The organism is Arthrobacter sp. H5 (assembly GCF_000520595.1).
Classification (GTDB): domain Bacteria; phylum Actinomycetota; class Actinomycetes; order Actinomycetales; family Micrococcaceae; genus Arthrobacter_D.
This window is the reverse complement of the sequence record NZ_KI914980.1, coordinates 7,369-51,142: the sequence shown is the minus strand read 5'-3', so window position 1 is coordinate 51,142 and position 43,774 is coordinate 7,369. Positions and strand designations below refer to the sequence as shown.

Here is a 43,774-nt window from a genome sequence, read left to right as displayed (position 1 = left end):
GTCGGGTGGCGGCCGCCTTGCCGGCCGCGGGGGTCGCCTCGCACGTGAACGACGTCGGCTCCAGACCTTGCCTGCGCATCTCGGCGCCGAAACTGTCCCGTGATCGCCCGACCGGACCGAATCCCTCGAGATCGCGGCTCCCCACGGCGTCATCGAGCAGTGTGATCCGGGAATGTCCCAAAGTGGTGAGGTGCCGTACCGCCGCCGCCAGGGTCTCCTCGAAGTTGATGTCAACGTACGTCAACGAGCTGGGATCCCGGGTGCGTCCAATCAGGGCAAACGGTGTCCCGGAAACCAGCAGCTCCTCCACACGCGGGTCGTCGAACTGGACCTCCATCAGGACCACCCCGTCCACCAGCCCGCTGGACGTGAGTTCAGTCGTCTGCCCGGCGTCGTTGCTGAGCGGCCAGAGCACCAGATTGTAGCCCAATTCCCTGGCCGCAGCCGCTGCACTGGTGAAAAACTGCACCACCGTTCCGCTGAAGGAGTGCTGCAACGCGGGAAACAGCAGGGCGATAATGCGCGTCCGCTTACTGGCCAGTGCACGCCCGACTACGTTGCGCCGGAATCCGAGCTCCTGCATCGCTGCCTCGACCTTGGCCCGCGTGGCGGGGGAGACCGGCTTGGTGTTGTTGATGGTGAAGGACACCGTGGCAATCGACACGTTGGCGTGGCGCGCAACGTCCTGCATGGTGGCCACAGAAACCATCCTTTGGGGTCGGGAAGGCGCTGGAGCCACGAACATAGCTCCAGTCACCTCCTCCAGTAAAGCGTTTAAATTATTCCTTGACAAGACGGATTGTGAACGGCCACACTCGTTCACAGACCAGATAGTTAAGCGTTTTACCGTGAGCTTGAACCCAACACCCCCGTAAGGCAAAGGAGCCCTCCATGAAGACAACCCGCCGGCTGACCACCATCGCCGCCATGGCCGCCATCGCACCGCTCACCCTCTCCGCATGCGGCGGGGGCGGCGGCAGCGCGGGTTCAAGCGGCGACGTCGACACCCTCACCGTGGTCGACTACTACAACAACGAACCCGACCAGACGCTCATCCAAGAAGCGATCGACCGCTGCGCCACCGAGCTGGAAGTCACCGTTGAACGCGAGACCGTACCGGGTAAGGATCTCATCCAGAAGGTGCTGCAGCGCGCGTCGTCACAGACCCTGCCCGACGTCCTGATGCTCGACAACCCCGACGTACAGGAGATCGCAGCGACCGGTGGCCTCTCACCGCTGAGCCAGTACGACGTCGATACCTCCGGTTTTGCGCAGGGCATGCTGGAGGCTGCCACCTACGAGGGCGAGGTCTACGGCCTCGCGCCGACCGCAAACACCCTCGGCATCTTCTACAACACCACCCTGCTCGAGGAAGCCGGCATCGAACCACCGCAGACCTGGGACGAGCTGACATCGGCAGCCGAGCAGCTCACCAGCGGCGACCAATACGGCATCGCGTTCTCCGGCATCGCCACCTACGAGGGCAGCTGGCAGTTCCTGCCGTTCATGTGGTCCAACGGCGGTGACGAAACCGATCTCACCAGCCCCGAAACGGCCGAGGCGCTCGCACTCTGGCAAGGCCTGGTCAGCAGCGGATCCGCCTCCGATGCCGTCATCAACTGGTCGCAGGCCGATGTGAAGGACCAGTTCGTTGCGGGCAAAGCAGCCATGATGGTCAACGGACCGTGGCAGATCCCAGCCCTGCAGGAGAACCCCGACGTGAAGTGGGGCTCGGTGCAGATTCCGGTCAATGAGGAGGGCCAAACATCGGTCGCCCCGCTGGGCGGTGAGGTCTGGACCGTTCCGGTAACCGGCGACGACGCAAAGCAGGCCAAGGCCGCCGAGTTTGTCGAGTGCATGAGCAACGACGAAAACCAGTTGGCGCTCGCCGAAGCCCGCTACACGGTCCCCACCAAGACCGTGCTCGCAGAGGAATACGTCACCCTCGTGCCGGAAATGGAGTCTTTCACGGAGCAGGTGGCAAACGCCCGGTCGCGCACCGGCCAGCTGGGTGAGGCGTGGCCCGAAGCTGCCACCGTCATCTACAACGCCATCCAGCTAGCGCTGACCGGCAAGGCCACCCCGGAGGAAGCCTTCGAGCAGGCATCGGCGGGATAGCGGAAGCGTGAGCCATACGCACCGTGTCTCCTGAAACGACGCCGGAAAGGACAGCTCGAATGGCACAGACGGACACCGCACACAAGGACACCGCACCGACGATGACGGCGGTAGCCTCCTCCGCCGAGGCCCCGCCCCGCGCACGACGACGGTTCTCCCGCGAGGCGGTAACGCGCCTGCTGTTCGTGGCGCCGGCGGCGCTCTACCTCCTGCTGTTCTTCGGCTACCCGGTGGTCAAGAACATCACCATGAGCCTGCAGGAGTACACCACCAAGACCTTCTTCACCGGTGAAGCACCGTGGGTTGGGTTCGCGAACTACGAGACGGTGCTGAACAGCAACCTGTTCTGGCCGTCCATGACCAACACCGCGCTGTTCACGATCGGCTCGATCGCCGGGCAGTTCATCATCGGGCTGGCGCTCGCTTGCTTCTTCAAGCGGCGCTTCCCGCTGAGCAACTTCCTGCGCGCGATGCTGCTGTTGCCGTGGCTGCTGCCGCTGATTGTCTCGAGCGCCACCTGGCGGTCAATTCTTGAGCAGGATTCCGGCATCCTGAACCAGTTTCTGGGCACCTTCGGAGTGGAGCCGGTGCCGTGGCTGACCAGCCCTGCGGTGGCGCTGATCGCCGTCGTCATGGTGAATATCTGGGTGGGCATTCCGTTCAACGTGACCATCCTCTACGGAGGTCTGCAGGACATCCCGGAGGAGCTGTATGAGGCGGGGGCGCTGGATGGCGCAACCGGCTGGAAGGCGTTCTGGAACATTACTCTGCCCAACCTGAAGCCGGTGATCAGCGTGGTGCTGGTGCTCGGCGTCGTCTAGACCATCAAGGTGCTGGACATCATCCTGGGCCTGACCAATGGCGGGCCGGCGAATGCCACGCAGACGCTGTCGATCCGGTCCTACCAGGAATCGTTTGTGAACTTCGAGTTTGGGGTGGGTGCGGCGTTCAGCAACATCCTGATCCTGATTTCGCTCGTGTTCGCCGTCATCTACCTCCGCGCCAACCGGCGTGCAGTCGACGAGTAAGGGGACAGCCGTGACTACTGTGGAAACCGCCGTCGTACCCGTCCCGGCACAACGCAACGCGGGCAGGCAACGCACCCGCTCCGCCGGTTACACGGCGCTGGGCGTTGTGTTCCTGGCCGTGATGCTGTTCCCCGTCTACTGGATGGTGAATGCGTCGCTGCAGCCCTCGGGCAATACACTGACCGCCAGTTTCTTCCCGTGGAATCCGAGTTTCGACGGGTACGCCCGGGCAATCGCGGAGCAGGGACCCAACCTGGTGACCAGCCTGATCGTCTCGCTCGGCACCGTAGTGTTCAGTCTCGCAGTGGCGGCACCGGCAGCGTACGCGCTGGCGCAGTTCCGGTTCCGCTGGGTGAACATCGCGCTGCTGGCGATCCTGATTTCGCAGATGATTCCGGGGATTGTGATCGCGAATGCGCTGTACGCGGCGTACAACGACTTGGGGCTGCTCAACAGCATTCCCGGGCTGATCCTCGCCGATTCCACGCATGCCATTCCGTTTGTCATCCTCATTATGCGGGCGTTCATGATCGGGATTCCCACCTCGATTGTGGAGGCGGCGAGGGTGGACGGTGCCGGGCTGGTGCGGGCGTTCGTGTCGATTGTGCTGCCGATCAGCCGGAACTCGCTGATCACCGCGGGCCTGTTCGCGTTCCTGTTTTCCTGGAGCGACTTCCTGTTTGCGCTGACGCTCACCACCACCGAGGAGATCCGGCCGGTGACGCTGGGCATCTACCAGTACCTTGGCACGCAGGTGTCCAACTGGAGCGCTGTCATGGCGACCGCTGTCCTGTCCTCCGTGCCGGCGATCGCGCTGTTGATCCTGGCCCAGAAATACATTGCGGCCGGCGCAACCGGCGGGGCCGTCAAATAATGCTTCTCCCGAAAGTTAGGAAGACACCATGAACAACACCCAACCGCTGCGGGTCCTCGTCTGGGGCGAGAACCGGCACGAGAAGGAACAGCCCGAGGTTGCCGCGATCTACCCCGACGGCATGCACAACACCATCCGCGAGGGGATCGAGGAGAACCTGGGCCAGCGCGTGCAGGTAAGCACCACCACCCTCGACGAGCCCGAACATGGACTCACCGAGGACGTGCTGCGGAACACTGACGTGCTGGTGTGGTGGGGCCATGCCGCGCATGGGGAGGTGGCGGATAGCGTCGTTGAGCGCGTCCACCGGCATGTGCTGGCGGGGATGGGGCTGCTGGTGCTGCACTCGGGCCATTGGTCCAAGATTTTCGGGAAGCTGATGGGCACCTCGTGCACGCTGCGGTGGCGGTCCGAGCGGGACCGGGAGATTGTGTGGACGGTGAACCCGAGCCACCCGATTGCGCAGGGCGTGCCGCACCCGTTCATCATCCCGGAGCAGGAGATGTACGGGGAGTTCTTCGACATTCCGGCGCCGGATGCGCTGGTGTTCCTCAGCACGTTCAGCGGCGGTGAGGTGTTCCGCAGTGGCTGCACGTTCAAGCGCGGGTTCGGAAAGATCTTCTTCTTCAGTCCGGGGGACCAGGAATACCCGGTCTACCACCACAAGGATGTGCGCCGGGTGATCGCCAACGGGGTGGAGTGGGCGAAGACACTGCGGCCGGAGCGCACCGATCCGGTGCTGTTGCGCTACGAGGCCGAGGACTTCTACACCGGTCACGGTTACCAGGGAGCGATGAGCAATTGATCTCTTTCAAGACTGTTGAGACTGCCGGGCCGCTGCGGGTGGTGCAGGTGGGTGCCGGGGGCATGGGCAAGGCGTGGATCCGGACGCTGCAGGCGAACGACGACGTCGAACTGGTCGGCATCGTTGACCTGAACCTGGGTGCCGCTCGGGCTGCGGTGGAGGAGTTCGGTCTGTCCGTCGCGCTGGGCACCTCTGTGTCGGAGGTGGCGGCGGCGACCGGTGCGCACGCCGTCGTTAATGTGACGGTGCCGGCGGCGCATCATCCGGTGAATGTTGAGGCGATGTTCGCCGGGTTGCCGGTGTTGTGTGAGAAGCCGGTGGCGCCCACCGTGGCGGAGGGGTTGTCGCTGGCTGCTGCGGCGGAGGTGAGTGGGCAGTTGCTGATGATCAGCCAGTCGCGGAGGTACTTTCACGGGCTGACGCAGCTGAAGGCGCTGACTGCTGAGTTGGGCGACATCGGTGTGGTGACGACAGAGTTCTTCAAGGCGCCGCATTTTGGTGGATTCCGGGAGGAGATGGCGCATGTGCTGCTGGTGGATATGGCGATCCACCAGTTTGATGCGGTCCGGTTTCTGCTGGATCAGGATCCGGTGTCGGTGTATTGCGAGGAATTCAATCCGTCCTGGAGTTGGTACGACGGCGCTGCTGCCGCCACCGCGGTGTTCCAGCTGAGCGGCGGTGCCCGGTATGTGTATACGGGCAGCTGGTGTGCTGATGGGTTGGAGACGTCGTGGAACGGGTCGTGGCGGGTGAACGGTGCGGGCGGGTCGGCGGCCTGGGATGGTGCGGGGGTGCCTGCTGCGGAACTTTCGTCTGGCGTTTCTTCTGCTGCGCCCGTGTCGCATGAGGAGGAGATCGGGGGGGCTCTTGCCGAGTTTGTTTCGGCGTTGCGGTCCGGTGATGTCCCGTCGGGGGAGGTGCACTCGAATGTGTTGAGCCTGGCGATGGTGGAGGCGGCAGTGCAGTCGGCTTCGTCGGGTCAGCGGGTGCTGATCGATGACGTTGTTGAGGATGCGTACCGTGTTGCTGTGACGTCGGAGCGGCGTGCCGATGTGCGGGCCGCGCTGGGGTCCTGGGGGTCCGGGCGTGCGAGGGTCGGGGAGCAGACGTCGGTGCCGGTGCAATCGGTGTAGGTACTCATCGGGAGTCGACGGCTACCCTCCGGCTTCGAGAAGACGATCGAAGCTCGAAATGCCAAGATCCGGCGGTGTCATCACGATGAAGATTCTGGTGGTCACGATCGGTTCCGGTTGGTGCTGCGCCGGTTTTCCCTTCACCTGAACGGTTTTCCTGGGTGCAGCCGTTTTCGTTCGCTGCGCGCGCAGTTCCAGCCCCGGGACGCCGTTGACGAGCAGCGGGCGTGTTCGTCCGCCTTCGATCAGTGCGCGCAGGCTGGACGCGGTCAACTGGTCACTGGAGTTTCCGGTGACGCCGAGAATGGTGCCGTTGAGCGAGTCGAGCAGGTCGCGGAAGAAGGCCTTTTGCTTCGACGCTTCCCCGCCAACGCCGGCCCAAGTGATCAGGACGCCGATGATGATGGCGAACACGGTCGCGGGCACGCCGCCTCGCAGCGGCGGAATGAAAATCATGAGAATCACGGCCAGGATGTAGCCGGCAATGACGCCTCCGATGAGCATGCTGCACCCGCCTTTGGCGGGGCGACCGTTCCACTGTTCGGAGGTGAAGGATACGAGGAGCTTCTGTTCCGGTTGGCTTGAGTGCATGGTCAGTCTCCCTTTACTTCGAGGAGCGCTTCCGCGAGAGCGATCGCCTCGCGAGCGTCATTGAGTTCGCTGCGCAGATCCGGGTCACTGGCTTCGCCGAGGGAAGCGTCCGGGGTGCCGGCGAGGTCGGTCATGGCCTTGCGGAGATTTTCCCTGTCGGCGCTGAGCCTGCGCGATGATTCGAGCTTGAGTTTGCTTCGGTCGAGATCGCGCTGGGATCGGTCGATCTCGTCGTAGCGATGTCGGACTACGGCCAGTCGTTCGCCGATTCGTTCGGTGCGCTTTCGGAACATCGATTCCATGTTCCGTGCGATGTCCTGCAGGTCGCTGAGTGACTTGTAGGACCCTGCTGTTCCGGTGTGGCCTGCGAGCAATCCGTCAAGCCGGTTCCTGCGCTGTTCCCATTCGCGGAGACCGGTGTGATGCTTCTGATACAGCCAGTTCACGAGCTCGAGACTGTTATTCAGGGCCTGGCGCCGACGTTCGAGTTTACTGGAGGCCGCGTCGAGCCGCTGGATGAACTCGGTGTAATTGTCCACAGCTGCTCTTTCGCCGGTTGGTGCCCTCGAGATCAGTTCTACCCGCTGCCTCCGACAATTTCGAGAGACGGAGGCTGGGAAACCGGCGGCTGCAGAGACAGGAACATCGACGCATCCTGCGAAGCCACTAACTGTTCTGGTATGAACGGTTTGTTAGAGCCTCGACCGCATCCCACGGTGCTGACGGTGTGACCCTAAGTTCAATACCGTTCAGTTAAGTGTTTGAATTTGGATGTGTGGGTCGTGTCGCGGTTGCGGCCAATTGGTGTGGTGCGCGCGTTTCGCCGCCCATTTGAGGACCTTGCGTTTGACCACGCGCGGGTTTGACCGCTTTCGGCGGGCGGGATTGAGACGATTGGCCAGCCTGCGGATCGCTTGACGCCAGGCAGTCTCTGCCCGGTCAGGGTGTTGAGGGGGAAAAAGCGCCCTGCGCGGTTGATCGGCGGGCGATGCGGAGGGCCGCGATGAAGGAAACCCGGTCCGGGTCGCGGCCGGCATGGGCGGCCGTGTCGGCCATCAGGGTGCGGATCGCGTAATGGCAGCAGAGATGTCCCCAGATCTCCTGCTGGACGAGGTCGGGGGATTTGGACCGCAGCACGGCCCGGGGCCCGCGCTGGTGGGTTTTCAGCTCGTCAAAAGTGTTCTCGATCTCCCACCGTTCGCCATAAACGGCCGCGAGGTCGACGGCGCTGGCGACGTCCGGATCGAGGATCGTCGTCAGCAGCCGGTACTGCTCCGGGTTGCCACGGCCGTCATCGATCGTGTAATCGATCACCCGCACAAGCAGGGGCTCGGTGCTCTGGCGGTTCGGCCCGGACGTTGGCACGATCCGCGCCAGCCAGGAGCCGTCCTTGAGGGTCTCCAGGTACTTCGGCCGGAGATTCGACTTCACCCTCCAGAGCAGGTCCGCGCCGGTGCCTGCGGCCTGCTTCCAGAGGTGGAACCCGTAGAAGCCGCGGTCGTTGAGCACGAGCATCCCCGGCTTCAGGCGAACGACCAGATCCCGGGCCATCTGAACCTCGGACGTTCGGCTGGGGCCGGCCTCAGCATCCAGGACCGCGTGAGTGCCGCACTCCGCCAACGCGACCACGCGGGCCTGCGGGAACGCGGACTTCTCACCACGGCTCGAGCCCGGCCGGCCAAAGAACTCCTCATTCGCCGGCGTGTCGGCCAAATCCAGGACCGTCCCGTCGACCGCGACCAGACGCCTGCCTGCCAACCAGGACCCCGGCGTGTCCGGCCCGGCCAAGGGCCGGACCACCCGCTGAAACAGGTCCCGCACGGGCTCGAACCCGAGCCGGGCCCTGGCCTGGAAAATCGCCGACTTCGACGGCGGAGACCACTCTTCCGCCCATCCCGAAGACCACGACAACCCGTCCGTCAGCTGTTCGAAAACGTCCTCATACGAGCCCTCGGAATGCAATGCCATCCCGATCGAGAAGTACGCCATCACCCCAGCCGGCAACGCCCGATTCCGAACCTCCGTGCGCCCAGCCGCAGCGATCACCTCATCGACGACGCCCGCACCCTAACTGAACGGTATTGAGGCTAAGCCTGTCCCGAAGAAGCGCTAAGCCTGTCCAAAAACCTGGCGCATGAAGCGGAGATGCTCCGCTTGCTGGGCCGCCCCGCCGTTTTCATGCCCGTTGTAGGGAAAGACGTTCATTTCCTTGGGGCCGGCATAGTGGTTGTATGCGGCGTAGACGCAGGACGGCGGGCACACGTCGTCGAGCAGTCCCACTGAGAACAGCGCCGGCATGGTACAGCGCGGCGCGAAGTTGGTGCCGTCGAAGTAGCCCAACGTCCGGAATGTCTCGTCTTCACGGCCGCGTTGGACACCAAGGTAACGCACCAGTTCCGCATACGGGGCGGTGTTGACTATTTCCGTCGCCCGCCGGACATGGGACAGGAACGGCACATCGATGATTGCGGCCAGGGGCGGCTGGTCAAGGACGGTGGGACTGAGTGCGGCAGCGGCAAGGGCAATACCGCCGCCCTGGCTGCCGCCGGAGAGCATCAGCCGGGCGGGGTCCACGAATGGGTGTGCCTGCGCGGTCTGCACCGCACGCACGGCGTCGGTGAATAACCGTCGGTAGTAATACGTCTCGGGGGAATCGATGCCGAGGGTCAGGTGTCCGCCAAAGTGCGGCCCACCCACGCCCGGATCCGGGGTGTCCCCGCTGCGGTGGCCGGCACCCTGGCCGCGGAGATCCATGACAAAGTGCGCGACGCCGGCGCTCGGGAGGGCGGTCCACTCACCGAGCAGGCTGCGGCCGCCGCCGTAACCGATGTAGGTGACCACTGTGGGAAGCGGCCCGGTGGCAGAGCGGGGACGGAGCATCCAGGCTTTGATGGGGTGGCCGCCGTAGCCCGCAAAAGTGACATCCTCCGTGACCAGTTCGGTGTACCCGGCGGTTATCTCATCGAAGCGGGCATCCAACTCGAAGGACGCAGCCTCGGAGAGCGTCCTCTTCCAGAAGGAGTCGAAGTCCGCTGGCTCTACTCGCTCCGGAAGGTAACGTTCGAGGGAGGTCAGCGGTAGATCGAACTGCGGCATGGGCACATCCTTTGCATCGTTGTAACCCACCTGAGGCCCGCGAGAGGAAAGCATTCCAGATCACACTATTACACAAACGCTAGCCCGAGGAATCCTCTCAAGAGGTCCGGCTGAGCCCGAGTTGATTATTGAGACGATTCAATTTGTGCTGACCGCGAAGTGGCAGGACTGGTCCAAGACCGTACAGGTCTGCCAGGATCTCGCCGTCCGTATGGTTCGGGGAGAGGAGTAGCAATTGGTGCTGAAGTTCAGGAACCTGGACATGTCCCCGGAGGCGCCGGTAGAGCAATGGGGTTTCGAAGGCCTGCTTACCGCCCTCGAGCGTGGAAACATCGAGCATTGGCGACGCGTCTCCCGCGCCCTGGATGGTGATCCGCGGGGTAAGGTCGCGGCGGAGCTTGCCGAAGTAGTCGAAGCACTGGAGGACAATGCAATTGCGAACCTGTTCAGCCGCCTCGCCGGTGAGGCTGTCGGGCGATCCGAACAAGCGGAAAAGGATGCGGTGGCTGCAGAGCTGCGCCGATATTTCGCTGCCAGCGGGTTGAAGCGCTCAGAGTTTGCCCGGCGGCTGGGAAGTTCACCGTCACGCCTGTCTACCTACTTGAACGGCAAGGTCACTCCGTCTGCGGTTCTGCTGATACGGGCCCGCTCTCTTGCGGACCGGGTACCCGGCTAAGCTCGAATTTTCCTCGGTAGATCTTCACCCGGGAAGGGCGATGCGGTGAGGATTGGCCAGCAGGTCGGCGAACGCCAGCTCTGCGGCTCCGATGAGGACCAGATCCGCCCCGAGGGCAGCACGCTCGATCCGGACCTCCCGGCCCAACCCTCCGATAGGTTGCTCCCGCACGGCGCCCAGCAGCCGCTCCGGCGCAGCGTCAAACAGCAGACCGAGGAAGCCGCCCAGAACTATCACTTCCGGGTTGAAAACGTTGATGAGGTCACTGGCCGCCACCGCGAGGAAATCGAGTTGCCGCTCCACCTCCTTGCGCGCTGCAAGAGATAAGTTCCCCGATAAAGCCCGCTCGAGCTCGTCGGGACTGGCACGTCCCACATCCAATGCTTCCTGCAACCGCTCCAGGCTGACTTCGGTTTCGAGGCAGCCGGTGCGCCCGCAGTAGCAGGGCGAGCCCACACTGTTGACCAGCACGTGACCAAGCTCGCCGGCATATCCGGATGCCCCGCGCAGCGGAAGCCCTGCCGCAACCACGCCCCCACCAATTCCGCTCGCGCTTCCGTTCAGGTAGATCGCATGGAAGGCATCGCTTGCAGCCCCGTAGGTACTCTCGGCCAAAGACCCGAGTGAGGCATCATTGGCGGCTTTGACGTCCATCCCCAGCGCTTTGGCGAAGCGGGATGCCACCGGCTCATCACTCCACTTCAGGTGTGGGGCAGTCAGGACGTGGCCATCCAGGGTGCGCACCAGGCCTGGGATGGCAAGCCCGACGCCGGCAATCAGGCTTGGGCGGTTGGCCTCCGTCTGCATTCCCTCGACAATCGCCTTGGTGATGTTTACCGCTTCCGCCACGGAGGGAACATTCACAGCGTCGTAGCGCACCTTCCGCTTCACTTGGCCGCCCAGTCCCACCAAAGCCACTGTGACCGCGTCGACGTCGGGGTTCACCGCAATGGCGGTCACCTGCTCGTTCGCGTGGACCAGGGGGCTGGGCCGTCCCACCCGTCCGGCCTCGGGAGCTTCGGTTTCGTAGGCAAGGTCCAGTGCAGTGAGTTCCGCGACGAGGGCGCCGATGGTGGACCGGGTCAGTCCGGTCAGCCTGGTGAGGTGGGCTCTGGTCTGCGGACCGGTCCTGTGTAGGGCTGTCAGGAGCGTGGAGAGATTGCTCCTGCGGAGGCTTTCCGATCCGCTTGCCCGGTCCGGACGGTTCATGCGGACCCCCTCTGGGCTCGTCGGATCGGTGTATAAGTTTTCAGAAACAACATACCATTTCCCTGCATTTCCTGACTTCAGGGGATTGACTCTCGTGGGTTTATCGCTATATGTTGTTGACGCAAACATATTATTTTTGACTCAGTGCGGAGCACACCATGACACTCACACCCACAGCGTCCGACCGCTTCACGTTTGGTCTCTGGACCGTAGGCTGGACCGGAAACGATCCCTTTGGCGTGGCCACCAGGTCACCGCTCGACCCGGTAGAAGCAGTGCATCAGCTCAGCGGGATCGGCGCCTACGGCATCACGTTTCACGACAATGACCTGATTCCCTTCGATGCCAGCGCGCAGGAGCGCAAAACCATCCTGACCGACTTCGGGAAAGCACTGGATGCCACCGGGTTGAAAGTACCCATGGTCACCACCAACCTGTTCAGCCACCCGGTCTTCAAAGACGGCGGCTTCACCAGCAATGACCGCTCTATCCGGCGGTACGCGCTGCGGAAAGTGCTGGCCAACATCGATCTTGCCGCCGAGCTCGGTGCCGAGACCTTTGTCATGTGGGGCGGGCGCGAAGGTGCTGAGTATGACGGCTCCAAGGATTTCGCCGCGGCGCTGGACCGGATGAAGGAGGGCGTGGACACAGCAGCCGCCTACATCAAGGACAAGGGTTACGGCCTTCGCCTGGCATTGGAGCCCAAGCCCAACGAGCCGCGCGGAGACATCTTCCTTCCGACCGTGGGCCATGCACTTGCCTTCATCGCCGAGCTTGAGCACGGAGACATTGTTGGCGTCAACCCTGAAACCGGTCACGAGCAGATGGCCGGACTCAACTTCAACCACGGGATTGCGCAGGCACTGTGGGCAGGAAAGCTCTTCCACATTGACCTCAACGGACAGAAGTCCATCAAGTATGACCAGGACCTCGTGTTTGGTCACGGGGATCTGACCAGCGCGTTCTTTACGGTGGACCTGCTGGAGAACGGATTTCCCAACGGTGGCCCAAAGTATGACGGCCCCCGCCACTTCGACTACAAGCCCTCACGCACCGACGGGTATGACGGAGTGTGGGAATCGGCCAAGGCGAACATGTCCATGTACCTGCTGCTCAAGGAACGCGCGCTCGCCTTCCGGGCCGATGCAGAGGTGCAGGAGGCACTCAAGGTGTCCGGCGTCATCGAACTCGGCGAGCCCACGTTGGCTGCAGGTGAGACAACCGCGGATCTGCTGGCGGACACTTCTGCGTTCGAGGACTTCGACGCCAATGCCGCGGGTGAGCGTTCATTCGCTTTTGTCCGGCTGAACCAGCTGGCTATGGAGCACCTGCTGGGCGCCCGCGGCTAGCGGTCTGGCTCGCCTGGAAACTGCCCTTGATTGCAGGCCTGCTGTTTAAAACGGCGGGCCTGCAATCAAGGGCAGTTTGTGTGAAAGCGCGGATCAGGAGACGACGACGGCGTGCGCCTCGCCGCCGCGAACGGTCACCTCAAACGCCTTAACGCTGCCGTCGGGTGAGGGAACCCGCACAATGCTGCGTTGGCCCTCCTCTGCGGCGAAGGCATTGAAGTTCATCTCCGAGGCCCAGTTGTACTCAGGCCGATCAGAGACCGTGCCCCATGGAAGCACTGCGCCCGGCCGCACATAGACTGCGGCCTCCATCGCGGTGAAGGTGCGGATGTGCCAGCGGGGTCCGCTCTGACGGGCAGCTTGCCTGGGGCACTTTCCGGGGCTGTCCGGCTGGTGCTTGAGGGCCGGTCACGGTCTCGGAATTTATGCAGCCGTAACTGGCGGCGCGGACGGCATCTCTATGCCGGCCGCGTTGTGAAGGTCTTCACGCCGGAGGACTGCCAAGCGGACAGCAGCTTGGTGTCGTCGGAGGCTGCCACGGCGTTCGGGTCACCGCCCACCGACAGGCCGGCCGCGCAGTGGACGGCGTCGTAGCCTCTCAGTGAGTGCATTCCAGCAAGGTCCGACGCGTGCCGCATGAGCGAGTCATCGAGGGCGATAACGGCAAAGCTGTCCCAGTATGATTCCAGCTCAACAAGTACGGAACGCAGCTGATCGGATGTAATTCGCTGAAGCCGGTGCGCTTGATGCAGTGCTGCTGCGGTCTCAACGAACAGGAGTCTGGTCGACACGGGGGTATCTGAAACATCCCAGAGTCTTCGACTTGCGGCCGACCCGGGTTCCTTGACCAAAAGCGGGACAAATGCTGACGAGTCCCAGTAGACGATCATCCTCGTTGTGTGGATATGAGGTCGCTGATCGAGGCTCCAACATCCAACGGCTCCCCGGCCTTCCGCTTTGGTTTGCTTGACGGTGTGACGGCGCCTTCAGCGATCAGCTTGTCCAGTGTCCCTTCGCCCTCAAGAGGCACTAGCCGGGCTACGGGCTTGCCGTGTTCAGTGATGGTGATCGACTTTCCATCTCTCGCCTCGGCAATGTGCCGACTGAGGTGGTCCTTCAGTTCCCTGATTCCTATGCTCACAACAGCTCCAATTTGTGGCTACATTGCATCTCTAATTGTACCCTGACTACATGGTCCGGCTGGCCCCCTGTACAGAAAACTGCCCTGACACGCAGGGCTGGTGTTTCGGAACGTCGAGTCTGCGCTCCGCGGCAGTGTCTGTTCCATCCTCTTCCGGGCGGGTTATCCACATAGCGCATCTTTCCCACTACAACGCACGACGGCGCCACACACTTGAGTGATGACCTCGCCTGCCTGGCTCACGGATCGTAAGATCCTGTGGCTCACAGCCACTTTAAAAGACCGCGGACTCACCGACAGAAACATCCAGTCGCTGGTCAGGTCGGGACAGCTCATTCGGCTGCGCAGGGGATGCTATTTCCATAGCAAGTATTGGAACAAGCTCTCCGCAGAGGCTAAAGCGCCACATATGCTGTACGCACACAGGCACTCGACGGCGGCCCGCGGGGTGTGGGACAGGACCTACAGCCACACTTCGGCGGCCCGTGTGCACAAGCTCCATCTGTGGGAGGTTGACTCCCTCGTTCACATCACCTCCGTGTCGAACGTTTCCGACTCCAGCAACGCAGGGCATGTGCGGAATTACAGCGCGCTCTTGCAGCCTTTCGAGGTGATCCGCAAAGCCGGGCTTCGGGTCACGAGCGTGGAAAGGACTGTGGTGGATTGCGCCAGAATCATGCCGCACAAGCAAGCGCTGGTCATTGCTGAGCATGCGTTGTGGACCGGAGCAGACAGGTCGGTCATGCTGAAAATCATCAGCAGCCTGACCGGGCACAAGGGTGTTCATCGTGCCCGGAAGGTCGTTGCGAACGCGAGCGCACTTTCCGAGTCGCCGGGAGAAACTCTTGCGCTCAATGTCATACGGTCAATGCGTCTGCCTATGCCCGTGCAGCAGTGGGCAGTGTCCACCCGGCATGGCGCACACCGCCTGGATTTCGCCTGGCCGGAACAGAAAGAAGAAATCCACGCGCGCATCTTGACGGTTCCCCGGGTAGCGCTCGAGTTTGACGGGAGAACCAAGTACTTCTATTACGCGCCAACCGACGAGGTGCTCTTTCAGGAGCGGAGGCGTAAAAAGGCCCTGACGGAGGAAGGCTAGACGTTTATCCGCATCGAATGGAAGGACCTCTTCGACGAGGCGGGTCTCAAGGGACGCATCCTCGCTGCGCTGCGCAGGGCCGATGGCCGGCTTGCTGCCTGACGGGCTGCGTAGCACTCCCCAGAAACTGCCCGGAGTTGCAGGCCCGACGTTTCGAACCGGCGAACCTGAACCTCCGGGCATTTTCTGTGCCGAGGACGGTTGACGGCCACCACACCCTTCCCCTACTATTTCATTAGACAGAAACTTACTTCCACAATACGGAATCATAAACGGAAGCCGAGAACCACAATGACGTACACCGTGAACTGCTCCATACTCCTCACCGAACTGCCCCTGTTGGAACGCCCGGCCGCAGCGAAGAAGGCGGGCTTTGACGCCGTCGAGTTTTGGTGGCCCTTCGCCACCTCAACGCCGACGGAAGCTGAGATCGCCGAGTTCGAGAAAGCCATCACCGACGCCGGTGTCCAGCTCACCGGTCTCAACTTCAACGCCGGCGACATGCCCGGCGGGGACCGCGGTTTGGTGTCCTGGCCGGAACGCAGCGATGAGTTCCGGGCCAACATCCCCGTGGTAGCCGGCATCGGGGAACGCCTGGGCTGCAAGGCCTTCAACGCGCTGTACGGCAACCGGATTGAAGGCGTCAGCGCAGCGGACCAGGACGCCGTCGCCGTCGAAAACCTGGTTCTCGCCGCGGAAGCCGTTGCTCCAATACAAGGAACTGTCCTTCTGGAACCCGTCAGCGGCGCGGAAAAGTATCCATTGAAGACAGCCCAGGATGCGCTGAACGTCATCCAGAAAACAGGGAAAAGCAACATCAAGCTGCTCGCGGATTTCTATCACCTGGCGGTCAACGGCGACGACGTCCCAAGCGTTATCGAGAACCATGCCAAGGACTTTGGCCACATCCAGATCGCCGACGCACCAGGCCGCGGAGCCCCCGGCAGCGGCGAGTTGCCCCTCGGTGACTGGATCGCCCGCAGCCGCGAACTCGGCTACGACGGTCCAGTTGGCCTCGAATACAAGACCGCTCGCGAGGAAGCATTCGCCTGGGCCATCCGCCAGCCAGCTGGCCGCTAAGCACCACTCACCCCATCGAGTGTGCAGAAATGACGCCTTTTCTGATGGAAAACGGTTATTTCTGCTCACTCGATGACAAATTAACCTAAGGAACAGCACAATGACAAACGTTGCAGTCATCGGACTCGGGATCATGGGCCTGCCCATGGCTATCAACCTGGTCAAGGCCGGCCACGCCGTCACCGGCTTCAACCGCAGCAAAGACAAAATGGACAAGCTCGCTGCGGAAGGCGGTAAAGCAGCCGCCAGCATCGCCGACGCAGTCAAGGATGCCGACGTCGTCATCACCATGGTGCCCGACTCGCCGGACGTTGAGGGTGTGGTGCGCGGGGACGACGGCGTTTTCGCCCACGCGAAAAAGGGTACTTTGTGGATCGACGCCAGCAGCATCCGCCCGGACGTGGCCGCGGAGCTCGCCACTCAGGCGCTTGAAGCGGGCATCAGGCCGCTCGACGCACCCGTATCCGGCGGCGAGCAGGGCGCGATCGACGGCGTCCTCTCGATCATGGTCGGCGGAACAAAGGAAGACTTCGAAGCAGCCGAGGAAATTCTCAACGTCGTGGGCAAAACAGTTGTCCTCGTGGGCCCTTCCGGCTCTGGCCAGACCGTCAAGGCCGCCAACCAGCTGATTGTCGCCGTCAACATCGGCGTCCTGTCCGAAGCAATCGTCTTCCTTGAGGCCTACGGCGTGGACACCGACGCCGCCCTCAAGGTCCTTGGCGGCGGACTCGCCGGCTCCAAGGTGCTCGACCAGAAGGGTCAGAAGATGCTCGACCGCAACTTCGACCCCGGCTTCCGACTAGCTCTCCACCACAAAGACCTCGGCATTGTCACCTCAGCCGCACGCGAAGCTGGCGTCGCCACCCCACTGGGTGCCGTCGTCGCGCAGTTGGTTGCCTCACTCGTCAACACGGGTGATGGCGGACTGGACCACTCCGGCCTCTTCAAGCTGATCAACCAGCTGTCCGGCAAATAAACAGACTTTCAAAGGAAAACATCATGCCTAAAATGCGCGCTGTTGACGCAGCCGTTGCCATCCTGGAGAAGGAGGGCGCCACCACGGCGTTCGGCCTGCCCGGAGCAGCCATCAATCCCTTTTACTCCGCGATGCGGACCCACGGCGGCATCCACCACATTCTGGCCCGCCACGTTGAGGGTGCCTCTCACATGGCCGAGGGGTTCACCCGGGCCAAGGAGGGCAACATCGGTATCTGTATCGGTACGTCCGGCCCCGCCGGCACGGACATGATCACCGGGCTCTACTCAGCCTGGGCGGATTCGATCCCCATCCTCTGCATCACCGGCCAGGCTCCCGTGGCCAAGCTGCACAAGGAAGACTTCCAGGCGGTGGACATCGCCTCGATCGCCGCGCCCGTCACCAAGATGGCCGTCACCGTGATGGAAGCCGGCCAGGTGCCAGGCACGTTCCAGAAAGCGTTCCACGAAATGCGCACCGGACGCCCCGGGCCCGTGCTCATCGACCTGCCGATTGACGTGCAGCAGACCATGATCGAGTTCGATCCCGATACCTATGAGCCGCTGCAGGTCCACAAGCCGGCGGCCACGCGCAGGCAGTTGGAAAAGGCGCTGGACATGCTCATCGCAGCCGAGCGTCCTGTAATCATCGCCGGCGGCGGCATCATCAACGCGAACGCGTCCGATCAGTTGGTTGAGCTGGCTGAACTGCTGAACATCCCCGTGATTCCCACACTGATGGGCTGGGGATCCATCCCGGATGACCACGAGCTGATGGCCGGGATGGTTGGATTGCAGACCTCGCACCGCTACGGCAACGCGACCATGCTGGAATCCGACGTCGTCATTGGCATCGGCAACCGCTGGGCTAACCGCCACACCGGCGCCCTGGATGTGTACACCAAGGGCCGCAAGTTCATCCATATCGACATTGAGCCCACCCAGATTGGCCGTGTGTTCGCGCCGGACTTCGGGATAGTGTCCGACGCCGGTGTAGCCCTGAGCGGGCTGGTTGAGATTGCGCGTGAACGCCAGCAAACCCAGGGCCTGCCGGACTGGAATGCCTGGGTGAAGGACTGCGCGCAGCGGAAGTCCACCATGCAGCGCAAGACCAACTTTGACCACGTTCCGGTGAAGCCGCAGCGTGTGTACCAGGAGATGAATCGGGCCTTTGGCCGGGACACCCGCTACGTGTCCACCATTGGCCTGTCGCAGATTGCCGGCGCACAGTTCCTGCACGTGTACGAGCCGCGCAACTGGATCAACTGCGGTCAGGCCGGGCCGTTGGGCTGGACCCTGCCCGCAGCCCTGGGCGCCGTTCAGGCGGATCCTACTTCGACCGTCGTCGCACTCTCCGGTGACTATGATTTCCAGTTCATGATTGAAGAGCTCGCCGTGGGCGCGCAGTTCCAGCTGCCGTACATCCATGTGGTGGTGAACAACTCGTACCTGGGCCTGATCCGTCAGGCGCAGCGCGGGTTCGAGATGGATTACCACGTGTCGCTGGCCTTCGAGAACGTGAACGCACCAGAGCTGGACGGCTACGGCGTGGACCACATCAAGGTTGCCGAAGGGCTGGGCTGCAAGGCCATCCGCGTCCGCGAGGCCGATGACCTGCAGGACGCCTTCGAGAAGGCCCGCGCCCTCATGCAGGAATACCGGGTTCCTGTGGTGGTTGAAGTGATCCTGGAGCGGGTTACCAACATCTCGATGGGTGCAGCCGGCATCGACGCGATCAACGAGTTCGAAGACCTGGCCGAATCAGCCGACGACGCCCCCACCGCGATCTCTCTGCTGGTCTAATAAGTTCATGCGCATTGTCATAGCACCCGACAAGTTCAAGGGTTCGCTCTCCGCACCGGAAGTTGCTGCTCATCTGGAAACCGGTCTGTTGAGCATCAACGGCGGGCTGACCATTGACAAGGCGCCGGTGGCCGACGGCGGCGAGGGAACCCTCGATGCCGCCGTCGCCGCCGGATTCGCCATCCACGTCACCTCGGTTGCCGGGCCCACCGGTGATCAGCTTGAGGCACCGATCGCAATCCGCGGATCGCAGGCTGTCATTGAGATGGCGCTCGCCTCGGGGCTGGCGGTTCTTCCAGGTGGCCGGCCGGCCGCCCGCGATGCCACGAGCCTGGGCACGGGCCAGCTCATCCGGTTTGCACTGGACCGCGGGTGCACCGACATTATGCTCGGGGTTGGGGGCAGCGCCAATACCGACGGCGGCGCGGGCATGCTTGCCGGATTGGGTGCGGCATTGCTTGACGACAACGGCAGGGAGCTTCCGCACGGTGGTGCAGCTCTTGCCCAGCTCGCCTGGATTGATCTCTCGGGACTGGATCCGCGGCTGGCGACGGCTTCCTTTACGCTCGCGTCCGACGTCGACAATCCTCTTCTGGGTGCCAGCGGCGCCGCTGCGGTCTTCGGGCCGCAGAAGGGGGCAACGCCCGACGACGTCGCGGAACTGGATACTGCGCTTGCCCGGTTTGTGGGGGTTTTGGCCAAGGAGACCGGACCACGGGCCGAGTCGATGGCTTCGGCTCCTGGATCCGGCGCTGCCGGTGGTGTTGGATACGCAGCCCTCGCGGTGCTGAACGCGCAGCGGCGCCCGGGTATCGACGTCGTGCTTGAACTGACCGGCCTAGCTGAGAAGCTGCGCGGCGCCGACATGGTGATCACCGGTGAGGGCAGTCTCGACGAACAAAGCCTTGGCGGCAAGACGCCGCTGGGGGTGGCGCAGGCCGCGGCAGCCGCCGGTGTGCCGGTGATTGTGGTGTGCGGGCGGACAGTGCTGAGCGCGGCTCAGCTGGCGGCCGCCGGCTTCGAAATAACCTACGCACTGACGGACCTGGAGCCGGACGTGGACAAGTGCATCGCCAATGCAGGCGTGCTGCTGGGACAGGTTGGACAACAGATCGCCGCCCACATTGGAGTGGGTCTGAGCGTTGGATTGAGTGGAGGAAAGTAATGAGTGAGCAGACATTTGACCTGGTAATCCGCGGCGAGCGGATCATGACGACGGCGGGAATCGCTTCGCGCGAAATCGGCGTCCGCGACGGCGTCATCGTGGCAATGGAGCCGCTCGGCAATGGGCTGGACGGTGCACAGATCATTGAGCTGGCGCCGGATGAGACATTGATTCCTGGGCTGGTGGATTCCCATGTGCACGTCAATGAGCCGGGACGCACCGAGTGGGAGGGCTTTGCCTCAGCGACGAAGGCGGCCGCAGCCGGGGGAGTGACTACGATCATCGATATGCCGCTGAACAGCATTCCGCCGACGGTCAACGTGGATGCGCTGGCGCAGAAGCGTGCGGCTGCTGAAACGCAGGCATTTGTGGATGTGGGGTTCTGGGGCGGCGCCATCCCGGGGAACAAGGCCGATCTTAGGCCGTTGCACGATGAAGGCGTGTTCGGGTTCAAGTGTTTCCTGCTGCACTCGGGCGTGGATGAGTTCCCGCATCTCGAAGCCGATGAGATGGAGGACGACATGGCGGAGCTGAAGACCTTCGACTCGCTGATGATCGTCCATGCTGAGGATTCCCGGTCCATTGACCGTGCGCCGTCGGCGGAGGGAGACCAGTACTCACGGTTCCTTGCCTCCCGGCCCCGCGGCGCCGAGAACGTGGCGATCGCCGAGGTCATTGAACGGGCACGCTGGACGGGTACGCGTGCGCACATACTGCACTTGTCGTCGTCGGACGCGTTGCCGATGATCGCGTCAGCCAAGCGCGACGGGGTTCACCTCACCGTGGAGACCTGTCCGCATTACTTGACGCTGCTGTCGGAGGAGATCCCCAACGGCGCGACGGCGTTCAAGTGCTGCCCGCCCATCCGTGAGGCATCCAACCGGGAACTGCTGTGGCAGGGGCTGCAGGATGGGATCATCGACTGCATCGTGTCGGACCATTCGCCGTCGACCCTGGACCTGAAGGACCTGGAGAACGGCGACTTTGGGGTGGCGTGGGGCGGTGTCTCCTCACTGCAACTTGGATTATCCCTGATTTGGTCCGAGGCCAGGAAGCGTGACATTCCGCTGGAGCAGGTTGTGGAGTGGATGTCCGCGCGGCCGGCCGCACTGGCTCGCCTGCAGCGCAAAGGGCAGCTGGCGCTTGGGTACGACGCCGACTTCTCGATTTTCGCCGCCGACGACACCTTTGTGGTGGACGTCGCCAAGCTTCACCACAAGAACCCGATCTCGCCGTACGCCGGCAAGGCGCTCTCCGGCGTGGTGCGTTCAACCTACCTGCGCGGTGAGGTGCTGGACCTGGAAAAGCCGACGGGCCGCCTGATCCGCCGCGGCGCCGCGTAACTACACATCGACTCTCCCCAAACGGACCTTCTCAGAGCAGAAAACGTGCTTAGAACGTCCATTTGGGGAGAGTCGATGCAAGAGGGTTACGCGACGCCGAGTTCCTCGCGGAGCCGCGCGACATGGCCCTTGGCATTTACGCCGTACTCAGCCAGTTGAACCTTCCCGGCTGGATCCACCACCACCGTCGAGCGGATGACGCCCGTAACCGTGGAGCCGTTGACCTGCTTCTCCCCGTAGGCGCCCCACGCAGTTGCAATCGCATTGTCGGCGTCGGAGAGCAACGGGTAAGCCAGTCCATGATTGCTGCTAAAGGATGCAAGCTCTTCCGGGGTATCGGGGGAAATCCCGATGACGCTGTAGCCGGCACCCTGCAGCGACGCCAGATTGTCGCGGAAGTCGCAGGCCTCGGTGGTGCACCCCGGAGTCTCTGCCTTGGGGTAGAAGTAGATCACGGCATTGCGGCCACGGAACTCCGCCAGGCTGACGGGCTGGCCGTAAGCATCGGGGAGATTGAAGGCCGTGGGGGTATCTCCGGGGGTCAATTTCTCAGTCACAATCGTGCTCCATTTTCATATAACGGAATCTAAATATTGCATTATGAAAAGTCTAAGTTCGGACATGGTGCCGGTCAAACCACATTACCGCGCACAATCGGCGCTGTTCGGCCGGAAACGCGTCTTGCGTGAGGGGTTTAGTTCGTAGTGTTCACGGATGCGCCCGGTCACGCGGTGGATAACGACGACGGCCGTTCAGTAAGGTTCTACTTATGGCCACCCTGAGAAACAGCCGCGCAGCCGCGCTCCCCGCGAAACTTTCCCGCTCCTGGCTGCTGGCCTCTGCTGCGTCGGAAGCCAACTTTGTGCCTGCGCTGACATCCGAGGCAGACTCCGTGGTGTTCGATATGGAGGACGCCGTTCCCGCCGAGGGCAAGCAGGAGGCCCGCGAGCGCGTGGTCGAAGCACTCTCCAATGGCATGACGGCCTGGGTCCGCGTCAACGGCATCGAAACCGACTACTGGGCCGATGACCTGGCCGCTCTCTCCAAAGCACCCGGGCTGCGCGGCGTCATGCTCGCTATGACCGAGAAACCCGAGCAGGTCACACACACCGCAATGCGGCTTCAGGCCGGAACCCCGGTGTTGGCGCTGATCGAGTCGGCGCTCGGAATTGAAAATGCGACGGCGATCGCCAGTGCGCCGGGCACCTTCCGTCTGGCGTTCGGCGTGGGTGATTTCCGCCGTGACACCGGCGCCTCCGATGCTCCGATGGCATTGGCCTATGCCCGCTCCAAACTGGTGGTCGCGTCGAGGGTGGGGCAATTGCCGGGCCCGATTGATGGCCCCACCGTCGGGGCGTTGGGCGACGAACTTCTCGAAGCGTGCAAGGTCACCGCGTCGATGGGCATGACGGGCAAACTGTGCCTGCTGCCGGACGCCACGGACACCATCAACATTGGGCTTTCGCCGAGCCTGTCTGAGATCCAGTGGGCCCATGAGCTGTTGGAGGCGCATGCCTCCGGTGCAGTGGTGGGAGACGGCTCGTACCTGCCCCGGCTTGCCCGTGCTCAGAAGATCTCCTCGCTTGCTGACTCCTACGGCCTCTGGAACGCCTAAAGCAGGAGGAACGACGACGACGGCGGCGCGCAGGCGCGGGATCGTTTCCACGTTCGAGCGAAAGGAGCCTGTGTTGAAAGAACCCATCCCGCTCTCTGGACCCGCTACCCCTGCCTGGCCTAAAGCGGCCTACTCCACCAGCCGTCCGCTGGATGTGAGGAGCGTGCGTCTGCGCAGCGAGGGTCGGTTGGGCGAGTGGCAAAATCGTAACGCGGAAGCAACCATCCCACACTGCATGGAGCAGCTCGAGGTGTCCGGTGTGCTGGATAACTTCCGCCGAATCATCGGCGAATCCGGTGCACCGCACCGTGGCTTCGTCTTCGCCGATTCGGATCTCTACAAAACGATCGAGGCCGTGGCCTGGGAGATTGCACGCTCGGGCACCACCCGTTTTGACAACTGGCTGGACGAGGTTATTGACCTGATTGGTAAGGGTCCAGGACAACACGGGATACGTCATGACCTGGACCCAGGGCGTACATCCGGACAAGAAGTTCGCTGAGCTGGAATGGACGCACGAGCTGTACGTGCTGGGGCACATGGTGCAGGCCGCCGTGGCGTTGGACCGTGCAGCCGGCCGGGATGACCTGCTGAAGCTTGCCCGCCGCTTCGTGGATCTGGTGGAACGCCGGTTCGGCTCCGCCGGCGAGGAGGGCATCTGCGGCCATCCTGAAATCGAGACCGCCCTTGTCGAGTTGTACCGGCACACCGGCGAACAACGCCATCTGCAGCTTGCCCAGCGGATGATCGACCTGCGCGGAAAGGGACTGCTGAAGGCCGGTAGCTTTGGCGCCCGCTACTTCCAGGATCATGCGCCCGTCAGGGAGGCAACCTCCGCAGTGGGCCACGCCGTCCGGCAGTTCTATCTCAATGCCGGGGTTACGGACGTCTATCTGGAGACCGGTGAAGACGCGCTGCTTAACGCTATGAGGGCCCAGTGGTCCAGCGCGCATGAGCGCAAAATGTACATCTCGGGTGCGTTCGGCTCACGGCACCGCGATGAGGCATTTGGCGATGACTATGAGCTGCCGTCGGACCGCGCGTATGCCGAGACCTGCGCCACGATCGCCGACCTGCAGTGGACTTGGCGCATGCAGCTCGCGTCTGGCGGCGCCGTATATGCAGATGTCATTGAACGCGAGATCCACAACGCGCTTGCTGCTTCGGTGGATGCGACCGGCACCCGCTTCTTTTATTCGAATCCACTCCAGTTGCGCCCGGACCGCTACTCCGAGGAGAACGCGCCCGGGAGCGCACACCCTGGTACGCGTGTGCGTGCTGCCCGCCGAACATCGCCCGAGTGGTGGCACAGCTCTCCGCCTATGTGGCGTCATCAACTGAATCTGAGCTCCAGCTCCACCAGTGCGCCGACGCTGACATCGATCTTCCTGCGCATCTGGGCGACGGTGTGCTTGAGGTCCGCACCGACTATCCTGCCGATGGCACCATCGAGCTCGCCGTTCGCGGCAGGGTGGTGCCCGGCACCCAACTTGCGCTGCGCATCCCCGGATGGTCCGAAACAACGGTTCTCACGCGCGACGGGAACGACTACGGCGCGCAACGGGACGCCGATGGCTACCTCCGCGTACCACTCGAGGACAATGCGCGGTGGAGCCTGCGACTGGATTTGACGCCACGCTGGACCAGCGCCCACCCCAGCGTGGACGCGGTCCGGGGATGCCTCGCGTTGGAACACGGACCCGTCCTCTATTGCATCGAGCAGGTCGACCTACCTCCCGGTGCGGCCGTCGATGACCTGGTGGTTGATGCGAGTGTTGCGCCGCGTGTGCAACCCGGGGCTGCCGCCGATTCACGGGTGCTGCTGGAGATCGAGTGCTACTCAAGCCAACCCGAAACAGAGCTGTACCGGAGATTTACTGCCGAGCCGCCGTCGTCGTCCGCTGCCCTCACGGTGACGGCGATACCTTTTGCGGACTGGGGCAACCGCGCCCCCGGCGCCATGAGGGTCTGGTTGCCATGCCGGTCATCGACGTCGACCTGACTGCGCGATTATCCGGAGGAACGCCTGGTGTAAGAAGACTCCAGGGGTTCGGCGGATGCTCGTAGCGCCGCATAGACCGGACGCAATACTTCGACAAGTGGTTGTGACCGGACCATGACGTCCACCGGGGGGACCTGATCCACCAGCAGTGATCCGCCCATATGGCGTCGTTGCCCTGGGATGGGGGCGGGGCAGACATAGAAGGTGTCCAGGACTTCTGTGAGCGGGGCACCCGCTTGTCCCTCCTGCCTGCCACCGGAATCTGCTTCGTGCATCCGACCCAGCAGATCTTCACGTTCACGTCCACGCCAAGCGAGAATGCGGAACGGGTCTTCGTCGAATTCCTCGGCCAGCAGATAGAAAACCGCAGCCAGATGCTTGCACGGCACTTCCCAGTCGGGGCAGGAGCAGTCCAGGCTCAACTCACTTGCACTTCGCGGGAACAGCGACAGACCAACCGCGGTGAAGACGTCTTCGATATCTGCGGGCATTTCTCCCGCCAGGAGGGATGCGGCGTACCAGGCGTTGCCGGCAAGCGCCTCCTCAACGGAAGCCCACTCTGCCTTGCCGAACGCGGCCATCCCAATGCGTACCCGGTAGGGCTTTGCGCGTGAACCCTGAACGCTCGCGAGAACCGTGCCGGCATCAATATCGAGTGAGATCACTTGCCCACGGCGGGCGTAGTTGCGGCCGCGCTGCAGCCGGCCACCCACTCCAAGACTCTCGAGGACTTCGATGAACCGTCCTGACCACCAGCTTGTGCCGATGGCGCCACGCATACTTCGGGCCTTGACACCACCTTCGACAGTCAGCGGCGTGGACGGCGGGAAGAACGGTGACTCGTAGCGTCGCTTAGTCACTAACAGCCTCCTTGGATAACGCGAACAGGTCACGCAGGCTGGCGGTGGACAGTTCGGTAAGCCACCCCTCGCCGTCGCCAACCACCATGTTCGCCAGCGCAGTTTTCTCCTCAATCATGGCATCGATGCGCTCCTCGAGCGTGCCCCTGCAGATGAACTTGCGCACCTGCACACGCTGCTTTTGCCCGATGCGAAAGGCCCGGTCTGTGGCCTGATTCTCCACTGCAGGATTCCACCAGCGATCCAGGTGGATCACGTGGTTGGCGGCCGTCAGGTTAAGCCCCGTTCCCCCGGCCTTGAGCGAGAGCAGGAAGATCGGCGGTCCGCCGTCGGACTGGAAGCGGCGGACCATCTCCGTGCGGTTCTGCCGGGTGGTGCCGCCATGAAGATAGGCGACATCGGTGTCAAAGCGTGCCGCGAGGTGTGGCAGCAGCATTTCGGCGAACTCGGTGTATTGGGTGAAGCACAATACCTTGTCGCCCTCCGCAAGGATCTCATCCAGGATTTCCTCCAACCGGATCACCTTGCCGCTGCGCTGGCCGATGGGCGAGCGATCATGCAGCAGCTGGGCTGGATGGTTGCAGATCTGCTTGAGTTTCGCCATCGCGGCCAGCACATTCCCGCGGCGCGCAATTCCGTCGGACTCTTCGATCTTGACCATCATGTCGTCAACCACAGACTGGTACAGCGACGCCTGTTCGTTTGTGAGCGTGTAGTACTGCTTGATCTCGATCTTCTCCGGCAGATCGTCGATGATCGCAGGATCGGTCTTCACACGTCGCAGGAGGTAGGGCCTGGTGATAGCGCGCATCCTCGCAGCCGCGGTTTCGTCGCCGTGCCGTTCGATCGGGATTGCATAACGGGTCCGGAACAGCTCCGCTGACCCCAGCATCCCCGGGTTCAGGAAGTCCATGATCGAGAACATCTCGCCGAGCCGATTCTCCACCGGGGTGCCGGTGAGAGCGATCCGATGGGCAGCGGTGAGGGCCTTGACGGCCTTCGCCGCGCGGGAGAGCCGGTTCTTCACTGCCTGCGCCTCATCGAGCACAATGCGGTTCCAGGTAATGGCCTCGAATTGCTCCAGATCCCGGGTCAGGGTTGTGTAGGTGGTAATCAGGACGTCGATGCCGTTCAGGGCTGCGTCGAAGTCCGGGCCGCGCAGCCGGTCGGCGCCGTGGTGCACAGCCAGCCGCAACCCGGGGGCAAACTTGGCGGCCTCCGCCTCCCAGTTGCCGATCAATGACATCGGGCAGACCAACAGTGTGGGGCCGGCGTCGGGATTATCCTGCCGGTGCACAGCCTCGAGCGCGAGCAGCTGAATGGTCTTGCCGAGTCCCATGTCGTCGGCCAGGCAGGCGCCAACGCCGAGAGCGCCAAGGAAGTGCAGCCACCCCAGACCGCGCTCCTGGTACGGGCGCAGTGTTGCCCGGAAGCCGTCCGGCACGGCGATCGGCCGGATGCCCGAGTCAGCCGATCCATCCAGGAGCGCACCCAGCCAGCCCTCGGCGGCAACCCCCGCGACCTCCAGCGGCAGGTCCGAATCATCGGGGTGAGTGGCGGCCAGGCGCAGTACATCCGCCACCGTGCCCTGCCCCGCACCCTCCTGCTGAAGGAAAGCGATACCGCGGCGCAATTGTTCGGTGTTGACAGTCACCCACTGGCCGCGCAACCGAACCAGGGGAGCCTTCGCCTCGGCCAATGCTGCGATTTCGGCTTCGGTGAGGGTGTGGTCTCCCACGGCGAGGCTCCATTCGAAGTCGCACAGTTGGTCGCGGCCAAAGGCAGACGGCCCGCCGGTGCCGTCCTCCATTGGAGTGGATGCGGAGAGTTTGAGGCCGAGTTTCGCCCGGCGGTCCCACCATGAGGGCAGCAGCACCCCGAAGCCTGCCTCGTCGAGGGCGGGCGCCACATCGCGCAGGAAGGTAAATGCCGCGGTGGGGTCAAGTTCCAGGGCTGTGGGGCGCGATTGCCGCAGGCCGGCTTCCAGTGCGGGATAGACACGCACAGCCTTGCCCAGTTCAGCAAGCAGCACCTCCTGCGGGCGGCCAAGCCAACGAGTCAGTGCCCCATCGTCACGCCAAACTTGTTCCGCAGGCACAATCAGACTGGGGTCCGCGGAGGACTGCAGCAGGAATTCCAGCCGCCACTGTGGCAACTCCAGAGGGATCCCAGTGATTGATGCGTCATCGGGTTCACCCGGCTCTGCGGGGACTTCCCCGCAGGCAGGCTCCGTGCCGAGTGTGTCCCGGAGCCGGAAGGTTGCGCGGGCGGGTGTGTTCGCTTCCCGCGTGTGCTCAATCCAAGGCGTCAGCGCCTGTTCCAGCTTTGCAAGCGCTGGCTCGGGGACCCGGATGCGCGCGTCCTCAGCGTGCAGTGCCTCAAGCCAAGCTTCTGCAGCACGCGGCTGCAGGGGCTTGCGCCCCCGGCGGGGAGGCAGCATCGCGAGACCGGATGGCAGGCGGCGCCGGACCGCGGCGTCGGTGAGGGAATCGAGGGTTGATGCAATCAATTCACCGGCGTCTTCAGAGCCCGGTGCGGCCCTGAACGCAGCTGGCGTCGCCGCAATAAGCTCGCCGAATGTGAGAGCGTCGGGGCCACGCAGCACCGACCGCCAGCGCGCCTCGGCGACGGCGGACTCTTCGGCCGCTTCTGGTCCTGCGGTCGTCTCAGACACCGAGGCGCTGTCGGAAACCCAATTGATCCACGGAAGAACACGGCCCCGTTCGGCGAGTTCGTCGGCAAAGCGCGCCAACTCCCCAAGGAAACGCACGGAAGGTGCAAGGCGTACGTCGCGTATCAGCGCCTCCTCGTCCGGCGACTCGTCCTCGAATCGCTCGGGGAACAGCATTGACGCCAGAGGTGTCGGATCCGATACCCCGAATGTGACGAACGCCGTGGGCCGGGCCCACACGACGGGCACCGTCCACGGCAGCAGGGATGGGCCGGTAGACGTCGGCGCCCTCGGCGTGATCCGCACAAGTTCAGGAGAGTCCAGCGGGGAGCGTCGCAGGGAAGGCAGCAGCAACGTGGTGCTGCCAGGTGAGCCTGCCTGCATTTCCGCGATGACGTCAGCCGAGGCCGCGAATGGATGCGGTCGGGCTGTTTTCAGCGCCTCGTTGTGGCTCGTTACTGTCTTCTCGGAGTCTTCGGCCCACAATCCGAGGCCATGGTCTAGCGAGCAGAACGCGTGGAGCACCAGCAAGCGGATTACCTTTCTTCAGGGGGTGATCGGCACTATAGCGCCGTTGTCCGAACCTTTACCTGCCCTTCGGTGCACGGAACGGTCCGACCACTTAGGTTACCGCCCCTGGATCACAGCGGCCGCACCATCGGAAGCACCTCTGCAGGTGGTCTGCCGTGGTCAACCCGCCACCCCCTTGCTGCGCCCGGCAGCAGGGCTGCCGAGCGGGCACGCAGGGCAGACGCCCCTGTAGTGCGAAGCCGCGTTGCCATCGTGCGATTGGTTGAGCGGCGTCTTCCCAGACGAAAGGAGAGCGGCGGTCGCTATGTCGGAAGGCGATCATGCGGCCAAGGGTGCGAGCAAGGATGCGGCCAAGGCCCTAACCTGTTGTGCTCCTTCGCTGTCAGGGCTCCAGCCCCCCCGCAACACTTCAAGGGGAGAATGGTCGGCCAAAGCCGTTCTGCTCCTCCCACCACCTGCGGATACCGAAATCGTTGTAGCTTCCGGCCAGGTCAGCAACGATGAGGGTAACGACGTGCAACCGGCCCGCAATATGGTCCGGAGTTGCCCGCGCCCCACCACGGTATCGGTGCATCGACGAACCGGAGACTCCCAGCAGCTTCTCAAGCAGATCATCCCCCAGGAGTTCCGTCATGGAGGGCCACTCATGGCGTGGCACCGGGGATTCTTCAATGGCAGACAGAACGTCCGCTAATAGGTCTGCCAGCTGGTGCGTGCTGAGATGATTTCCGAGCGACGCCGCGTGGCGCGCTATGCCTTCGCGCGAAAACGCCTGCAGCGCATTACGAATGGACTCAGTGTCCACGGCGGGTTGCTCTGACAGTGGTAGGAGCCGAAACCCCACAACAACGACGGCGGCCCCCACCGAAAGGTGAGGGCCGCCGTCTTGCGCTGACTAAAGTAAGGTGCCTAGCGGCGCCGATACCGGTTGACCATGGGGCAGTCGAACGGATCGCGGGCGGCGAGGCCAACCCTGTTCAGGTAGGAAACCACGGCTCCGTAGGACGCGGCGACGCCGACCTCGTGATACGGAACTTTGAGGCGTTCGCAGTGTTCGCGGACTATGACGGCGGCCCGGCGTAGGTGTGGGCGGGGCATATCCGGGAAGAGGTGGTGCTCGATCTGGAAGTTCAGTCCGCCGAAGGCGTTGTTGATGAAGTTTCCCCCGCGGATGTTGCGGGAGGTGAGGACTTGTTTCTGGAAGAAGTCCAGTTTGCTGTTTTCGGGAATGATCGGCATGCCCTTGTGGTTGGGTGCAAAGGATGCGCCCATGTAGATGCCGAACACGGCCAGTTGCACTCCGAGGAATGCGAACGCCATGCCGATGGGCAGGAACCAGAACAGAATGCCTAAGTAGGCACCGAACCGCATGGCCAGCAGTGCCAACTCAACCCAGCGACCGCTAACCCCGCCGGGGCGAAACAGTGTGGCGATGGATTTGGCGTGCAGGTTTAGCCCCTCGAAGGCAAGCAACGGAAAGAACAGGTACCCCTGGCGGCGGGTGATCCAGGCTTGGAGGCCCTTGGCCTTGGCGGCGTCCTCTTCAATGAAGGAAATGGTGTCGATCTCAAGGTCCGGGTCTTTGCCCTTGACATTGGGTTCGTTGTGGTGGCGTGAGTGCTTGTTCATCCACCACTGGTAGCTGATGCCAACAACACCGGCCGCGAGTACGCGGCCGGACCAGTCGTTGGCGCCGCGGGTCTTGAAGATCTGCCGGTGTGACGCCTCGTGTGCGAGGAAAGCTACCTGCGTGAAGACCAGCCCCAGTGCGCCTGCAATCAGCAGCTGGAACCAGGTATCGCCGAGGAGGGCGAAGCCGGTCCAGGCGGCGCCCATAGCGAGCACCAGCACAGCGAACACAGAAATATAGAATCGACGACGGCGGGTCATCAAACCTTCCTTACGCACCTGCTTGAGCAGGGTCGCGTAGGAGGCGACGACGTCGTTAGGCTTGGCAACGCGCACGCTGCGGGTGGGTGTGGCAATGCTCATAAAGAATCCCTGAAGTCGAGAACCGACTTCCCAGTCGCGGAGGGGCCCCAAATCCCCGAAGATTAGTCCAGTCTAACGGCAGCGCCTGAGCGGGACCTGTACGTGCATTGATTTGCGTGCGATCGGGGCTAGTGGACGTCGGATCTATGAGCACCGCTCACCGGCGTGTTTCACGGCTACAGTCACGAAGAGGTGCTACGCCTGAACTGTGGGCGACGGTGCCCGCTGCCTGGAAAGGGGATTGCACGTGTTGGTTGGTGTGGGGCGGGAACGCCGCGAGGGGGAACGCCGTGTGGCGGCGACGCCGGAGACGGTGAAGCAGCTCAAGGATCTTGGACTGGACGTGGAGGTCGAAGCCGGAGCCGGAATCCCGGCCGGCTATTCGGATGCCTCGTATGTGGAGGCAGGCGCCGTCGTCGTACCGGTCTTGACCGCCGCAGACGTTCTCTGCCATGTATCCCCACTGACTCCCCGGCAGGCTAAGGAACTGAGGCCGGGCGCCGTCACCATTGGCCTGGCGTCCCCGGCGGCGGAGCTGGAAACCGTCAGGGCGCTGGCGGAGGCCCGGGTCACCTCCTTTGCCCTCGAATTGGTGCCGCGCATTTCACGGGCGCAGTCTATGGACGCGCTGTCATCACAGTCGCTGGTGGCCGGCTACCGGGCGGTGCTCGAAGCGGCCACAAGGTTTCCACGGTTCTTCCCGCTCTACATGACCGCGGCGGGCACCATCCCACCCGCCCGGGTGCTGGTGCTCGGCGCCGGGGTGGCCGGGTTGCAGGCCATCGGTACAGCCAAGCGGCTGGGCGCCAGGGTGTCAGCGTACGACGTCCGCCCCGCCTCCGCGGACGAGGTTGCCTCCATGGGCGGCACCTTCATTGACCTGAACCTCGACGCGATTGAGGGCGCCGGCGGGTATGCACGGGAGTTGAGTGAAGACCGCGCGGAACGGCAGCGCGAGGCACTGGCACCCCACGTGGCGCAGGCCGACATCCTCATCACCACGGCTGCAGTGCCGGGAAGGCCAGCGCCGCTTCTGGTCACTCAGGAGATGGTTATGGGCATGAAGGCGGGGTCCGTAGTGATTGACCTCGCGGCAGAATCCGGTGGAAACGTGGAAGGGGTGATCGCGGGGGAGGCTACCGCCGTTCCTGCAAAAGACGGATACATCACCCTGGTCGGTATGAAGAACGCCGCATCTGCCATGCCCGCCGACGCCTCCCGTCTATACGCCAAGAACGTGGCCAACCTGCTGGCCCTGATGACCTCAGAGGGGATAGTGGACCCCGATTTCGACGACGAAGTCATTGCCGCCGCCTGCCTGACCCATCGGGGACAGGTGCTCCATGAACCCACGGCGCTTGCACTGAAGGAGGAATCCTGATGGAACTGTTGACGGTAGTGGTTCTCGCCATTTTCGTTGGTTTCGAGGTTGTCTCGAAGGTCACCAGCACCCTGCACACCCCGCTGATGTCCGGCGCCAACGCGATCCACGGCATCATCCTGATCGGCGCCATTCTGGTCGCAGGGCAGACCTCGGTGCCGTGGGAGCTGGGACTGGCGCTGCTCGCCGTCGTACTTGCCACCGCCAATCTGGTGGGCGGCTTTGTGGTGACTGACCGGATGCTGCACATGTTCCACGGCCGGAAGGCGCCGGCGAAGGAGGACGCCAAGTGAGCATCCTGCCCGCCGGATGGACGGCCATCCTCTACCTGATAGTTGCGGTCTGCTTCATCCTTGCACTCAAGGGCCTCAGCTCACCGCGCACTGCGCGCCGCGGAAACTTGATCGGCGCGGCGGGCGCGCTGGTCGCCGTCGTTACGGTTTTCCTCTCCGCCAGGCTCGACAACATTCCGGCGATCCTCATCGCCATCGCGGTGGGCTCCGCCGTCGCTGCACCGATCGCGCGCCGCGTGCAGATGACACAAATGCCACAGCTGGTGGCCCTGTTCAACGGGGTGGGCGGCGGCGCGGCCGCGCTGGTTGCGTTGCTGGAGTTGGGCCATAACGACGACGCCTGGGTGCGCGCCGCCGTCGTCTTCACCATGGTTGTGGGTGCGGTTTCCTTCGCAGGCTCGGCGGTGACGGTAGCCAAACTGCAGGAACTCATGACCACCCGGCCTGTCCTGTTCCCCGGGATGCGCTGGGCCATGTCGGGTGTGGTGCTGGCGGTTCTGGCTGCGGGCGGCTTTGTCATTGCCACTGGAAGTATTGGCTGGGCTGTGGCACTGCTTCTCCTGGGACTGGTTGCGGGCGTTCTTCTGGTGCTGCCGGTGGGTGGTGCGGACGTGCCGATCGTGATCTCGCTGCTGAACGCGTTTACCGGCCTTGCCGTCGCGGCGTCCGGCATTGTGCTGGACAACGTGCTGCTGCTTGTGGCCGGTACATTGGTTGGCGCCAGCGGTACCATCCTGACGCGAGCCATGGCAACGGCTATGGGCCGCGGTGTGGGCGGCATCATGTTCGGCGCGTTCAAGGGAGGTTCGACGGCGGGATCCACTGAGGTGAGCGACCGCCCGGTCCGTTCCTCCGGGGCAGAAGACGTCGCGGTGCTGCTTGGGTATGCGCAACGCGTGGTGATTGTGCCGGGGTATGGCCTCGCCGTATCGCAGGGGCAGCACACCATCGCCGAGCTTGCATCAGTGCTGGAGGCACGCGGGGTTGAGGTGTCCTATGCGATTCACCCGGTGGCGGGCCGCATGCCCGGGCACATGAATGTGCTGCTTGCCGAGGCCAATGTGCCGTACGAGTCTTTGAAGGAAATGGCCGAGATCAATCCCGAATTCAAGAACATGGATGTGGCACTGGTGGTGGGGGCCAATGACGTGGTGAATCCGGCGGCAAAGACCTCTCCCGGTTCGCCGATTTACGGGATGCCCATCCTCGAGGTGGGCGATGCCGGTCAGGTGGTGTTCCTCAAGCGGTCCATGCGGCCCGGTTTTGCCGGCATCGAAAACGAGCTGCTCTACGATCCCAAAACCACGCTGCTGTTCGGCGACGCGAAAGATTCACTGACCAAAGTGCTTGGGGCCGCGAAGGCGCTGTAAGCGTTGGGTCCACGGTAATTCCACGGCAGGGGCGGGATAGTCGCGGTGGAGGAGCCGATGCACTGAGATCGCCGCCTTTTGACGCCGTGTCTTCGCCCGCATCCTGAACGGGGCCGCCTGTTTCGCCTCCGATTGCGGCTGCTCCGTCTGGCCGATTGTGTGTCCGCTCCCGGGCCGGCGTTGCCCGCATCTGAAATGGGTGAACGCACGTAAAATCCGCCCCCGCACCAGGTATTTATAGTGCTGCGGCGGGTTTCTGGTGCGGCGACTGGTACTTAGCGCGTCGACGAGGTGCCTGGGCGGTAGGGAGCTGTTTGGGGAGGGCTCCGCCAGAAAGTGCAGGATTGGGTCCGGGCCAAACCCCATGCCGGGGCCCATGCTCACCTGCCGACCGGCACTCGCGCAATAAATCCTGCGGACCGGCACTCGCGCAATAAATCAGGCCGGCGCGGGGCCCGAACTTCCGCGCTGCTGCAGGTCGGGCTGGAAGGTTGTCCGAAGGTTCTCTGATGCGCCGTCTCCGAGCAGGTCCCGCATCCGGTGCCACGCCTGCTCGCCGACTTCGGTGATGGGAACGGCTGCCGTGGTCAGCGGGGGTGTGGTGTATTCGGCGAAGGGGATGTCATCAAAACCTGTGACGGAGATGTCCTGCGGCACACGTACTCCCCTTTCATGCAATCCGCTGAGCAGGCCCATGGCCACCAGGTCGTTGAACGCGAGGACGCCGGTGGCTCCGCTGGCGAGTATCCCGTCGACGGATTCGTGTCCGGCCTCAAAGCTGGATCCCCCCGGCAGGACGGTCAGCTCGATGCCGGGGTGGTTGGCGCGGAACTTCTCCAGGCCCTGCAGGCGGAGGCCGTTGGATGCGCTTCGCGGAGGGCCGGAGAGAAAGGCGATCCGGCTATGCCCCAGCCCGGTGAGGTGGACGGCCAGCGCCTGGATGCCCTGGCCGTAATCCACGAGAAGGCTGGGGGTCCCGGGCGCTTCGGTGTTGCGGTTGATCAGAACCATCGGGTGCAGCGAGGGAATCAGTGCGTCGAGTTCGGCGTCAACCATGCGTGGCGCGCACAGGACAATGCCGTCACACCGGCGGCGGGCTTCGCCGGCCAGGATTGCTTCCTCACTGGAAACCTCCGAGGAATCCGCTATGAGCACGCGGTAGCCGTCCTGCGCTGCCGCCCGGCTCACGCCCCGAAGCATGGCCTGAAACGTGGGGTTGGCCAGGTCCGGCACAACAACGCCAATGGTGTCCGTCTTGCCCAGCGCAAGGCTGCGGCCCACGGCGTCGGGGTGGTAGTTCAATTCGGTGGCGGCGGCCCGTACCCGGGCGGCGATGTCCGGATCCACTGAGAGGTTGCCGTTCATCACGCGGGACACGGTGGCAAGCGATACACCCGCGTGCTGGGCCACATCCGTAATCCCTATGCGTCGGTTCGCGGCTTTCCTGCCCATGTGTCTGACTCCTGATGGTTGACTTGATGGCCGGTGTCTTGATAGAAAGCATAACGTTTTCAGAAAACGTTTTCTCACTCCTTCATCCCATAGGCGTCTGGAACACGGGTTCCGCCGTCGCAAAGGAGCCGTCATGACCACCGCCGCTAACGTCCGGACAACCGATGCGAAGGAGCAGGCGGCCGGGGGTTCAGGCCAATCCCCACGGGCCCGGATGGCTTTGATTGGCACCGGTGCGCGATCGGAAATGTACCTTCGCGCAATCCTCGGCGCCCACTCGGATACCGCCGAACTGCTGGGAATCAGTGATGTGAACCCGGGCAGAGTCCAGTATTACCAGGAGCTCGCGCAGGAGTTGTCAGCAGGAGTGCAACTCGCGTCCTTCCAGCCCAAGGATCTCACCGCCTTCATCCAGGACAACGCTATCCAACGCGTCATTGTCACCACGCCGGACTTCACGCACGCGGACTACATTGTTGAGGCGCTGGAGGCCGGAGCCGACGTCGTCGTCGAGAAGCCTTTGACCATCAACGCCGAAGGGTGCCGCCGTATTTGCCAGGCGATGGAGCGTACCGGACGCGACGTCGTCGTAACCTTCAACTATCGCTATTCCCCGCGCAACAGCGCGCTCAAGGAAATCATCCAGAGCGGCGCCATCGGCACGGTGACTTCTGTGGATTTCAGCTGGATGCTGGACACTGTCCACGGCGCGGACTACTTCCGTCGCTGGCACCGGGACAAAGAGAATTCGGGCGGGCTGCTGATCCATAAGGCCTCGCACCACTTTGACCTGGTGAATTGGTGGATCGCAGACGTTCCCGAGCGTGTCTACGCGTCCGGCGGGCTGCGGTTCTATGGCGACCGGAACGCCGCCGTGCGCGGCCTGGGGAAGCGTCCAGAGCGGGGAACCAACGACGACGGCGGGAGCGGCCCCTTTGTTCTGGACCTCCGTGACGATGACCGGCTCAACGCGCTGTATTACCAGAACGAACACCACGACGGCTATGTGCGGGACAAGGACGTCTTCTCCGAGGGCATCACCATCGAAGACAACCTCGCACTGGTGGTGGACTACCAGGGCGGACCAACCCTGAGCTATTCACTGAACGCCCACAGTCCCTGGGAGGGATACCGGGTTGCGGTCAATGGCACTGAAGGAAGGGTTGAGCTGGAGGTAGTGGAACGCGCCGCCGTAGCCACCAGCACAGACCAGAAAACGGTGGTGGACCCGAGTGCCACGCCGATCCAGGAGGAGGACACAGTGCGCAGTAACGGCGAACGCCTGGTGCTCCAGCGGCACTGGGAGCAGGCGGTTGAAGTGCCCATCGTGAACGGAGAGGGCGGGCACGGCGGCGGTGACTCATTGCTGCTGTCCGACCTGTTCAATGGGCCGGGAGAAGATCCCCTGGGACGGCCTTCCGGCTATCTGGACGGTATCCGCGCCGTGGCTGTGGGGATTGCGGGCAATGCGTCGTTGGAGGCATCGCTCGCGGTGCGGATCAGCGACCTTGACCTTGGAACGGAACTGCACCGTGGCTGAGTCAGCAGGCACAAAAGTCCTGGTCACCGGAGGTTCCGGCCGGCTTGGCCGCAGCGTCGTCGCCGGGCTCGCGGAGGCAGGTTACGCGGTGGTTTCCGTCGATCGCCAGCGGGTGCCGGACAGCGGATTGGCACAGGGCGTCTCGCAGGAAGCGGTCGACCTGCTGGCGGACGGCGAGGCGCGCCGCGTGATCGCGTTCCACCAGCCCGACGCCGTCATCCACCTCGCTGCGATCGCCATCCCCTTCAGCGCACCCGAGCAGGTCATCCTCAGCACCAACACGCGTCTGGCCTACACCGTCATCGGGGCCGCAACGGAGCTCGGCGTGGGCCGCATCATCACCGCCAGCAGTCCCACGGTGCTGGGCTATGGTTCGCCCGCCGGCTGGCTGCCGGACGGCCTTCCACTGGATGAAAACACGCCGCCCAAACCATGGAATGCCTACGCGCTGTCGAAGCTGATCGCTGAAGAGACTATGCGTATGTTCGCCGCTGCACAGGGTGAGCGGATCCGTTACGCTGCCTTCCGCCCCTGCTACGTGATCTCGCCGGAAGAGTGGGATGGCGCGCCCACCCAGCAGGGCCACACCGTTCAGCAGAGGCTCGATGACCCTGCGTTGTCGGCGCCGGCGCTGTTCAACTATGTGGACGCGCGGGATGTGGCGGACTTCCTGGAGGTGCTGCTACAGCGCATGCACCTGATCCCCAATGCCGAGACGTTCTTTGTAGGCGCAGCGGATTCACTGTCAATAGACCCTGTAGCCGAACTGTTGCCGCGATTCATTCCCTTCACCGGCGTGCTGGCTGCGGGGCTGACCGGAACCAGCCCGGTTTTTTCGATCGACAAGGCCCGGCGCCTGCTGGGGTGGGAACCGAAGAGAAGCTGGCGCACGGAACTCCCGGGCGCCGTTCCCGAAGACGCCGGCCTGCTGGCACAGAAAGCAAGGTAATCAGATGAAATTTGATGGAGTGCTGTTCTTTCCCGTCACGCCTTTCACCGAGTCAGACGCCGTGGATACGGATAGGTTGCGGGAACACATCGACTCCCGGATGGCATACGGGCCCGGTGGGGTCTTCCCCGCCTGCGGGACCGGCGAGTTCCACGCCCTGAGCATTGACGAAATCCGGATCGTGGTGAGCACCGCCGTCGAAGTGGTGGCCGGCAGGGTGCCGGTGGTCGCGGGTGCCGGCGGTCCGCTGGGCCACGCGCTTGCCGCGGCGCGGGCGGCCGAGGAGGCGGGCGCGGACGCCCTTCTGGTGCTGCCGCCCTACCTGGTGAAGGGCCCAATCGACGGGCTGGTGGCGTACGTCGAAGCGATTGCCGCCGCGAGCAGCCTGCCCGTCATCATCTACCACCGGGCCAATGCCACTTTCACCGCCGAGGCCGTTGCGCGGCTTGCCGCCAACCCGAAGGTGATCGGTTTCAAGGACGGAGTGGGCGACGTCGGACTGGCGCAGGAAATCGTGAGCGCTGTCGCCGCCACCGGTCGTACCGATTTCCAGTTTTTCAACGGACTGCTCACTGCGGAACTCACCCAGGGGGCCTACCGCGGACTCGGTATCCCGCTCTATTCCTCTGCGGCTTTCGCCATGGCACCCGAGATCGCAAACTCCTACTACCGTGCCTATGTCGAGGGGAACGAGGAACTGCGCCACGAACTGCTCCGCGGGTTCTACGCGCCTCTGGTCCGGCTCCGCGACCAGACACCAGGCTTCGGTGTCTCATTGATCAAGGCAGGGCTCCGGTTGGGCGGCCTGGCCGTGGGCTCGGTGCGCCCACCTTTGGTTGATCCCACGGAAGCCCAGTTGGTGGAGCTCAAATCCATACTCGCGGCGGGACACGAACTGGCTGACCGATGACGGCGAAGATCATTGGCCTGCAGACCCGCCTGCTGACCGCGAAGCTGCGCCGCAACTGGGGCGTGGACGTCCCCGAGAACCACGTTATCGCCACGGAAATCCAGACCGACGACGGCGGGATCGGCCACGGCTTCTCCTGGACCCCCACCATCGGGCCCACGGCCGTGCAGGCACTGCTTGAGGACGACATCGCTCCATTCATCCTCGGCCTTGAAGCGACGCCGGAAGTGGTATGGGACAAACTGTGGCTCCGGTTGCACGAGGCCGGGGGAGGCGGGCTGACCACCATCGCGATAGCCGGCGTCGACCTTGCCCTGTGGGACCTGCTGGCCCGGCAGGCGCAGACCTCCGTGACCGGGCTGTTGGGACAGCGCCAGCAATCAGTTCCCGTTTACGGTTCCGGCGTGAATCTGCACTACAGCCTCGATGATCTCATCGCGCAGACGGAGCGCTGGGTGGCCGAGGGCAAAACCGCGGTGAAGATCAAGGTGGGTAAACCCGACATCACGGAGGACATAGAGCGCGTGGAGGCCGTCCGCACCATCCTGGGCCCGCACCGGGAGCTCATGATCGACGCCAACCAGCGCTGGGATCTGCCCACCACACTGCGCGCCCTGGATCAACTGGCGGAATACGGCCTGGAGTGGTTGGAAGAACCTCTTCGCGCCGACGACCTGTCAGCATACAAACGCCTCCGCAGGCACTCGCCGGTTCCCATTGCCCTTGGCGAAAATGTGCACACCATCTACCGGTTCCGAGACTTCATCGAGGCGGATGCCGTTGACATTATTCAGCCGAACATCGTGCGGGTTGGAGGAATTACTCCGTTCCGCCGGATCGTGGAGCTTGCGCGCACCCACAGTGTGGCGGTTGCCCCGCACCTGTTGCCGGAACTGTCCGGTCAGCTTGCCGCAACCCTCGCGGAGACTGTATGGGTGGAAGACGTGGAGGATGCATCGTTTGAGCAGCTCGGTATCCTTGCCGGCCCTTCGCCCATCTCGATCCGCAGCGGTCGGCTCTCGGTAACAGGCCAACCGGGCCTCGGCATGTCCTTCACTCCACAACAGAGCACGACGACGGCGCCCGCGGCACCCTGACTGCCCGGCTGCACCAGACCACCACAGAGGAGACATCATGACCACAAATCTTCAGGACCGCGTTGACCTGACTGCCGTAACCCGTGCCGCAGCGAATGCGGCGAAGGCGGGGGCGGCGTCGTCGGATGTTGAACGGGCAGGCTGGCTCGCCGCCGTCGCCGATGCGTTGGATGCCCACGTCGATGAACTGGTGGAACTGGCCGACGCTGAAACGCGCCTTGGCCCGGTACGCCTGAAAGGCGAGGTTGCCCGGACCACGGGCCAGCTGCGGCTATTCGCCCGTGTGATCACCGAGGGATCGTATCTTGAGGCGGTCATCGATCACTCGGTTCCGTCCGCCACGCCTCCCGCGCCCGACCTGCGCCGCGTACTCAAGCCGGTGGGACCGGTGGCCGTGTTCTCGGCGTCGAACTTCCCGTTCGCGTTTTCCGTGGCGGGCGGAGACACGGCGTCGGCGCTCGCGGTGGGATGCCCGGTGATTGTGAAGGCGCACTCGGGGCATCTGCAATTGTCGATCCGGACCGCGGAAATTGTCACGCAGGCTCTGACGGATGCCGGCGCACCCGAGGGTATCTTTGCGCTGGTGAGCGGACGCGAAAACGGTACCGCACTTGTGCAGGATCCCGCGGTCAAGGCAGTCGGCTTCACCGGGTCCATTCCCGGCGGGCGGGCGCTTTTTGACCTGGCAGTGTCACGCCCCGATCCCATTCCTTTCTACGGTGAACTGGGCAGCCTCAACCCGGTGGTGATCACCGAAGGTGCACTCTCGACGAGGGCAGCCGAGCTTGCTGAGGGGCTGGCTGCCTCATTCACCCTGGGCGCTGGTCAGTTCTGCACCAAGCCGGGGCTGGTGTTTGTCCCTGCGGGAACCGGGTTTGCGGGTGAGGTTGCGGCGATCGCGAATACCAAACCCGGCGCGCCGATGCTTACCGACCGCATTTCCGACGCGTATCCCAAGGGCCTGCAGGACCTTGCAGCGCAGGCCGGGGTAGCCGTCGTTGGTGGAACCGTGGACCAGTATGCAACAGCCGACGGTGCTGCTGCGGTGGTTCTGTCGACCACTGCGGAGACGGTTCTTGAACACCCGGACGCTTTGCTGGAGGAGTGCTTCGGGCCCACGACGCTGCTCATTGAGTATCGTGACCGCGCTGAGCTTGAGCGTGCACTCGGCGTCCTGCCGGGAAATTTGACGGCTACTGTTCATGCCCAGCCGGGCGAGGACGTCTCCGGTCTGGTGGATCAGTTGTCTGAACTGGCCGGACGGGTATTGTTCAACGGCTGGCCCACCGGTGTGGCGGTCAACTGGGCGCAGCAGCACGGCGGTCCGTGGCCCGCGACCACGTCCTTGTTTACGTCGGTGGGGGCGACGGCGGTGCGGCGTTTCCAGCGTCCAGTGGCTTACCAGGACGCTCCGCAGGAACTGCTGCACCCGGCGCTGAGGGACGGCAACCCGCTGGGAATTCCACGGCGTGTGGACGGGGTGCTGGCGCTGCCGTAGCGCGTCCGGGCTGGCGCGCAACGGCCGAGACGCCCGTCACCGGTGTCATTGTCAGGACTTGATGCCACCACATTGGTGGGCGTCGGAAAGGTGCAGTAATGACAAAGAAGGCCAACCCGAGGAAAACAGATCCAAAACCGGCGAGGACTGATCCCGGTGGCCCTATCCTTGCCCTCTGCGTGGGCCAACGCTGCTCTGCCCTGCGGCGGATGGCGGGGAACGAGAGCAGCGTCGAGGGGTTCAGGCGCGCGGCAAGGGATTCTGCGGGTGCGGTTCTCATCAGCGCGGACTGTCTTGGACCGTGCGCATTCGGATCAGTGGCCGCCGTAGCGCACCGTCAGGGCCACAGCAAAGATACCGGCCGCAGCGTCTGGTTAGGAAGTATCGAAGGCCCTGAACGCAGCGAGGCTCTGCGGAAGTGGATTGTCGACGGAGGGCCATTGAGCTTGGACCGTCCCGACACTGATGTTCCCGCCCCGTTGATTTCCGCCATCGTCGGCTTGGGAAAGCCGCCGTCGATACTGCACCAAAGCTGAGGCCGGCAGGTTTCCCTGCTGGCCCCAGCTGGATTGCAGTTTTCGCTTAGCCTTGGCGCGCCTTCATGCGTGGATTTTTCTTGTTGATCACAAAGGTGCGCCCGCGGCGGCGGACAATCTGGGCGCCAGGCACCTTCTTCAATGCAGCCAGTGAATTGCGTACTTTCATGGTGTTCTCCTGATTTGGTTATTAGTGGGATGAGCTGAGATTGAAAGGGTCCTGGAAGGACGCTTTTCCGGCCATCATTTCGGCGTCAGTGAGCTCGCAGGATGCCAGCAGCCGCTGGATTTCGGTGGCGTCCATCCCTTCACCGGTGGCCGCAAGGATGGTGCCGCGGTCGCCGAAAACCGGATCCCACTTATGGCGGACTTCCGCGCTATCGCTGACCGTCGGGGAATCCGTAATCCACGGACCTGTGTTTTCCAACCAGACCCGTGGCCCGATGCCGCGTATAGCAATACAGCGTTCCGGGGCGGCCGCGATCCATACTTGGCCGCGCAGCCAGCAGCAGCCCTGCGCCAGTGTTCCCAGAGCGCGGCGGAACCGCTCCGGGTGGAGCGGCCGCTCGGCCCGCTGCACCACGGTGGAGAATGGCGGCATCGAGGATGCTTTGGCAACCTGGACCGACCCCGGTGCGGTGCGGGCCGATGCCTGTGCGTAATTGTGGTGGCCCAGACGGAAGGAACTACCCGTTTCACCGATTTTTGCATGTGGGGCCAACTCATGGATCAATTGCGCACCCCGGGAACGGATGTCAGGATCCACGGGGATCAGGTCCGGGTCGGAGAGCAGCACCGTGTCATTGAAGGACAGCTCGCCGATGAGGAACTCGCCGGCGGTACGGTCATCCTGCGGTGTGGGGGTGTAGCCGGATTCGAAAAGGGTGTGATGATCCCAGATCTGGTCTTCCGCAACGTCCGGGGCGCAGGCCAGGACCACGGAATCGATCGTGAACTGACGCGTCAGGCCCTTATGTAAGGCCAGGACAGCGGTTTCGGATAAGACGGCCGGCGGCAGCCCCACGATGATGTTCTGCTCGCCGCGCGCAAGCAGCCGGTCCACCGTGGGGACCACATCCAGGCGCACCGTGCAGCTCAAACATCCGTGTTCCAGTGTGCTTTCGTGGCGCTCGGCCACTTGGCCGTCGGAGAAGATGCGGCGGATCACCAGTCCGTCCTCCAGCAGGTCATGGAGGACGACGACGGCGTTGGGCAGGTCTGCGGCGAGGGCCTTACACGCCTGCTGGCGGCAGAAAACATCAAGGGAGCTGACAATGGTAATAGACACAACAGCCAATGTATATGAGAATGATTCTCAATTACAAACTACCAGTCCAATGCGACCCGCGTGCGTTGGTTGAGTTCCTATGGCTGCAGGGTCACCGGCCGTTCCAGACCCCCTACCGTCACCGTTGGCCATCGCTCATCAACGCTCAGTACGCGAAGGCCGCTTTCGGTCAAGAGAACAGTGTCTTCGATCTTCACTCCCGCAGCGGACGGGTTCCAGGTGAAAGCCTGGCCAAGGACCACTTCGTTGTCCGTGGCAGCGGTGACGCGCGGGTCGCGGCCGGCGTATCCGGCCGGCCCGCCCT

39 protein-coding genes and 4 pseudogenes are annotated in these 43,774 nt (G+C 63.5%); 25 read left to right on the top strand and 18 right to left on the bottom strand.

The genetic code is table 11. From position 1 onward, the window contains the following. A partial coding sequence (locus Y708_RS22740; protein WP_253905681.1) for a LacI family DNA-binding transcriptional regulator occupies positions 1 to 691 on the bottom strand: 691 nt, incomplete at its 3' end. Positions 692 to 891: 200 nt separating this feature from the next. Here Y708_RS22740 and Y708_RS0104160 point away from each other — a divergent pair. The 5 genes and pseudogenes from Y708_RS0104160 to Y708_RS0104140 all read left to right on the top strand — a co-directional run bounded on the left by Y708_RS0104160 (position 892) and on the right by Y708_RS0104140 (position 5,958). Next, complete coding sequence (locus tag Y708_RS0104160; RefSeq protein ID WP_028278956.1) at positions 892 to 2,118, top strand: sugar ABC transporter substrate-binding protein; 1,227 nt, start codon at positions 892 to 894, stop codon at positions 2,116 to 2,118. Between the two features lie 101 nt (positions 2,119 to 2,219). Beyond that, a pseudogene (locus tag Y708_RS22735) lies at positions 2,220 to 3,146 on the top strand (sugar ABC transporter permease). 121 nt (positions 3,147 to 3,267) lie between these two features. Next, positions 3,268 to 4,020 carry a carbohydrate ABC transporter permease gene (locus tag Y708_RS0104150; RefSeq protein WP_081746468.1) on the top strand — a complete coding sequence of 251 codons (753 nt, stop codon included), beginning with the start codon at positions 3,268 to 3,270 and terminating at the stop codon, positions 4,018 to 4,020. 28 nt (positions 4,021 to 4,048) lie between these two features. Then, entirely contained in the window at positions 4,049 to 4,825 is a 777-nt protein-coding gene (locus tag Y708_RS0104145) for a ThuA domain-containing protein (RefSeq protein ID WP_028278954.1), read from the top strand. After that, positions 4,822 to 5,958 (top strand): Gfo/Idh/MocA family protein, encoded by a 1,137-nt coding sequence (locus tag Y708_RS0104140; protein WP_275451099.1) that lies wholly within the window; start codon positions 4,822 to 4,824, stop codon positions 5,956 to 5,958. The genes Y708_RS0104145 and Y708_RS0104140 overlap by 4 nt, the downstream gene beginning before the upstream one ends. Before the next feature lie 21 nt (positions 5,959 to 5,979). On the opposite strand, the gene Y708_RS0104135 is transcribed toward Y708_RS0104140, so the two are convergent. The 4 genes and pseudogenes from Y708_RS0104135 to Y708_RS0104120 all read right to left on the bottom strand — a co-directional run bounded on the left by Y708_RS0104135 (position 5,980) and on the right by Y708_RS0104120 (position 9,645). Next, positions 5,980 to 6,549 carry a hypothetical protein gene (locus Y708_RS0104135; protein WP_028278952.1) on the bottom strand — a complete coding sequence of 190 codons (570 nt, stop codon included), beginning with the start codon at positions 6,547 to 6,549 and terminating at the stop codon, positions 5,980 to 5,982. 2 nt (positions 6,550 to 6,551) lie between these two features. Then, a complete protein-coding gene (locus Y708_RS0104130) occupies positions 6,552 to 7,088 on the bottom strand; it encodes a hypothetical protein (RefSeq protein ID WP_028278951.1) in 537 nt (178 codons plus the stop codon). Positions 7,089 to 7,488: 400 nt separating this feature from the next. After that, positions 7,489 to 8,613 (bottom strand): annotated as a pseudogene (locus tag Y708_RS0104125) (IS4 family transposase); the annotation flags it as partial. Between the two features lie 45 nt (positions 8,614 to 8,658). Continuing rightward, positions 8,659 to 9,645, bottom strand: a complete 987-nt coding sequence (locus Y708_RS0104120; RefSeq protein WP_028278949.1) for an acetylxylan esterase — start codon at positions 9,643 to 9,645, stop codon at positions 8,659 to 8,661. A gap of 238 nt (positions 9,646 to 9,883) precedes the next feature. Between Y708_RS0104120 and Y708_RS22730 the strand changes: the two genes are divergently transcribed. Continuing rightward, the gene (locus tag Y708_RS22730; RefSeq protein ID WP_216699725.1) at positions 9,884 to 10,321 is read left to right on the top strand and encodes a helix-turn-helix domain-containing protein; all 438 of its coding nucleotides are present in this window, start codon (positions 9,884 to 9,886) and stop codon (positions 10,319 to 10,321) included. A 24-nt stretch (positions 10,322 to 10,345) separates the two neighbouring features. Here Y708_RS22730 and Y708_RS0104105 read toward each other — a convergent pair whose 3' ends face one another. Next, complete coding sequence (locus Y708_RS0104105; RefSeq protein ID WP_028278948.1) at positions 10,346 to 11,530, bottom strand: ROK family protein; 1,185 nt, start codon at positions 11,528 to 11,530, stop codon at positions 10,346 to 10,348. A 158-nt stretch (positions 11,531 to 11,688) separates the two neighbouring features. Between Y708_RS0104105 and xylA the strand changes: the two genes are divergently transcribed. After that, entirely contained in the window at positions 11,689 to 12,879 is a 1,191-nt protein-coding gene (xylA, locus tag Y708_RS0104100; protein ID WP_028278947.1) for a xylose isomerase, read from the top strand. A 93-nt stretch (positions 12,880 to 12,972) separates the two neighbouring features. Here xylA and Y708_RS30320 read toward each other — a convergent pair whose 3' ends face one another. The 3 genes from Y708_RS30320 to Y708_RS0104085 all read right to left on the bottom strand — a co-directional run bounded on the left by Y708_RS30320 (position 12,973) and on the right by Y708_RS0104085 (position 14,020). Then, positions 12,973 to 13,191 carry a hypothetical protein gene (locus Y708_RS30320; protein ID WP_028278946.1) on the bottom strand — a complete coding sequence of 73 codons (219 nt, stop codon included), beginning with the start codon at positions 13,189 to 13,191 and terminating at the stop codon, positions 12,973 to 12,975. Between the two features lie 146 nt (positions 13,192 to 13,337). Further along, positions 13,338 to 13,769: a type II toxin-antitoxin system VapC family toxin gene (locus tag Y708_RS0104090; protein WP_028278945.1), complete on the bottom strand. Its 432-nt coding sequence runs from the start codon at positions 13,767 to 13,769 to the stop codon at positions 13,338 to 13,340. After that, positions 13,766 to 14,020, bottom strand: a complete 255-nt coding sequence (locus Y708_RS0104085) for a type II toxin-antitoxin system Phd/YefM family antitoxin (RefSeq protein WP_028278944.1) — start codon at positions 14,018 to 14,020, stop codon at positions 13,766 to 13,768. The genes Y708_RS0104090 and Y708_RS0104085 overlap by 4 nt, the downstream gene beginning before the upstream one ends. Before the next feature lie 409 nt (positions 14,021 to 14,429). Here Y708_RS0104085 and Y708_RS22725 point away from each other — a divergent pair, with 409 nt between their 5' ends. The 6 genes from Y708_RS22725 to allB all read left to right on the top strand — a co-directional run bounded on the left by Y708_RS22725 (position 14,430) and on the right by allB (position 21,485). Further along, the gene (locus Y708_RS22725; protein WP_155853676.1) at positions 14,430 to 15,119 is read left to right on the top strand and encodes a hypothetical protein; all 690 of its coding nucleotides are present in this window, start codon (positions 14,430 to 14,432) and stop codon (positions 15,117 to 15,119) included. A gap of 291 nt (positions 15,120 to 15,410) precedes the next feature. Continuing rightward, positions 15,411 to 16,199, top strand: coding sequence for a hydroxypyruvate isomerase family protein (locus tag Y708_RS0104075; RefSeq protein WP_028278943.1), 789 nt, complete (start codon positions 15,411 to 15,413; stop codon positions 16,197 to 16,199). Between the two features lie 100 nt (positions 16,200 to 16,299). Continuing rightward, positions 16,300 to 17,175: a 2-hydroxy-3-oxopropionate reductase gene (locus Y708_RS0104070; protein ID WP_028278942.1), complete on the top strand. Its 876-nt coding sequence runs from the start codon at positions 16,300 to 16,302 to the stop codon at positions 17,173 to 17,175. A 23-nt stretch (positions 17,176 to 17,198) separates the two neighbouring features. Next, positions 17,199 to 18,977, top strand: coding sequence for a glyoxylate carboligase (gene gcl / locus Y708_RS0104065; protein ID WP_028278941.1), 1,779 nt, complete (start codon positions 17,199 to 17,201; stop codon positions 18,975 to 18,977). Between the two features lie 7 nt (positions 18,978 to 18,984). Then, positions 18,985 to 20,142 carry a glycerate kinase gene (locus Y708_RS22720; protein ID WP_035775222.1) on the top strand — a complete coding sequence of 386 codons (1,158 nt, stop codon included), beginning with the start codon at positions 18,985 to 18,987 and terminating at the stop codon, positions 20,140 to 20,142. Beyond that, positions 20,142 to 21,485 carry an allantoinase AllB gene (gene allB, locus Y708_RS0104055; protein WP_028278940.1) on the top strand — a complete coding sequence of 448 codons (1,344 nt, stop codon included), beginning with the start codon at positions 20,142 to 20,144 and terminating at the stop codon, positions 21,483 to 21,485. Before Y708_RS22720 ends, allB begins: the two co-directional genes overlap by 1 nt. 86 nt (positions 21,486 to 21,571) lie before the next feature. On the opposite strand, the gene Y708_RS0104050 is transcribed toward allB, so the two are convergent. Continuing rightward, positions 21,572 to 22,042: a peroxiredoxin gene (locus Y708_RS0104050; protein ID WP_028278939.1), complete on the bottom strand. Its 471-nt coding sequence runs from the start codon at positions 22,040 to 22,042 to the stop codon at positions 21,572 to 21,574. A gap of 212 nt (positions 22,043 to 22,254) precedes the next feature. Between Y708_RS0104050 and Y708_RS0104045 the strand changes: the two genes are divergently transcribed. From Y708_RS0104045 to Y708_RS31470, 4 genes and pseudogenes are all read left to right on the top strand, one after another. Further along, the gene (locus Y708_RS0104045) at positions 22,255 to 23,100 is read left to right on the top strand and encodes an HpcH/HpaI aldolase/citrate lyase family protein (protein WP_028278938.1); all 846 of its coding nucleotides are present in this window, start codon (positions 22,255 to 22,257) and stop codon (positions 23,098 to 23,100) included. A gap of 73 nt (positions 23,101 to 23,173) precedes the next feature. Further along, positions 23,174 to 23,602, top strand: a complete 429-nt coding sequence (locus tag Y708_RS30800) for a hypothetical protein (RefSeq protein WP_253905678.1) — start codon at positions 23,174 to 23,176, stop codon at positions 23,600 to 23,602. Further along, positions 23,559 to 24,266: pseudogene (locus Y708_RS30795) on the top strand (beta-L-arabinofuranosidase domain-containing protein); the annotation flags it as partial. The gene Y708_RS30800 and the pseudogene Y708_RS30795, both read left to right, overlap by 44 nt. 134 nt (positions 24,267 to 24,400) lie before the next feature. After that, complete coding sequence (locus tag Y708_RS31470; protein ID WP_343212948.1) at positions 24,401 to 25,102, top strand: glycoside hydrolase family 127 protein; 702 nt, start codon at positions 24,401 to 24,403, stop codon at positions 25,100 to 25,102. 8 nt (positions 25,103 to 25,110) lie between these two features. Here the strand turns inward: Y708_RS31470 and Y708_RS22710 are convergent, their stop codons facing one another. The 4 genes from Y708_RS22710 to Y708_RS0104020 all read right to left on the bottom strand — a co-directional run bounded on the left by Y708_RS22710 (position 25,111) and on the right by Y708_RS0104020 (position 31,156). Beyond that, on the bottom strand, positions 25,111 to 25,962 hold the full coding sequence (locus tag Y708_RS22710) for an SWIM zinc finger family protein (RefSeq protein ID WP_051478566.1): 852 nt from the start codon (positions 25,960 to 25,962) through the stop codon (positions 25,111 to 25,113). Next, entirely contained in the window at positions 25,955 to 29,158 is a 3,204-nt protein-coding gene (locus Y708_RS0104030; protein WP_253905680.1) for a DEAD/DEAH box helicase, read from the bottom strand. Before Y708_RS0104030 ends, Y708_RS22710 begins: the two co-directional genes overlap by 8 nt. 415 nt (positions 29,159 to 29,573) lie before the next feature. Next, positions 29,574 to 29,969: a hypothetical protein gene (locus Y708_RS0104025; protein WP_155853672.1), complete on the bottom strand. Its 396-nt coding sequence runs from the start codon at positions 29,967 to 29,969 to the stop codon at positions 29,574 to 29,576. Positions 29,970 to 30,073: 104 nt separating this feature from the next. After that, positions 30,074 to 31,156, bottom strand: a complete 1,083-nt coding sequence (locus tag Y708_RS0104020; protein ID WP_028278935.1) for a fatty acid desaturase family protein — start codon at positions 31,154 to 31,156, stop codon at positions 30,074 to 30,076. Between the two features lie 247 nt (positions 31,157 to 31,403). Here Y708_RS0104020 and Y708_RS0104015 point away from each other — a divergent pair, with 247 nt between their 5' ends. Genes Y708_RS0104015 through Y708_RS0104005 form a run of 3 tightly spaced genes read left to right on the top strand, consistent with a single transcriptional unit; the run spans position 31,404 to position 34,200 of the window. After that, the gene (locus Y708_RS0104015) at positions 31,404 to 32,537 is read left to right on the top strand and encodes a Re/Si-specific NAD(P)(+) transhydrogenase subunit alpha (RefSeq protein WP_028278934.1); all 1,134 of its coding nucleotides are present in this window, start codon (positions 31,404 to 31,406) and stop codon (positions 32,535 to 32,537) included. Further along, complete coding sequence (locus Y708_RS0104010) at positions 32,537 to 32,830, top strand: NAD(P) transhydrogenase subunit alpha part 2 (RefSeq protein WP_028278933.1); 294 nt, start codon at positions 32,537 to 32,539, stop codon at positions 32,828 to 32,830. The genes Y708_RS0104015 and Y708_RS0104010 overlap by 1 nt, the downstream gene beginning before the upstream one ends. Further along, positions 32,827 to 34,200: an NAD(P)(+) transhydrogenase (Re/Si-specific) subunit beta gene (locus Y708_RS0104005; protein ID WP_028278932.1), complete on the top strand. Its 1,374-nt coding sequence runs from the start codon at positions 32,827 to 32,829 to the stop codon at positions 34,198 to 34,200. Before Y708_RS0104010 ends, Y708_RS0104005 begins: the two co-directional genes overlap by 4 nt. Positions 34,201 to 34,638: 438 nt before the next feature. Here the strand turns inward: Y708_RS0104005 and Y708_RS0104000 are convergent, their stop codons facing one another. Further along, a complete protein-coding gene (locus Y708_RS0104000; protein WP_028278931.1) occupies positions 34,639 to 35,652 on the bottom strand; it encodes a LacI family DNA-binding transcriptional regulator in 1,014 nt (337 codons plus the stop codon). 133 nt (positions 35,653 to 35,785) lie between these two features. Between Y708_RS0104000 and Y708_RS0103995 the strand changes: the two genes are divergently transcribed. From Y708_RS0103995 to Y708_RS0103975, 5 genes are read left to right on the top strand one after another with little or no spacing between them, the layout of a single operon-like run. Further along, a complete protein-coding gene (locus Y708_RS0103995; protein ID WP_028278930.1) occupies positions 35,786 to 37,192 on the top strand; it encodes a Gfo/Idh/MocA family protein in 1,407 nt (468 codons plus the stop codon). Further along, positions 37,185 to 38,141 carry an NAD-dependent epimerase/dehydratase family protein gene (locus Y708_RS0103990; protein ID WP_028278929.1) on the top strand — a complete coding sequence of 319 codons (957 nt, stop codon included), beginning with the start codon at positions 37,185 to 37,187 and terminating at the stop codon, positions 38,139 to 38,141. The genes Y708_RS0103995 and Y708_RS0103990 overlap by 8 nt, the downstream gene beginning before the upstream one ends. A 4-nt stretch (positions 38,142 to 38,145) precedes the next feature. Beyond that, positions 38,146 to 39,051 (top strand): 5-dehydro-4-deoxyglucarate dehydratase, encoded by a 906-nt coding sequence (locus Y708_RS0103985; protein ID WP_028278928.1) that lies wholly within the window; start codon positions 38,146 to 38,148, stop codon positions 39,049 to 39,051. Further along, complete coding sequence (locus tag Y708_RS22705) at positions 39,048 to 40,148, top strand: mandelate racemase/muconate lactonizing enzyme family protein (RefSeq protein WP_035775221.1); 1,101 nt, start codon at positions 39,048 to 39,050, stop codon at positions 40,146 to 40,148. The genes Y708_RS0103985 and Y708_RS22705 overlap by 4 nt, the downstream gene beginning before the upstream one ends. A 37-nt stretch (positions 40,149 to 40,185) precedes the next feature. Then, positions 40,186 to 41,646 (top strand): aldehyde dehydrogenase (NADP(+)), encoded by a 1,461-nt coding sequence (locus tag Y708_RS0103975; RefSeq protein WP_028278927.1) that lies wholly within the window; start codon positions 40,186 to 40,188, stop codon positions 41,644 to 41,646. 582 nt (positions 41,647 to 42,228) lie between these two features. On the opposite strand, the gene ykgO is transcribed toward Y708_RS0103975, so the two are convergent. The 3 genes and pseudogenes from ykgO to Y708_RS29585 form a co-directional block, all read right to left on the bottom strand. Further along, positions 42,229 to 42,351: a type B 50S ribosomal protein L36 gene (ykgO, locus tag Y708_RS0103965; RefSeq protein ID WP_026552393.1), complete on the bottom strand. Its 123-nt coding sequence runs from the start codon at positions 42,349 to 42,351 to the stop codon at positions 42,229 to 42,231. 21 nt (positions 42,352 to 42,372) lie between these two features. Next, entirely contained in the window at positions 42,373 to 43,470 is a 1,098-nt protein-coding gene (locus Y708_RS0103960) for a GTP-binding protein (RefSeq protein ID WP_035775220.1), read from the bottom strand. 77 nt (positions 43,471 to 43,547) lie between these two features. Continuing rightward, positions 43,548 to 43,774: pseudogene (locus Y708_RS29585) on the bottom strand (peptidase M24); the annotation flags it as partial.

Coding starts and splice junctions, on each gene's coding strand:
- Y708_RS0104160 (WP_028278956.1), top strand. CDS start 892: ATGAAGACAACCCGCCGGCTGACCACCATCGCCGCCATGGCCGCCATC.
- Y708_RS0104150 (WP_081746468.1), top strand. CDS start 3,268: ATGCTGTTCCCCGTCTACTGGATGGTGAATGCGTCGCTGCAGCCCTCG.
- Y708_RS0104145 (WP_028278954.1), top strand. CDS start 4,049: ATGAACAACACCCAACCGCTGCGGGTCCTCGTCTGGGGCGAGAACCGG.
- Y708_RS0104135 (WP_028278952.1), bottom strand. CDS start 6,549: ATGCACTCAAGCCAACCGGAACAGAAGCTCCTCGTATCCTTCACCTCC.
- Y708_RS0104120 (WP_028278949.1), bottom strand. CDS start 9,645: ATGCCGCAGTTCGATCTACCGCTGACCTCCCTCGAACGTTACCTTCCG.
- Y708_RS0104105 (WP_028278948.1), bottom strand. CDS start 11,530: ATGAACCGTCCGGACCGGGCAAGCGGATCGGAAAGCCTCCGCAGGAGC.
- xylA (WP_028278947.1), top strand. CDS start 11,689: ATGACACTCACACCCACAGCGTCCGACCGCTTCACGTTTGGTCTCTGG.
- Y708_RS30320 (WP_028278946.1), bottom strand. CDS start 13,191: ATGGAGGCCGCAGTCTATGTGCGGCCGGGCGCAGTGCTTCCATGGGGC.
- Y708_RS0104090 (WP_028278945.1), bottom strand. CDS start 13,769: ATGATCGTCTACTGGGACTCGTCAGCATTTGTCCCGCTTTTGGTCAAG.
- Y708_RS22725 (WP_155853676.1), top strand. CDS start 14,430: ATGCTGTACGCACACAGGCACTCGACGGCGGCCCGCGGGGTGTGGGAC.
- Y708_RS0104075 (WP_028278943.1), top strand. CDS start 15,411: ATGACGTACACCGTGAACTGCTCCATACTCCTCACCGAACTGCCCCTG.
- Y708_RS0104070 (WP_028278942.1), top strand. CDS start 16,300: ATGACAAACGTTGCAGTCATCGGACTCGGGATCATGGGCCTGCCCATG.
- gcl (WP_028278941.1), top strand. CDS start 17,199: ATGCCTAAAATGCGCGCTGTTGACGCAGCCGTTGCCATCCTGGAGAAG.
- Y708_RS22720 (WP_035775222.1), top strand. CDS start 18,985: ATGCGCATTGTCATAGCACCCGACAAGTTCAAGGGTTCGCTCTCCGCA.
- allB (WP_028278940.1), top strand. CDS start 20,142: ATGAGTGAGCAGACATTTGACCTGGTAATCCGCGGCGAGCGGATCATG.
- Y708_RS0104045 (WP_028278938.1), top strand. CDS start 22,255: ATGGCCACCCTGAGAAACAGCCGCGCAGCCGCGCTCCCCGCGAAACTT.
- Y708_RS0104020 (WP_028278935.1), bottom strand. CDS start 31,156: ATGAGCATTGCCACACCCACCCGCAGCGTGCGCGTTGCCAAGCCTAAC.
- Y708_RS0104010 (WP_028278933.1), top strand. CDS start 32,537: ATGGAACTGTTGACGGTAGTGGTTCTCGCCATTTTCGTTGGTTTCGAG.
- Y708_RS0104000 (WP_028278931.1), bottom strand. CDS start 35,652: ATGGGCAGGAAAGCCGCGAACCGACGCATAGGGATTACGGATGTGGCC.
- Y708_RS0103995 (WP_028278930.1), top strand. CDS start 35,786: ATGACCACCGCCGCTAACGTCCGGACAACCGATGCGAAGGAGCAGGCG.
- Y708_RS0103985 (WP_028278928.1), top strand. CDS start 38,146: ATGAAATTTGATGGAGTGCTGTTCTTTCCCGTCACGCCTTTCACCGAG.
- Y708_RS22705 (WP_035775221.1), top strand. CDS start 39,048: ATGACGGCGAAGATCATTGGCCTGCAGACCCGCCTGCTGACCGCGAAG.
- Y708_RS0103975 (WP_028278927.1), top strand. CDS start 40,186: ATGACCACAAATCTTCAGGACCGCGTTGACCTGACTGCCGTAACCCGT.
- ykgO (WP_026552393.1), bottom strand. CDS start 42,351: ATGAAAGTACGCAATTCACTGGCTGCATTGAAGAAGGTGCCTGGCGCC.